The following is a 57,671-nucleotide window of genomic DNA, read 5'->3' on the forward strand; positions in this document are numbered from 1 at the left end:
CGCAGGCGTTGCGCAGGGGGCAACCCGGCATGGATGCCGGGTTAGCCGCCCCCGGCCATGGATGGCCGATGGCGGCGGGCCCCCGGAGCAATGCCTTCGTTACGGCATGCCGAGCCTTAGCGAGGCACCGAATGGAGGGGCAAAGCCTTTTGCTTACTTTTCGCTGGGCCGGCATTCCGGCGTCTGGAAAAGTGAGTCGCTGTAAAAGCGAAACCGCCAGCGGCCGTAACCGCAGGAATGGATATGTACACCCTCAAAAAAACTGTCGCCTGACACACCGCCTTCGCGAGCAAGCCCGCTCCCACATTTGTTCGGCGGTGTAGCAAAAAACCACAAAAAAAGGCGACCCCCTCGCAGGAGTCGCCTTCCGTTTTACCGCCGCTAAAACTTACTCAGACAGTTTGTACGCGATCACGTAGTCACCCTGTTTGGTGCCCAGCGACCCATGACCACCCGCAACGACCAGCACGTATTGCTTGCCGTCCTTGCCGGTATAAGTCATCGGTGTGGTTTGCGCGCCTGCTGGCAGGCGGCCTTCCCACAGTTGCTTGCCGTTTTTCACGTCATAGGCGCGCAGGTACTGGTCGAGGGTGCCGCTGAGGAAGCCGACGCCACCGGCGGTGGTGAAGGTTCCGCCCAGGCTTGGCACGCCCATGCTCAGCGGGATCGGGACCGGTGAGCTGTCGCGCACAGTGCCGTTTTTGTGTTTCCACAGGGTTTTGGCGGTGGTCAGGTCGATTGCCGCCACGTAGCCCCACGCCGGCGCTTGGCACGGCAGGCCCATTGGCGACAACAGCGCTTCGAGGACGACGCCGTAGGGCGCGCCTTTGTTCGGTTGCACGCCTTCGGTTTCGCTTTTGCGCGGGCCTTGGGCGGCGATTTCGGTGGCCGGGATCAGTTTCGATTTGAACGCCATGTAGCTCGGGTTCACGAACGCGATCTGACGCACCGGGTCAACCGAGATGCCGCCCCAGTCGAACACGCCGAAGTTGCCTGGATAAACGATCGAACCTTGCAGCGACGGCGGGGTGAACGGGCCGTCGTAGCGCATGGATTTGAAGTCGATCCGGCAGATCAGTTGGTCGAACGGCGTCACGCCCCACATGTCGCGTTCTTGCAACGGCGGCGGCATTAGGTTGAGGTCGGATTTCGGTTGGGTTGGCGAGGTGTGATCACCTTCGACCGCGCCTTGTGGCACCGGCACTTCATTGATCGGCACGATCGCCTGGCCAGTGCTGCGGTCCAGCACGTAGATGCTGCCTTGCTTGGTGGACGCGAGTAGCGCTGGCTTCACGCCGTCAGCGGTTTTCAGGTCCATCAGGGTGGGCTGGCCACCGACGTCCATGTCCCACAGGTCGTGGTGGGTGAACTGGAAGTGCCAGCGCACTTTGCCGGTGCCGATGTCGAGGGCGGTCAGGCCCGCGGCGTGCAGTTCCGATTCAGGGGTGCGTGCGCCACCGAACTGGTCCGGGGTCTGGTTGCCCATCGGCAGGTAGAGCATGCCGAGTTTTTCGTCGACGGCGAACATGGACCACATGTTCGGCGAGTTGCGGGTGTACGTCTTGCCCTCGGCAATCGGCGTGGTGTCGTCCGGGTTGCCACTGTCCCAGTTCCACACCAGTTTGCCGGTGTGCACGTCGAACGCGCGGATCACGCCGCTTGGCTCGTCGGTGGAAACGTTATCGGTAACGTGGCCGCCAATCACCACCAGGTCCTTGGTGACTGCCGGTGGCGAGGTGGAGTAGTAACCGCCGGCGGTGAAGCCGCCGATGTTGGCGCTCAGGTCGACCTGGCCGCCGTTGCCGAAGTCTTCGCACATTTTGCCGGTGTCGGCGTTCAAGGCGATCAGACGGGTGTCGGCGGTGGGCAGGAAGATCCGGCGTGGGCAGGCGCTGGTGACGGGCGCGCTGGCGCTGCCGGTCGGGCTCTGCTCGGAGGCATAGGCGGCGTCATCGTGATACGACACGCCACGGCAGGTCATGTGCGCCCAACCCTTGAAGTTCGCCGCGTTTTGCGTGGAGAGCTTCGGATCGAAACGCCAGATTTCCTTGCCGGTGTCCGGGTCCAGAGCGATCACCTGGCTGTGCGGCGTGCAGACGTAGAGCATGCCGTTGACTTTCAGCGGGGTGTTTTCTGCGGTGGTTTCGCCCGGGTCGTTCGGCCCTGGCAGGTCGCCGGTGCGGAAGGTCCAGGCCGGCACCAGTTTGTTCACGTTCTGTGGCGTGATCTGCGCCAGTGGCGAATAACGATCGCCATGGGCGCTGCGGCCGTAGGAGTTCCAGTCACCGTCGGGCATGGCCGGGGCGGTGTTGGTCATGCCCGGGACACTGTCGCGGTCCAGTTGGCCCTTGATTTCACCGGGGTTGGTGAACTGGCTGGCCAATGCCGCAACGCCAGCGAGCACCACGGCCACGCTCAGCGCGCCGGTGCCCATCGGGGCCGCGCCGTTCAGCAACAGCGGACGACGGAACCACGGCAGCAACATGACGAGGCCCAGCGCAAACAGCAGCGCCAGACGCGGCACCAGTTGCCACCAGTCGAGGCCGACTTCCCACAAGGCCCACACGGTACTGGCGAACAGCACCAGTGCGTACAGGCCCAGCGCCGCGCGGCGAGCCATGATTAGCAGCACGCCGGTCAGCGCCAGGCCGATACCGGCCAGCAGGTAATACAGCGAGCCGCCAAGCATGCTCAGCTTGATCCCCCCGGCCAGCATGGCCAGGCCCATTAGCAGAAGCAGGATGCCGAGCAGGCTCGGCAGCAGACGGCTTCGACTCAAAGCACCATCAGTGCTCATAGTGTGGTTCTCCGTGACGTTTCAAGTAGTCCCGCGCAAGTTCACTGTAGATGATGATCCTGAGCGGGCATGGTTCAGATAAATGTATGGACGCTGCAATCCCTGTAGGAGCGAGCTTGCTCGCGAAGAAACCCGGGACAACACGTTAATCCTGGAATTACGCGTCATCGTTGACGACCATCGCGAGCAAGCTCGCTCCTACAGGGTTGGTTTGTTGGTTAGAACGACGACTGGAGCTTGATGCCGCCGATCAGTGCGTCATCGACCTGGTCCACGCCACCGGGGTGGCGGATGTATTGCAGGTTCGGGCGCACGGTCAGCCAGTTCGTGACGTGCACGCCGTAATAGAGTTCAGCGCTGTATTCGGTGTCCTGCGGGGGCAGGAACGACGGGTCGTCATAGTCGAAAACGGCGCGGGCCTGATTGGTCGCCTCGGCATTTTTGCGGTAGGCCGGGTTGACGTGGACGCGGGCCAAGGCGAAGCCGATGTCATCTTTGGCGCGGGCATCGAACAGGCCTTTGCAGACGACCCCGGCCTGGACATAGTTGTCGATGGCGTTGGTCTTCTTGTCGTGCATCGTGCCGTTGGCAAACACACTCAAGCCACGGGAGTTATCGCTGGCGCGGCTAGTGATTTGCTGCTGAATGCCGAGCCAAACGCCGTGCTTGCTCGACGCGCTGCGGTACGCCTCGCCACTCAGGGCGGCGGGCTGGCCGTTGCTGTCTTTATAGGCGTCGGTGGCGTTGGCGCTGCTGTAGTAATAACCGGCGCGGTATTCGCCCGGCAGGCCGTTGAGTTTCGGCGTCCAGACCAGTTCCACCGGCAGGATCGCGCCCTCGGTGCCGCTGCCGCTGAGTTTGAAGCCATTGCCACGATCGAGGTTCGACGGGTTCTGCTCATACGCGCCGACTTGCGCATACAACTCTGGCGTCAGGTGATATTTGACCCGCAGCGCCCACTGGCTAACCGGCCAGTTGTACCAGATGCCGCCGACCCAGTTGCCGACCTGGGAGCCGCAGAACGCCAGGTTCTGGAAGTCGCAGGGGAAGCTGTTGAAGTCCTCGCCTTCGCCGAAACGGCCGACCTTGATGTCGAGTTTCCGGTCGAAGAATTTCTGCTGATACCACATCTGCGTCAGGCGCCAGGTCTGCCCGCGACCCCAGACTTCCTGGGCCGAGGTGAAGCCGCCAACGCGTGGATCGTTGATCCGGTCATTGCTGATGTTGTTGCCATTGCGCTCGGTAATGGTCAGCTGAAATTCGGCGTCGTCCCAACCGAGGATTTTCTGCAAATCCAGGTGCGTGCCGAGGCCAAACTGGTCGCTGTAGCGGGCAGTGCGATCGTGGTCGTAGCCGCCGTGCAGGTTGCTGCCCATTTCACCGGTGTAATCGACTTTGAAGTCGTAGCCTTTTTCCGAGAGTTCGGTGCGCTTGCCGTTCCAGTCGCCGAGCATCCACGGCGACTCGCTATCGAACGCCGGAGCTGCCTGAACACAGGTGACGAAACCCAAGGTGGTTAATCCACCGATCAGGTTCAGGGCTTTTCGGCTGGCAATAGCTGGCAAGACAGCGCTATCTCGCGAAGTTTGAAAATAAGGCATAGAGAAGAAATTCTTGATCTTTTTCTGGGGGATGAACTGGAGTGAAGCAGGTAGCGGAAGCGTTTCAGCTTGGCGGGCGTAAGGATAATGTCCTGTTACAAATAGAGAAAGGGCTTTTCCTGACATGCAGCCTTTCGGATTCCGTAACAGTCATCCCTGTAGGAGCGAGCTCGCTCGCGAAGAACGTCATAACACCGCGTTCATCCAGACGGCACGCGTTTTCATTGGCGTCCATCGCGAGCGAGCTCGCTCCTACAGGTTTTACGGATTCACCTACATTTAAAAGATAGCGCTCAGAGCCCTTCCACCCGAACAGCCCCTCGGCTAAGGTGCGCGGCTTCCAATCCCTACTTCGCTCAAAGGCCCGGCATGACCGAACAGAACAACAACCCGCTGCACGGCGTGACGCTGGAGCAAATCCTCAACGCCCTGGTTGAACACTACGAATGGTCCGGGCTGGCCGAGCGCATCGACATCCGCTGCTTCAAGAGTGACCCGAGCATCAAGTCGAGCCTGACTTTCCTGCGCAAAACCCCCTGGGCGCGGGAGAAGGTCGAACGCTTGTACGTGAAGTTGATGCGCACCAAGCGTCCGCTCTGAACATGCTCACCCAATCGGCGCCAGGTGCTGCCACGAGGCGTCGTTTTGTGGCCGTGGCGACGGTGCTCGGCTGGGCCGGTTTGAGCATTCAGCTGTACCTGATTTTCTACTCACGCTGGACGCTGGCCGCCAGTCTGATGGGCGGGCTGATGAGCTTCTTCAGCTACTTCACCGTGCTCAGCAATACCTTGGTGGCGACCGTGCTGACGTGTGAACTGACGTCCCGTGAATCGGCGGCGCGACGCTGGTTTTTGCAGCCGTGGGTCAGCAGTGGCGTTGCCGTCAGCATCGCCGTGGTCGGCCTGGCGTACAGCGTGTTGTTGCGTCATTTGTGGCACCCCGAAGGCTGGCAATGGCTGGCCGATGAGCTGATGCATGACGTCATGCCGCTGCTGTTTTTGATCTATTGGTGGTGCTGTGTGCCCAAGGGCACGCTGCGGTTAAAGCACATCGCGTTGTGGGTCATTTACCCGGTCGTGTACTTCGCGTATTCGCTGCTGCGCGGGAACGTATTGGCGACTTATCCGTATCCGTTCATTGATGTGGAGAAGCTGGGTTATCCACAGGTGTTTTTCAATGCAGCGGGATTGTTGGCGGGGTTTGTGGTGATTGCGTTGGCGGTGATTGGGTTGGATAAATTGCGTGGGCGTCGGGGCAAAGGTTTGGACTTTTAGTGGTTTTGACATCGCCTTCGCGAGCAAGCCCGCTCCCACATTTGACCGAGTTCTTTCAGAAGAAATGCGATCGAATGTGGGAGCGGGCTTGCTCGCGAAGGGGCCCTAAAGATCACTCATCGTCGCTGTCATCCAACCGCCAGTAACCCACCGCTTTGACGAACTGCTCATCCAGCCCATGTTCATCCAGCAACACCCGGCGGATCTGCCGCGACACTTTGCTCTCGGTCGCCACCCAGGCATACACGCTGCCAGCCGGAACCTTGACCTGGCGCACAGTCGTCAGCAAGTGATCCTTGCCACCTTCACGCAACACCCAGATCACATTGACCTCGGCGGCGCTCTCCAGCACTTGCTGCTCCTTGCCGTTCTCCACTTCGACGATCACCAACGCACGCCGGTTAGCCGCCAGACCTTCCAGGCGCCGAGCGATGGCGGGCAGGGCGGTTTCGTCGCCGATCAGCAGGTAGCTGTCGAACATGTCCGGCACGATCATCGAACCCCGTGGCCCGCCGATGTGCAGGAACTGCCCCGGTTTGGCCTGCTCGGCCCACGTCGCGGCAGGGCCGTCGCCGTGCAGCACGAAGTCGATGTCCAGCTCCAGCGTGTCGAGGTCGTAACGACGCGGCGTGTAATCGCGCATGGCCGGCATCGGTCCGTTGTCTTTACCGGCACCGAGGACCAGGGTGTCCAGCGCGGCGTGTTCCGCCGCGTTTTGCGGGAATAGCAGCTTTACGTGGTCATCGGTGCCGAGGCTGATGAAACCTGCCAGCTCCGGGCCACCCAAGGTAATCCGGCGCATGCGCGGGGTCAGGTCGACCACCCGCAGCACTTCCAGACGACGGCGTTTGATCTCGTGCATGACACGGTGAATGGTTTGGATCACTTCAGTCATTCGGCGTTCTCCTGGGCAGTTTGAACGGCGGGGCCGTCAACGATGGCTTTGGCCGTGTTGTTGAGCAGGGCAGCAACACGCTGGATTTCATCCGCGCTCCAGCGGCCATGGTGCAGTTGCAACGCGTGCCGCAGGTTGTGCACGGCTTCGTGGATTTCGGGCGGGCGATCATGACCGCGCAGCGAGCGTTTGCTGACGTCGATGCGCATCCGCACGCCTTCAAGGGCAATCGCCTGCTCGCTCAGCGATTGACGCCCGGCGTCGGTGACGGCGTAGCGTTTTTTCCCGCCTTCGGCATCACCCTGGATCATTTCGCTTTCCTCCAGGAAGGTCAGTGTCGGGTAGATCACGCCGGGGCTGGGGCTGTAGGCGCCGTCGAACATGCCTTCGATCTGGCGGATCAGGTCGTAGCCGTGGCACGGCTGTTCAGCAATCAGCGCCAGCAGCAGCAATTTCAGGTCACCGGGGGCGAATACCCGTGGTCCGCGACCGCCGCGTTCGCGACCGGGGCGTTTCTCGAAGCCGTCGCGGCCGTCGCCGTGCTCGCGGTGGGGGGAATGATGGTCTCTCATTTTTTCCTTCTCTCGTCGTGTTTAGATACAACTTAAGATATATCTTAAGCGATTCGCAAGGCCCCCCGACCAACGGCTGATCACAACGCCAGACGAGAACGTCACTGAAAATGGCGCTTTCGCCGCTCCAAACTCGGCTTTTAAAACGGGCGAACACAATGAAATTAGTGTTAACTCTCTAAAGTAACGATTCACACCTTAATTCATTAGCTTTGTAATATCCCTCCTACAGAAATGGCAGTGTCGTTGTCGGCCTTTATTGCCAGTGTCTTGGCTTTATGTAGTCTTGTTCTGACAGTCGAACAGCGACTTTATCAATACTTCAGTATTTTTCTTTCCACGGTCGCGGCACTTTGGCTACGCACTTTGAGGAACTTGCCTGCTTACTTTCCAGATTAATTGGTCGATCATCTTTCGGCGTTGAAAGTTGCACTGGAACATCACTGCTCGTGACGGTTGTGCTCCAGCGAAACTTTCAATACTTAGACCCTTTTTATTTAAAAGACAGGTACTGAAAGATGTTCAAGAAAATCGCGTTTGCTGCTCCTCTGGCTATTCTGGCACTGAGTTCCTCGATGGCGTTTGCGGCCACCGAAGCCAAGCACTCCATCAACATTGTTGCCCACGTGCCGTCGGACGATTTCTACGCGGTGCCCGTCGATGCGGACCTGGTCAACAAGGATCAGGACATGAGCTACAACCCGTCTACCGGTGCGATGAGAACAGTCGACGGGCACTTCGACGTGCTGCACACCGCCGGCAAGGTGCACGCCCGCCTGGAAGGTGTGCCGAAGCTGATCGCCGGTAGCAGCACCATCGATCTGAAAGTCGAGCTCAATGGCAAAACGCTGACAACGACTTCGCAAGAAGTGGTGGGCGACGCCGAGTCCAACGTCCGCTATCGCGCACCGTTCAAAATCAGCGCAACCGGCGCCAAGCCGGCTGCGGGTGATTACACCGGCGTCGTCATGCTGGTCGTTGAACCTTCCGTCTAAGCAATATTTGCGACGGTAAAACGTTTACTTATTCAAGTAACGTAACCGGTCGGCACGCTGTTTCGGTTTGTCGGCCGGGCTTTGACTTCCTTGTAATCAGAGTACTTGTTCATGTTCCCGATGACGCCCATCGCGGCAACGCTTGCGTTGCTGTTATGTAGCAGTGCATGTGCGGCGCCTACTTCCGTTGATCATACGCCTCGAAGTTTGCTGGCCCAGGCCAAGGGCCTGCCAGCGGAGTTCGAAGAGCATTTCTTCGATGTGCCGTTGGCGGTGCGGGTCGAGCTCGATCAACAACCCCTCGGCGAGGCAATGATTGTGTTGTCCCGCGATGATCGGGTCACGTTGCTTGAGTTCACCGACACCAGCGACAGCCGCTTCAGTGCCAGCGAACGCGACACCTGGGCCAGCCTGCTCAAGCCCGGCGTGGCACTGGGCACCTGCACCGGCCAATGCCCGGAACAGATGCTGGCGGTGCACTACAACCTGGAAAACTCATTGCTGTCGATCGTCACCGAAAATGCCGAACGCGACAGCGAAGCCAAGCGTTTCTACGACCAGCCCGAAGGTGGCAGCAGCGGCCTGATGGTGCGCAACCAGCTCAACCTCAATGGTGGCCAGGACCAGGACCTGGGCGGACGTTTTGGCCTGGAAGCCAGCGGCAGCCTGGGCAACTGGAGCCAGACCTTCAACATGCAACTGGCACGCCTTGGCGGGCCGGACACCAAGACCTATCACGCCGTACACGAGCTTTACACCCAGCGCGAACTGCAAGGCAGTTTTTTCCGCCTGGGTTACTTCACCCCCAATTCCGAAGGCCTGACCCGTCAGCCGCGTTCGTTCGGCACCAGCCCCGACACCGCCGTGGGCGTGATGTACGGCAGCTCCGACAGCCTGGCGATCGACAGTCCGAAACCCAGCGTCTATCCGGTTTACGTCACCGCCAATCGCCAAGCCTCGGTAGAGATTTATCGCGATGGTTTGCTGATCAACACCCAATCGGTGCCGGCCGGTTTGCAAACCCTCGACACCCGGCCATTGCCCGGTGGTATTTACGAAGTGGAAGTGCGCCTGATTGAAGACGGCCAGAATACCTCGACCACCCAGGAACTGATCTACAAGCCGAACAACTGGCGCAACCACGACGAGCGCTGGCGCTACAACCTGTTCGCCGGGCAGGAAAGCAAACTGCTCAGCAACTGGGATCAGCAGGAAAGTGGGGATGCGACGGCGGGCGCCGCGATCAACTATTTGTTGCATCCTCGGGTGATTCTCGGACTCTCGGCACGTCAGGTTCGCGACACGCTGCAATACGGCAGTTCCATCGACTGGAGCCTGGCCAACAGCGTCAACCTCTACGCCAACCTGTATCAGACCGAAGACCACGGCACCGGCGCCGATCTGCAAGCGCTGTACAACTATGGCGCGGGCAGCCTGGTGGTCAGTCACAACCGCAGCTGGCTCGACACCAGCAACACTTACGACACACTGCCCGATGGCACCCGCGTGCGCCAACGCAATGTGTTCATTGGCGAGACCAGCAACTCATCGCTGGCACTGAACCACCGGATCAGTCGCAAAAGCTCGTTCAACGCGCGGATCTCCCACAGCGACGGCAACGTTGAAGGCGTCGGCGTAGACCTGGGCTGGACCCAACGCACCCAGGTGCTGGGCAGCGATGCCAATTGGCGGCTGTCGCTGTTCGATCGACCGGGCAGTTACAGCAGCGGCGATGCGCGCAATCGCGGCGTCGACCTGAGCATCAACATGGCGCTGGGCGGTCCGGGGCAGCAGGTTTCCGGGAGCATTGGCAGCCGTACCGCCCGTGACGGCAGCCGCGACACCAACGCCTCGCTCGGTTATCGCAAAGACCTGCAAGACCATGTGTTGCAGAGCGTCTCGGTGACCGCGCTGACCGACACTTACGGCATCGGCCTGTCGAGCCTGGCGAACTTTCGCACCGACGCGGTCAATGGCGACGGCTTCATTCAGCGCTCGTCGTTCAACAACAACTTCACCGGCGGCCTGAACCTGGACAGCACCGTGGTCGTCGGTGGCCAACGCCTGGCCCTGACCAGTCAGCATCAAGGGCGCGGGGCCGGGATGATCATCGATGTCGAATCCGACATCGAGGGCGTCGCCTTGCGCGCAGACGACCTCAGTGGTGGCAGCGCTGCTCTGCGCCCGGGGCGCAATTTCATTCCGCTGACGGCTTACAAGAACAGTTCGGTGAGCTTCGACTTCGAAGGCAATCACGCCCCGGCGGCCAGCATCGAACCGGCGCGCACCCGCTATCACCTGAACAAGGGCGGCGTGGAATACCGCAAGGTCTACGTGATGAAAACCCTGACCGTGCTCGGCCGTCTGGTCGACCCGCAAGGCCGGCCGCTGAAGGGCCATCACGTGATCAACCACGCCAGCCGTGGCGTCAGTGAAGTCGACGGCTTCTTCTCGATGGAAATGCATGCCGGTTCACCGACGCTGGAAGTGCGGTATGCCGATCAGCTGTTGTGCCAGTTCCGGCTTGATACCGACAAGCACCGCAGTGAAAACAACGTGTTGATGATCGGCGATCTGCGTTGTTCGCCGGACACGTTGGCGGATGCAACTTTTAATGTCGAAACGGCGGGCTGACAGACATGAATATTTTCAACAGGCTTGGTAAGAAGCTCGGTGCTTGGGCGACACCGGCATTGCTGTGTGGAGTGTGTTCGTTACCGACCCAGGCGGCCGTACTGAACATTGATGCAACGTTTGTCCCGGATTCAGCAGCGCCGCATAAAAACGAATTCATTAACAAAACGCCTTCGCAAGGTTTCTGCCTTCAAGTCCCCCAGGCCTGCAAGCCGGAAGGACTGTTCAGCCTGATTGCTCCGATTGCATTTACCGCCAATGCGCCCATTCGGGCCAATCATACGGATCCACGCCAAGGCGGAATGGCCAGGGTGCCATCGCAATGGCGCGACGTCGAAGTCACTCACGAAACCGGTGAGAAGCAGAGACTCAAAGTCCGGATTGCAGGTATCGGACACGAATCGCTATTGCCGGTATCCGTCGGGCAGATCACCGGGACTGCCGGGCCGGCAGGCTGGGAGAAACTTTGGCGAGGTGGCTCATGGATGTATGCGCCCCCACCTTGTCTGGGAGTGGGGTGGTCCACCGTTGGTAATTTTGGTTTTAACAGCTTTTGGAGAGTCCCGGAGGATGCGGGAGCGTGTACCAAACAGGCGCTGTTCGATATTCCGATGGCATTCAAGTATCAGTACTTCGTGTTCGGTTATCAGCTGATAACCCCAGACCCCCTGAAAATGCAGAGTGGTACCTACACCGGGACAATCTCGTTCAGTGTCGGACCGCGGCTGGATTTCGACATGGGTGATGTGATGCAACCGGATGACTCGGTTTTGACACTCAACTTCAATCTGGATGTTCAACACACGCTCAAGGTCGACATTCCTCCCGGTGGTGAGAAAGTCCAATTGCTGCCGGCCGGTGGCTGGCAAAGCTGGCTGGCGGCAGGGCGGCGTCCGGTGACGTTGTCTCGCGACCAGACTTTCAATATTTCCGCCTCAACGCGTTTCAAGATGGAGCTGCGATGTGGGGTCAGCATAGATGAGAGGACCGAATGTGCGATTAATAATCCTGAAGAGGATCGTCGAGTCCCGGTGTACGTCAGCGTCAGCCTGCCTGCCGGCTTGACCGACCTCTCCGGGCAACCGGTCCGGCGCCAGCGATTGCGGCCGGGTCCGGAGAATGCCCTGCAGTTTCAACCCGGTTTTTATGTGGACCGGGCACCTGGCACCTTGCATTTCGAAATCCCGCCCCTTTGGGTGGAGCAAATGGTGCGGCCTGGTGTGGCAAGCCGCTATTCCAGCGGCGTTTATGTGATCTGGGATTCAGAAATCTGACGGGCTGCGCATCGAAAACTCGAGCCAGCACTGTGTTCAATGTCGTGGGGTTTTAAGGTTATGAAACGTCTGTTGCTAATGATCGGTTTGAGCGGTTTTTCCCTGGGGCTTCAAGCCGGGCCGCAAATCAACGTCGGAACGGTGTACGACTATCTGGATGGCGACAAAAGCACCTACCTCAAGCGCGTGTTCAACAGCGGCGACAGCACGGCCTTCGTCAAGGTCAACATTCTGGAAATCGTCTATGACGCCGACGGCAGCGCCACTGAAGTGCCGGTCACCAGCGACCCTGGCGCGACATCGCGCGACGGGCTGATGGCCAGTCCGGCGCGCCTGATCATTCCGGCCAACGGCATGCAGGGCACGCGTCTGTTGTTCATGGGCGCACGCGACACCGAGCGCTATTTTCGCGTGCGCTTCATCCCGGTCGTACCGGAAAAGGAAGACGAATTCGCAGTGTCCAGCGATGAGCGCGAGGACTACAAAAAGAACCTGTCGGCCGGCGTCAACGTCATGACCGGGTTCGGCACGGTGTTCTTCGTCAGGCCGAACAACAGTCGCTACGACAGCCAGATCGAGAATGGCGCGAGCACCTACCGCATTCGCAACAACGGCAATACGTCGGTGGTCGTCGATGAGTTTCGCAACTGTTCGATCAAGCAGGAAAACCAATGCGAGCCCACCACCAAGCACCACATCCGTGCTGGAAAAGAGTTCGCGTTCGACAAACAGCCCGGTCGTGAATACCGCTTCAACCTGGTCGAGGGCGCTTCGAAGAAGGCCCTGCACATTGCCAGCCAGTAACGATCGCTCGCCGATTTTTTTTGACGTAACAGGTACCTGAAATGATCAAGTTATCGGCCATCGCCCTGTGGACAGGCGTCGCGGCATTGATGAGCTCCCTGGCGTTCGCCGCTCGGGAAGAGCACAGATTCGAAGTGTCGGTGGACATTCCGACGTTGGGTTTCTACGTAATACCGGCCGAGTCGAACTGGATTCATCTCGAGCAGACCTTGCCGTGGAACATTCATACCTCAACGCTGGAAGGGTTGCGCAAGAACTTCGACGTCAAGCACGACACCAGCGCTATCCACGCGCGGCTGGAGAGCGAGCCCTATCTGTCCAACGGGCGCGACGATCAGAACATCTACTTGCTCGTCAGCTTCAACGGCAAGGCGTTGAGCCACGACCCGCAACCCCGGGAAGTGCTCTCTCGCGAGCAGGCTGTCGCGGGCGGGCGCTTTGCCCTGCAGATCCAGCCGAAAGTGCCCGCAGGGGGGTACAAGCCGGGTCGCTACTACGGCAGCGTGAATCTGGTCTTCAGTGCGGCGGCGCCTTGAGCCCAGCCATTCGCTGTAATATCGGAGAGAGCTTTCATGAATCTCAATACTTGTCTGCCGGGATGGCTGTGCTTGCTGGTGTTGTTTGTGCCGACTTCGGCCGAGGCGGTGAATCAGGAAATCAGGGCATCGTTCACGCCCGACTCAGCCAATCCGCAAAGCAACAAGTTCATCAATAAAACACCGTCCAGTGGCTACTGCGCGGATGCGCCCAGTGAATGCCGGGACAACGAGATGTTCAGCATCCGGTTGCCTATGCGCTTCGAATCGAACAGAGCGATGCAACCTGATGATGTGTCGCGTAATAGCGCCATGTTCAAAGTACCTGCGCAGTGGCGGACGTTGACGGTGACCAACGTGGCTACGCAGGAATCTGAAAAAGTCGAGGTGCGCATTGCCGGCATCGGTTCCCGATACGCCCTGAGCGATACGGCCGCGAATCTGACAGGCGCACCGAGTGCGGCTGAAGGACACCGACGCTTGTGGTCGGGGGGGGTGGCAGGTGCTTGGGTCAACGCGCCACCTCCCTGCCTGTACAGCGGTGTCGGGTTCTATGTGGATCATGCGTTTCGTTTTTTCTGGAAAACCCCGGTTGAAGCGGCTTGCGTCAAAACGGCGAAATTCCTGATACCGGCAATGTCTTATGAGTACCTGGATTTCGCCTACGAGTTGCGAACGCCAAATCCTCTTGGCATGTCGTCGGGGCTTTACACCGGTGACCTGAGCTATCGCATCGGTCCCGGCGGGGACTTCGACATGGGCGATGTGATGCTGCCAACCGACAGTGATTTGACCTTGAGTTTTGTACTGGACGTGCAGCACACCTTGAAAGTCGATATTCCACCGGGCGGCAACAAGGTCCAACTGGTTCCCGCAGGCGGCTGGCAGAGTTGGTTGCAGGCGGGGCGCCGGCCGGTGCGGTTGTTCCGTGATCAGACGTTCAATATCTCGGCCTCAACGCGTTTCAAGATGCAGTTGATCTGCGGAATCGGCCTGTTTCCCGATTGCGCGCTTGAGAACCGTGACGAGAACCGTCGAGTCCAGTTGCACGTCAGCGTCAGCCTGCCGAACGGCTTGACCGACCTCTCCGGACAACCGGTCAGGCACCGTCGGTTGATGCCAGGCCCAGAAAACGCGCAGCAATTTCAGCCCGGTTTCTATGTGGACCGCGCACCGGAAATTTTGCATTTCGAGGTCGCGCCCGATCAGATGGAAGTCATGCTGCGACCCGGTGTTGGCGGCACGTATTCCGGCAGCGTCTATGTGGTCTGGGATTCCGAAGTGTGAGAAGGCCGATGCAGCTTGACCACAATTGTGCCGTCAAGCTGCATCAGCCGGGTTTATTGACCGGCTCGCCTTAACGCCTCACGGGTCAAGCGTCTCGACAACTCTTTCTCCTCGTCACCCAAGTCGACGAGCAACCTGTCGAAGATCGCCTCGCTGATCGGTTCATCGGCGAAGACCACCGTCGCGGGCACCGGTAGATCGTTCATGAGGCCATTGAGACTGTTGCGCAATTCGGCTCGACGAAGGTCCGACGTGGACTCGGCCCATTCGCGCTGAGTGGAACGCAGGGTCTCAAGCAGCTCGTATTTGTTCAGATACGCCCGTCTGTTCGCCTTGATCTGAATCGGGAAAGTTTCATCCAGATAGCTTTCCCAGAATGCCTGCTCCAGCATTTTGTCGACCAGGCCATCACCTTCGCCCAGCGCCAGAACCGTGTCATACGCCTGATCGATCATGGCGTCGGTGACACCGGACACCGGCCTGAACAGCATGCCTTCGGATTGCCACGGCAGCTGCAAGCGATCAGCCAGTCCGGTCTGGTAGGCCAGATAGACTTCGACATCATCAGGATCACCACCACGGCTGGCGACATCGGCGCGGGCAATCTCGTTGACGTGCTCCAGTCGCGCGGCGCCTTGGGCCAGGGTGACCAGTTTACGTTCCAGTTCCAAGGTGTCCGTGGAGTAGGAGTAAGCCTCGGAAGCGAGCACCTGAATGCCCATGTGGTTGAACAACTGCGCCCCGGCATCGGCGCAATCGACCGGGGCGATGGCCATGGTGTAGAGCTTTTGCCGCAGGTCGGTGTCGATGTAAACGGCATCGAGCATGCGCACCACGCGCTGCATCAGTTGCCGGCGGGGTTCGCCACCGAGGCGATAGTCGGCGGAGTTTTTCGTTTCGTGCACCACGGTCAGGAACCGATGGGCTTGCGGATCGTCGGTCAGTTCAAGCCAGTGTGTCGTCCGGTCTATTCCCCAGCCGGGCACATCGGTCCAGTTGTCCGGGTTGGTGGAGTTGATGACCACATTTATCGGCGTTGTGGAGGCCACGAGGGGCTCCGGGGGCAAATTCAGTGAGCGACGGATTTCCTGGTAACGCAGTTGGTTCAGCTCCGACAGACTGCCGACGTCTAGACGGGTACGCGCGATCACCCAAGCGTGTGCCGAGCCGGGGACGACTTCGGGAATCAGGTCGACGGGATTTTCCCGCAGGTCCAGCAAGAAGCCGCGCGGTCTGGTTTTCGCCAGCGTGCCCTCGGGCCATGAGGTCAGCCCGGTGTTGTTCAGGGCCACGACTTTCAGCCTAGGCATGCGGCCAATGTCTGGCGGCAAGCTCAGCGGATTACCGTCGAGCCTGAGGATTTCCAGATAGGTCAGGTGCTTGAGTTGCTCGACGGCGCGCGCGTCCAGCACGATCGCGTTGTCGCTCAATTGCAGCCGCTCCAGTCGGTGCAGGGAGGCGATGCTTTCGGGCAGGCTCGTCAGGTCGCAACGTCTGGCGCTGAGTTCGCGAAGGTTCGGGAAGGCTTTGAGCACGCCGTTCGCTTCGCTGGAAAACCGTGTATTGCCGAGTTTCAGAACGGTGATTTTGTCGAGGAACTTATGCAGCTCCGGCGGGCGCTTTGACCACCAGGTTTCCAGGTTCAGGGGCAGCATCTCGGTGGAGAGATCCAGCGAGTAGCTGTCCGGATCGGCACGGCGCCCGATATCGCTGTACTTTCGCTTGAAGCTGTTGAGCAGGCACTCGGCGATATGTTGGCCACCGCCATCACGAAAAGCAGTGCTGCCCGGTCCCCAGGTGGGTTCCCGCTGGTACTCCCAACGATTGAGGATCACGCGCAGCTCATCGAGTTCGTTTTCCCGCTGCTCGATGGCTTGCATCGGCTCGCCTTTGGCGATCAGGGCATCGGCGAAGGCGTCGACTTCGCTGTCACTGAAATCCTTGTGCAGGTCCAGGATGCGCTCGTGCAGGGTTTCGCCGGCCCGGCTGGTGAATGCGCCTCGCACCAGCAGAAGGGTCTGATGCTCGGGCACGGCGCGGATGGGTGGCGTGGCGAGTAGCGTCCGACGTTCGCCGGGAGGCTCGATCTTGACCATTATCCACTGCCTGAAGCGTTCGGCGTCCCCCGGCTTGAAGCCCAGCGCGTTTTGTCCATTGCGCTTGGTCGCCTGCAGCAAGGCATCGAAAAAACCATCCGCTGCATGGATCGGCTGATTCGACCCATCACGCACCTCATATTTTCCCGCGCCATCATGAATCAACACCCGGACCCGCGCTGCGTTCTCGGGCCCGGCGCTGCTGCGCAGTTCACCGTCGAATGTGCCTTCCCTGATCTCGACGCGCAGCTCACCGAAGGTGTCGCTGTTGATGCGCAAGGTGCCGAGCACCAGGCGTTCCGTGTCGATGTTGATCAACGTGTCATCGTATAGACCGTGGGCGGCGCGCACCGATTGCGTCTCGAATTGCAGTTCCCGCGCCTGACTTTTCAGGCGCAGCGGCAGGCGCTTTTTCTGTTCGATCTGTTGGCGCTCGGCGGCGCTGGCGTTGGCGAGAATGCCTTGCGCCACCGTGTCGGGCAGGTCGGGGAATTCGTTGAACAGCAAGGCCATGTCGGCGGATAGCGGGGTGGTAGCAGGCACGGTTGACCCCAGGCGTTGCAACGTGTCGATCAGCAACGGCGGCGGTGCAGCGTTGTCCATGTGCATCTGCCGCAGCGCCGATTCATGGGTGCTGCTGATCTGGCGAATCTGTTCCAGTTGGTCATCGCTGAAGGAGTCGGTGGCATGACCGAGGCGCCGCATCAATGTCGGACCTTCCCATTCGCGCGGGTTTTCCGTTTCGCTGACCCACGCGCCCTGGCCGTTGTGCCGCAGGGTTGGCGCATAGGCGTCGGCGCGTTGCGGGTGTTGGATACGCTGCTGCCCCGTAATCGGATCTACTTGCACGTTGAAATGCTGACCTTCCAGCCGCAGGATGCGTTGATCCCGATGCGGGTAAATGCCCAGCGCATCGGGTTTTGCCTCGGGCGGCAAGGCGGGCGATTGCAGTTGATAGGGCGACAGATCAGGGTTCCACAGACGCGTCCGGCCATCCGCCAGTTGCACCGGTTTCAGGCCTTCGAAAAACGGCGAAAGTTGCGCCCGCGCAACGTTGCCAATCGCAGCTCCGGCGGCGAACGCACCGAGTTGCACCACACTTTCCAGCACGCCGATGGCTTGCTCGCCCGCCTCGGCGGCGCGGCCTTCGGCCAGATCGACGAGGCCCTCGACCACTTCGTCGGTCAGTTGATACGCGGTGTAAGCCAGCATCAGTTGGCCCAGTCCTGGCACCAAGGGTGTCGCCACCAACAACGCAACATTGAGCATGTCCGAGAGGATTTTTTCCAGGTTGTCCCACCAGGCCCAACGGGCCATGCGGTCGGCGTATTCGGTGGAAACCGCGATTTCCCGGGCGTCGTTGAGGATCTTGTTCAACTTCTGCCGGTAGAAGTAGCCCCACAGATCGCCGTTGAAGCGGGTCTGACGATCGTCCTGAACCTTCGATAAAGCGAATTGCAGATTGGAGTTATCCACAGGCGTGTCGCGCCAATTCGGCAGGTTCGATCCCGGCTCGACCGGTTGCCATTTGACTTTGCTCAGGCGCTCATTCAGCCCGGCAAAAAAATGCCCGCGCTGTTGCTGATCGACGAACTGGCTGAAGAATTTCTGATAGTTCTCGGGGGAGGTCGTGTCACGCAGTTGCCGTGTCAGTTCGGCCATGAATTCGAGCGACGATGGGTATTGCTTGAGCGGGTGCTCAGGGTCGTGAGGAATGTACGCAATCACCGGGACGATGGCCTTGGCGGTGAACACGTCGGGCGCGATCAGGACCACACCGGTCAGGGGCGCATCCATCATCGACAGGTTGTAATAGCTGACGGCTTGCCCGCGCCATTGCAGGTTCCGGCGATCATCGAGCATGCCCTGCACGACGTCATACGCGTCCTGGTCGATGTCATTTTTCATCAGCGCCATGCGCGCCGCGACATTCAACGCACTTTTCTGGCTGAGGATGACTTTATGGCGCAAGACGTTGTTCGCCACGGTGTTCGCTGGCAGTAGACATTCATTGAGGTGTTGTTCGTATCGGCCGCCGATGTCCAGTTCGCGACACAGGGATTTGAATTGCTCGATGCTGATTTTTTGCTTCAGGTGCTTGACTGCGAAATGACCACGGGCATCGGGGCGGGTGATGAATTCGCTGTCGCGGGTGAAAGTCTCGCCGCTGGAAAAATTATGCAGCGCCGCCTCCAGCAAAGAGATCGTCCGGCTCTGAGTGCCTGACGCAAAGTCATGCACCCACCACGACGAGTTAACCGGCGCATACAGTCGCAGCCAGGTGTGCTCGACGTCATCTTCGACACCGAAGCGCTCGTTCAGCGCGTGTTGCAGCAGGGGTTTGGCGAAGGCATGAACATCCTGCAGGTTGCTCAGTGCCTGATCGACATTGTTCTGCGCGGCCCAGCTGAGCTTGAGGTCATTCTTCAGGTGGCGGTGGACCGCAGGCGAAGCCGATTTATACCAAGCGAGAATCTGTAACCTGGCTGTTTTCAACGCGCTGATTCTGCGCAGGGAGGCATTTTCCAGCCATGGCGGGATGGCCTTTTTGATCAATTCGTAATGAACACTTTCGGGAGGGGAGCTTGGCATTGCGTAATCGTCCGTTGATAGGTGTGAATCCTGGGTTGCAGGCGCGAGCTTGCTCGCGATGGACCTGAGGGCGACGCGTGTATTCAGCGAACACGCGTTATCGTTAACGTCCATCGCGAGCGAGCTCGCTCCTACAGAAGCCTTTACTGCTTGGCTTTTCTCAGCGCTTGGCGGGTCAAGTGTCTGAACAGGTTTTTTTCGCTGTTAGCCAGGTCGACGAAAATCCCGTAGTACGTCTCGTCGCTGATCGGTTGATCGGCAAAAACCACGGCCTCCGTCACGGGCAGATCGGCCATGAGTTCGGTGAGTTGGTTACGCAGTTCGGCGCGTTGCAACTCCGACGTGGCTTCGAGCCATTCGCGCTGGGTGGAGCGCAGGGTGTCCAGCGCGTCGGATTTGCGCTCGTACAGGTGTTTATTGGTTTGGGTCTGGATCGAATAGGTTGCTTCCAGGTAGTCCTGCCAAAACTGCTGTTCGAGCATTTTGTCGACCAGGCCATCGCCTTCGCCCAAGGCCAGCACCGTGTCGTAGGCTTGATCGATCATGGTGTCGCTGACGCCGGACGTCAGTCGGTACAACATGCCTTCCGATTGCCAAGGCAAGTTCAAGCGATGGGCCAGACCCGTCTGGTAAGCCAGGTAGACTTCGACATCGTCCGTGGTGCCTCGGCGGCTGGCGACATCGGCGTGGGCAATCTCGTTGACGTGCTCCAGCCGTGCCGCGCTTTTGGCCAGGCTGACCAAGCGCTGTTCCAGCTGCACCGCATCGGTGGAGTACGAATATGCTTCCGACGCGAGCACCTGAATGCCCATGTTATTGAACAGTTGCGCACCGGCGTCTGCGCAATTGACCGGGGAAATCGCCATGGTGAACAGCTTTTGCCGCAACTCGGTATCGAGGTAAACGGCATCGAGCATGCGCACGGTGCGTTGCATCAACAGGTCGCGGGCCGGACCACCGGCACGGTAATCCGCCGATTTTTTTGTTTCGGTCAGCACCTCCAGGAACCGCTGCGACAGAGGGTCGTCGCTCAGTAGCGGCCAGTAAGTGGTCCGCTTCGCTCCCCAACCGGGCACGTCGGTCCAGAACTCCGGACGGGTCACGAGGATGTCGTCGGCGGTCTGACCGCCAGTAGCCACGATGGGCTCGGGAGGCAGTGCCAGCGATTCACGGATTTCCTGAAATTGCAGTTGATTTGCCTCCGATAGGCTACCGACATCCAATCGCGTTCTCGCCACGACAAAGGCTCGTTGTGAGCCGGGAACGACCTCGGGAATCAGGTCGACGGGATTTTCCCGTAGATCCAGCAGAAATCCCCGGGGCCTGGGTTTGGCCAGCGTGCCTTCGGGCCATGTGGTGGCTCCGGTATTTTTTAAAGACACGACTTTCAGCCTTGGCATGCGGCCGATGTTCGGCTGCAGCACCAAGGGATTGCCGTCGAGCCTGAGTATTTCCAGATGGGTCAGGTGGCCCAGTTGCTCGACGGCATGGGCATCCAGAACGATTCGGTTGTCACTCAGTTGCAGGCGTTCCAGGCGTAGCATGGAACCGATGCTCTTGGGCAGGCTCGTGAGATCGCAGCCTCTGACACTCAGTTCGCGAAGGTTTGGAAAAGAGCCGAGCAGACCGTCCGACTCAACAGAAAACCGGGTGTTGTCGAGTTTCAGGATTGTGATTTTATCGAGGAATTTTTGCAGGCCCTTCGGGCGTTTCGACCACCAGGTTTCCAGATTCAGTGGCACTCCTTTCCTGGAGAGGTCCAACGAAAAACTGTGAGGGTCGGTACGGCCGCCAAGGCCCGTGTTTGCTTTCTCAAAGCCTCTGCCGAGGCCTGAGGCGATATGCAGGCCGCCATTATCGCGAAACTCGTGGTTGCCGCTTTTTTCTTGCTGGTTTTTCCAGCGCGTCAGAATGCCCACCAGCTCGGCGAAATCTTTTTCTCGCTGCTCGATGGCGGCTAACGGCTGACCTTCTGCAATCAAGGCTTTGGCGAACGCATCGACCTCGTTCTCGCTGAAGTCCTCGTGCAGGTCCAGAATGCGCTCGTGCAGGGTTTCGCCCGCTCTGCTGCTACCCGCGCCGCGCACCAGTAAAACGGTCTCATGAATGGGCAGGGCGCGAATGGGCGGTGCGGCCAGAATCGTCCGTCGTTCGTTGGGCGCAGCCGTTTTTACCATGACCCATTGCTTGAAATCGGCGGCGTCGCCCGGCCTGTAGCCCAGCGCGAACTGTCCCTCACGTTCGGTGGCATGGAGCAGGGATTCAACGAAATCATCCGCTGCACGGATCGGCCGATCCGTGCCATCGCGCACTTCATACTTTCCCGCATCGTCGCGAATCAATACCCGGACTCGCGCGGCGTCTTCGGGCCCGGCGCTGCACCGAAGCTCACCGTCGAATGAGCCTTCACGGATGTCGATGCGCAGCTCACCGAACGTATCGCTATTCATGCGCAAGGCGCCCAGCACCAGGCGTTCGGTGTCGATGTTGATCAACGCGTCATCGTACAGGCCGTGGGCGGCGCGGACCGATTGGGTCTCGAATTGCAGTTCTCGGGCCTGGGCTTGCAGGCGCAGCGGCAGGCGCTCGTTTTGCTCGATTTGCAAACGTTCCTCGGCGCTGGCGCTGGCCAGGATTCTTTGCGCAACGGTGTCAGGCAGCTCCGGGAACTCGCTGAACAGCAAGGACGTCTCGGCGGGTAATACGCTAATCGGAGGTGCGGCCGATCCGAGCTGTTGCAGGCTATCGATCAGCAACGGCGGGGGCGGGGCGTTGTCCATGTGCCCTCGACGCAAGGCGGCTTCCGGGATGCCGCTGATCTGGCGAATCTGTTCCAGTTGTCCGTCACTCAAGCCATCGGTGGCGTGACCCAGGCGTCGCATCAATGCCGAGCCTTGCCACTCGCGTGGATTTTCGGTTTCGCTGATCCATGCGCCTTGGCCGTTGTGTCGCAGGGCCGGTGTGTAGGCATCCTCTCGCGTTGGATGCTGGATGCGGTATTGGCCGGTGGCGGGATCTTCTGCCACTTCGAAGAGTTGCTCGTCCAGCCGCACAATGCGCTGGTCTTGATGTAGATGGATGCCGAGTTCATCGGGCCGGATGTGCGTCGGCAGGGCCAGGTCCGGTTGTTGATAAGGGCCGAGGTCGGCGTTCCATAAGCGCGACTGGCCATCGGGCAATTGCACCGGTTTCAGGCCTTCGAAAAACGGCGAGAGTTTCGCCCGAGCGACGTTGCCAATCGCACCGCCCGCAGCGAACGCTCCGAGCTGGACCACACTTTCGAGCACGCCGATGGCCTGCTCGCCAGCCTCCGCGACGCGGCCTTCGGCCAGGTCGACAATGCCTTCGACCACTTCGTCGGTCAGTTGGTACGCGGTGTAGGCCAGCATCAGCTCGCCAAGGCCGGGCACTAACGGAGTCGCCACCAGCAACGCAGCGTTGAGAATGTCCGAGAGGATTTTTTCCAGGTTGTCCCACCAGGCCCAACGGGCCATGCGGTCGGCGTACTCGGTGGAAATCGCGATTTCCCGGGCGTCATTGAGAATCTTGTTGAGCTTCTGTTGGTAGAAGTATTCCCACAGATCGCCGGTAAAGCGGGTCGCGCGATCATCCTGGAGCGTTGTCAGGCTGAATTGCAGATTGGGGTTATCCACCGCTGTTTCACGCCAGCTGGGCAGGTTCGATCCCGGTGAGGCTGGCTGCCATTGCACTTGGCTGAGACGGTCGTTCAACCCGGCAAAAAAATGTCCGCGTTGCTGATGGTCAACGAATTGGCTGAAGAACTGCTGATAGCGTCCGGGGGCGGCGGTATCGCGGAGTTGCCGCGTCAGTTCAGCCATGAACTCCAGCGACGACGCGTATTGCTTGAGCGGGTGTTCCGGGTCATGAGGGACATACGCGAGCAGGGGAGCAGGTTCGGCGCTGGCCGTTGATTCGGTGGTGATCACGACAATGCCGGTGAGTGCTGCGTCCATCATCGCCAGGTTGTAATAGCCGATGCGCTGACCGTTCCATCGCTGAATTTCATGGTCGTCGAGCATCCCGCGCACCAGGTCAAAGGCATCCTGGTCGATGTCGTTCATCAGCAGGGCCATGTGGGCCGCGACGGTGAGTGTGTGCTTCTGGCTGAGGGTGACTTTGTGGCGCAGGACGCTGCTGGCCACAGGGTTTGCGGACAGTAAAAACTCGTTCAGGTGCTGTTCGTATCGGGCACCGATGTCCAGTTCGCGACACAGGGTCTTGAACTGTCCGATGCTGATTTTGTGCTTCAGGTGTTTGGTTGTGAAATGACCCGCGACATTGGGGCGGGTAATGAATTCAGAGTCGTTGGTGAATGTCTCGGCGCTGGAAAAGTTGTGCAGCGCGGCATCCAGCAAGGAGAGGGTACGGCTGCGAGTGCCTGAGCCAAAGTCATGCACCCACCATGACGAATTCACCGGGGCATACAGTCGCAGCCAAGTGTCCTCGACGTCGTCCTCAACACCGTAGCGGTCTTTCAATGCCTGTTGCAACAAGGGTTTGGCGAAGGCGTAGACGTCTTGCAAATGACTCAACGTCTTATCGACGTCGTTCTGCGCGGTCCAGGCTTGTTGCATTGCACTTTTCAGATCCTGGTGGGCTTCGGCCGAGGCATTCCTGTACCAGTCGGGCAACGTCAGTTTGACGGTTTTCAGGGCTTTGACACGGGCAGTCGAGGTGTTCAGCAACCAGGCAGGGATGGCCTTTTTGACCAGTTCATAGTGGACACTGTTGTCGGGATCGGCTGCAGGTGCCTGATCTGACCGATCCAGTGTCTGGGGTAGTGTGTGCATCGTTTGATCGTCCATTGATCAAGAGTGGAGCGACCAGACTAGGTAAGCGACTTGCGCAAAAAAAGCGCAAAAACCTGTTGTTAGCGGTGCCTGTTTTCGGTGGGAACCCCGCAAAATCAAAGAATGAAAAATACATAGTTACCGCCACACAAAGCGAACGTGGCGGGGGGAATGTTTTAATGGTCGGCCGTTGCGACGACTGGCGGATCACACATCGTGTGCGTACCCGGTTGCAGATACGGCGACAGAATCGGCGCCATGCCCTTGAGCACTTGCACCGGCAGCGCCGAGGTGAACTTGAAGTTCTCCGCCGAGCGCCCTGGCACGAACGCGGTCAGGGTGCCGAAGTGGGTATCGCCGATGTAGAACACGAAGGTGGCCGTGCGGTTGATCGATTTGGAGCTCAGAATCCGCCCGCCGGAACCGATGGCTTCGATGCGGTTATCGCCGGTGCCGGTCTTGCCGCCCATGGCCAACGGGGTGCCGTCGGCTGTTTTGAAACTGCCGGACACGCGTTTGGCCGTACCGGCATCCACCACCTGCGAGAGCGCTTCGCGCATCGCCGAGGCGACTTCGGACGGCATGACCCGTTTGCCGACATCCGGGTCATTGATCAGCTGGGTTTCATACGGCGTGTTTGCCGCAAAGTGCAGGCTGTCGATGCGCAGTGTCGGCATCCGCACACCGTCGTTGAGAATCGTGCCGATCAACTCGGCCAGCGCCGCGGGACGGTCGCCGGAACTGCCGATGGCGGTGGCCAGCGAGGGCACCAGATGGTCGAACGGATAGCCGACTTTCTGCCAGCGCTGATGAATGTCGAGAAATGCCTCGATCTCCAGCATGGTGCGAATACGGCTGTCGCGGGCGCCCTTGTGTTTGCTCTTGAACAACCAGCTATATACTTCCTGGCGTTCGAACTGACTGGCTTTGACGATCTGGCTGAACTTGGCGTCCGGGTTGTTCAGCAGGTAGCCCATCAACCACAAATCGAGCGGGTGGACCTTGGCGATGAAGCCTTGGTCCGGCAGGTCGTACATGCCTGGCCGGTAATTCTCATAGAGACGCTCCAGGCGTTCGTCGGTGAGTTTCTCGGTGAGCTTGGCGCCTTTGAGGTGCGAGCGCACGAAGGTGTTGAAGCTTTCCTGACTGGCCTGTGGCAGCAAATAGCGGTGCACGGCGGCCATGCGAATCGGCGTCGGGCGCATGCTGTCGAGGAAGGTCTCAAGCCGCGCCTGGGTGTCCTTGTTTTTGTACTTTTTCCAGAACTTCAGCAGGAACGAAGTGCCTTCGCGGTCGGCGAACGAAGCCAGGTATTCCTGACGCCTTGGGTCGCGGTCGTCCTTGAGCAGTTCGGCACTGTTATTGGGGCCGGAATAGGTGGTGTAGCGCACCAGGTCACGCATCAGCCGAATGAACGGCAGGTTGATCGACTCACGGATTGCATCGCGCAAGGTCGGCATGCGGCCGTTGTCTTCGTTGCGGAAGTTATGGAACGTATGCAGCCCGCCGCCGGTGAAAAAGGCCTCGCCGGGGCTGGCGGAGTATTTGCGGTCCAGTGCTGCCCCGAGCATTGTTCGCAGGTCGCGATCCTTGTTCTGGATCAGGTAATCGACGGCCCAGCGGCTCAGGCGGTCCTGGTCCGGAACGTCGACTTTTTTCAGTTCCGGGATGGTCATCCCGGCGTACTTGTCATGCAGCTCGGAGATGATCTGCAAGTAGGTGGTCAGTACGCGCATTTTGGCGGTGGAGCCGAGTTCCAGCTTGCTGCCTTCGTTGATATCGAAGGGCTGATCGGTGCTGTCGGTCTGCACCCGCACCCGCGAGCCATCCGGAGTCAGTTCGAACAGCGTAAAGCTGTAGCGCACTTGCGTGGTACTGGTGGGGGTGAGCAGGCGTTCACCGATCAGGCCGATTTGCGCCGCATACGCCGGGTCGGCCAGGTGCTTGAGGTATTCGGTGGCCTGGGTTTGCAACTCGCCTTGGAGGGTGCTGGTGGCCGAGAGGTCGAGGCGGTCGAGGTCGTACAGCGGACGGTTGAGCAAGCCGCCCAGACGGCTGCGCGCCACACTGATGCCCTTGTTGGTTTCGATCGGCTGGATGGTTGGCTGGGTTTGCCAGTCGCGATAGGTCACTTTGCTGGCCAACGCCGCTGCCGCCAGCGGCGCATCGATCACGCCGTTCTGCGCCAGCAGGCGAATGTGGCTGTCGGTGAGGTCGGCCAGTTCGTCGTGACCTTTGGTCAGGTAATGCGAAGGACGGCGCTGGGCAATCATCAGTGAGAGCATTTCGCGCAGGGCCAGGCCTTTTTCCGCCATGCTTTTCGGGTCGGTCGCGGTGCTGGCCAGCCGTTCGTTGGCCTTGTTGAAGTCGGCGCCGTACCAGACGCGCAAGCCTTCGGCCATGCCATGCACTTCACCGTGACCCGGTACGGCCGACAGCGGCACGCTGTTGAGGTAGTCGCGAACCACGTTCTGCCGCGCTTCAAGGGTTTGCGGCCCGGCCTGATAAGCCCGCACGCTGGCGGAAATCATCTGGCGGATTTTTTCCCCGCCCGACACCGTCAAGCCATCGGGCGAATGCCGGTATTTTTCAAGTTGCGTGGCCAGGGTGCTGCCGCCCGCCGACTGGCCGGGCAGGTGCATCAGCTTGGCGACCTGGGACCAGGCGGCCATGCCGAACCGTGGCCAATCCACGGCGGGGTTGGCCAGCGGCTGACGCGGATCGAGCAGGAAGCGGTTTTCGATGAACAGCAAGCTGTTGACCACCACTGGCGGGATCGCCGCGAAGCTGGAATAGAGCTGTTGTGGGTATTTGTACTGGTAAAGCGGTGCCGCGCGGCAATCGGTGATCAATAACCCGGCCTGGATTTTCTCGGAATAGGGCACGAACAAGCCCTTGTCGCTGTAGTTCATCAGCGCCGGGGAAAAGCGCGTTTGCGATGAAATGACGTAATCACGCTTGAGCAGCCGTGGCAGGAATTCATCCAGGGAGCTGTAGCCCAGGCGCAAATCGAACGGCCCGGCACCGGGGTAGCGAATCGCGTCGCTGGGGCCGGGTTGTACGTCATAGCTCAGGGACGCGGCATATTTGCTGACTTCCCGGGCCTGAAATTTCGAGGTGCGCATCTCCTTGGCAGCGGCCAGGCCCAGGACAATCAGAATAATCAGCAGCAATAACCAGAACGCCTTCCAGCCGTGCTTGGTGCGAAGGGTTTTTTCAGGTAAAGGCGCTTCATCCACACGTTCAGTCGGAACCACGGTTTTACTCGAATCGGTTTGCCATAAAGCGCCCATAGTCGATTGATCCATTCACGCAGATTGATCGGACTTGTCTGAAGCTTAGACGGTGGATGGCAATGGTGAAAAAATTGTGAGGATCCAAAATGCGGGATCCGGGTAAATATCTTCAGTTGTCAAAGACGGCTCTTTGATTGTGTACATATCCGTTTTTGCGGTAACGGCTGCTATCGGTTTCGCTCTTACAGCGAGTCACTTTTCCAGACGCCGAAAAGTAACCAAAAGGCTTTGCCCCTCCATTCGGTGCCTCGCTTTGGCTCGGCATGCCCTCACTCCGGCATTGCTCCGGGGGCCCGCCGCCATCGGCCATCCATGGCCGGGGGCGGCTACCGCGGCATCCTTGCCGCGGTGCCCCCTGCGCAACGCCTGCGTTCGGCCTCTGGGAAAGGGGCGGCAGATCAAGATCAAAAGCCGAAGCAAAGCAACGGCAAGATCAAAAGATCGCAGCCTTCGGCAGCTCCTACATTGACCGTGTGTACCCATCTATTTGTATCGCACCGATCCCCTGTAGGAGCTAGCTTGCTCGCGATGCACCCACAGGCACCGCGTGCTCCTATTGATACACGTCATCGTTGACGTTCTTCGCGAGCAAGCTCGCTCCTACAGGGGAACATCCCCAATCAGGCCGGCCCGCAGGCCGCCGTGCTTTTGATTTTGATGCACCGCCCCCTCGTGAGGCCGAGTGGAGGTTCTGCGCAGTGGGCAACCCGGCATGGATGCCGGGTTAGCCGCCCCCGGCCATGGATGGCCGATGGCGGCGGGCCCACGGAGCAGGACCGGAGCGAGGGCATGCCGAGCCACAGCGAGGCACCGAACGAAAGGGGCAAAAGCCCTTGGTTACTTGGGGCTTTTCCAAGTGACACGCCGTAAGGGCGTAACCCATAGCAGCCGTTACCGCAGCAATGGATATGTATACCCCCAAAAGAGCCTGAAACAACCGACCCAGAGCCCTACACAGTAAAAACAGACCCCACACAGAGTCATGACGACGCACTAAAGCCGTGCAATACTCCCCAGCGTTTCAAACAGCGAAAAATCCTACAAATCCCAGACAATCTATCTCTGCAAACCCCCGCTTTGCCGAGATTAACGACTGAATTTTGTGGTTTATAGAGTGAAAATCTCTGTCGCCAGCTTTTTATACTGCACACCCCGCTGATCTTGCAGGTTTTGTCCTACAAGACGGGTTTGCCCACAAGGCAGGCCCGGTATCAGGAAGCGCCGGCTTACCCGCCTGCGATTCATTCACTCGGTGGTCATATCCAATAACAAGACGAGGTTGTACCCCTATGCCAGTTGGCAACCACCTGCCCCAAGGCGAAACCGCTCAAGGCGGCCCGCTCAAACGCGAACTCGGCGAACGGCATATTCGCTTGATGGCACTCGGTGCCTGTATCGGCGTCGGCCTGTTCCTCGGCTCGGCCAAAGCCATCGAAATGGCCGGCCCCGCCATCATGCTGTCCTACATCATCGGCGGTCTGGCGATCCTGGTGATCATGCGCGCCCTCGGTGAAATGGCCGTGCACAACCCGGTCGCCGGCTCCTTCAGCCGTTACGCCCAAGACTACCTCGGCCCCTTGGCGGGCTTCCTGACCGGCTGGAACTACTGGTTCCTGTGGCTGGTGACCTGCGTCGCGGAAATCACTGCGGTGGCGGTGTACATGGGCGTCTGGTTCCCCGACGTGCCGCGCTGGATCTGGGCACTGTCGGCCTTGATCAGCATGGGCACCATCAACCTGATCGCCGTGAAGGCCTTCGGTGAATTCGAATTCTGGTTCGCCCTGATCAAAATCGTCACCATCATTGCCATGGTGATCGGCGGCATCGGCGTGATCGCCTTTGGTTTTGGCAACGACGGTGTGGCGCTGGGGATTTCCAACCTGTGGGCCCACGGCGGCTTCATGCCCAACGGCGTGCAAGGCGTGTTGATGTCCCTGCAAATGGTCATGTTCGCCTACCTCGGCGTCGAGATGATCGGCCTGACCGCCGGTGAAGCGAAGAATCCGCAGAAAACCATTCCTAACGCCATCGGTTCGGTGTTCTGGCGGATTCTGCTGTTCTACGTCGGCGCGTTGTTCGTGATCCTGTCGATCTACCCGTGGAACGAAATCGGCACCCAGGGCAGCCCGTTCGTCATGACGTTCGAGCGCCTGGGCATCAAGACCGCCGCCGGCATCATCAACTTCGTTGTAATTACCGCCGCGCTGTCGTCCTGCAACGGCGGCATCTTCAGCACCGGGCGCATGCTCTACAGCCTGGCGCAGAACGGCCAGGCCCCGGCCGGTTTCGCCAAGACCTCCAGCAACGGCGTGCCGCGTCGCGCCTTGCTGCTGTCGATCGGCGCCTTGCTGCTGGGCGTGCTGCTCAATTACCTGGTGCCGGAAAAAGTCTTCGTCTGGGTGACGGCGATTGCCACCTTCGGCGCGATCTGGACCTGGGTGATGATCCTGTTGGCCCAACTCAAGTTCCGCCAAGGCCTGAGCGCCAGCGAACGTGCCGGCCTGAAATACAAAATGTGGCTGTACCCGGTCAGTTCGTACCTGGCGCTGGCGTTCCTGGTGCTGGTGGTCGGCCTGATGGCGTACTTCCCGGACACCCGCGTGGCGCTGTATGTCGGGCCGGCATTCCTGGTGCTGCTGACAGTGTTGTTCTACGTGTTCAAGCTGCAACCGACCAATGTGTCGCACGGTGCGGTGCGTTCGGCTTCGTAAGTCGTAACGCCTGAAACGCAAAAGCCCCGGTCCATTGGCCGGGGCTTTTTGTTGAGGCACGCTTTACTGCGGCAAGGCGCTGGCGACTCGAACCGGTGCGGTCAGCCGCTTGTTGAACTCCAGCCACGCGCCGAGCAACGCCATTAACCCGGCCCCCAGCAACGCCGTGAAAATCTGCATCGCGAAAGCATCATCGGTCAGCGCATTAAGCATGTCCGCCAGCGGCGCCAGCAGCACGCCGAGGCAGAAGATCTCCAGGGAAAAACGTCCCATGCGGCAGCATTGCTGCGCCAGCCAGTTCTGCGTCCATCCGGTTTCTGGAAGCAGTTTCGCGGTGACGTAAGCCAGTGCCAGGAAATGCACCAGGCGCACCGGCGACAGGTCGGTCTTGCTGATCGGGTACAACAGGTTGCTCAGGCTGGCGGGCATCAAGGCGTCATGGATGTGCGGCCAGCGCCATGCCACGGTAATCACCCCAGCGACCACCACGTACACCGCCGCACTCACAAACAACGGCTGACGCGCCAGCGGGCGGGTATCGGGCAAGCGTGGCCGGGTCCCGTGAATCGCCGCCGCGCCGCCGAGGACAAACAGCAGTTGCCAGGCGACGGGATTGAAGTACCACACGCCGTCCTTGATGGCGGCCAGGTTCCAGCCAAACAGCGGCACCATCAGGTACACCGCCAGCGACATCGCGACCACCACCCAGGCCTTGCGCACCAGCAACGGCAGCACCAGCGGCAAACCCGCCAGTAGCAAAATATACAGCGGCAACGGGTCCATCAGGTTCGGCTTGAAGCGCAGCAGGAGCTCATCGATCAACGCCTGCTGGGGTTCGCTGATGAAGTGATGCATGCCCATTTCCTCGACCAGGTCGCGGGTTTCCACGTGGCTGTTGGCGAAGAACACAATGCCCATCAGCATCGCCAGCAGGAAAATATGCACCACGTAGAGCACCCACGCACGCCGCAGGATCTTGATGCAGGCGATCAGAAAACCGTCGCGGGCGAGGATTTTGCCGTAGGCCAGCACGGCCGCATAACCGGCCAGGAACACGAAGATTTCGGCAGCGTCGCTGAAGCCGAAGTTACGCAAGGTGATTTGACCTAACGGGTTGTGGGGCACGTGATCCCAGAAGATGAAGATCAATGCCAGGCCCCGGAAAAAATCGATCCGGTGATCGCGCTCAAACGTCATGACGGTGGGCTCGTGAACGGGTGTTGAAATAAGGAGTAGCCGAAGGCGCCGGTGAGTGCGCGCCGTACATCGGGCGGCGCGCAGGGTGGCGTGATTCGCCGGCAATTGCAAAGCCTGGGTATTACGGAATGTCTCCTGACAGTGCGCTGAAACCCTAACCGCTGGTCTGAAAGGCCATCAGACCTGTGATTTCTGACAGTAGACAAGTTCAAAGCCTTATGACGGGTTCGTGCCACGCTCGGAGCAGGAGGGTCACCATGCGACTCATGTGGAAAGGGTTTTCCAGCTACACCGTGATCGGGGTCGCCAACACCCTGATTCACTGGCAAATCTTTTTCCTGCTCAGCGTCGCGGCGGGTTGCAGTCAGGCGCTTAGCAACCTGGTCGCCTTCGGTGTCGCCGCCTCGTTTTCCTTCTACATGAACGCGCTGTACACCTTTGACGCCAAGGCTTCGGTCGGCGGCTACCTGCTGTTTCTCGTGGCCATGGGCGCGTTGAGCCTTGGCGTCGGCCATGCAGGAGACGTGTGGCGACTGCACGGCCTGCTGACAGTGGCTATATTTTCGGCGTCGAGCCTGGTGTTGGGCTTCCTGTTTTCAAAGTACGTGGTGTTTCGCGAGCGTGACACATGAAAGTCTCGTTGATCGTTCCAGTATTCAATGAAGAACAGGCGATCAGCCTGTTTTATCTGGCGGTGCGGCGTGAGTTGAAGCTTGAAAGCGGTGAGGTCGAGATCGTGTTCATCAACGATGGCAGTTCCGACCGCACGGCTGAGCAGGTAAAAGCCCTGGCGCAGGCCGATGAACAGGTCATGCTGATTAACTTTTCACGCAACTTCGGCAAGGAACCGGCACTGTTCGCCGGCCTGGAATATGCCACCGGTGATGCGGTGATCCCCATGGACGTGGACCTGCAGGATCCGATCAGCGTGATCCCGCGCTTGATTGAAGAATGGCAGAAAGGCGCCGACGTGGTGCTCGCCAAGCGCCGCGACCGGACCGCCGACAGCTATTTGAAACGCTACAGCGCGGCGATGTTCTATCACTTGCTGAACCGTATTGCGTACACCCGCATCGAAGAGAATGTCGGCGATTTCCGGCTCATGGACCGCAAGGTGGTCGACGTGATTCGCGCACTGCCCGAGCACCAGTTGTTCATGAAGGGCGTGCTGTCGTGGGCCGGGTTCAATACCGTGGTGGTGGAATACGAGCGGGCCAGGCGGGTAGCGGGATCCAGCAAGTTCAACGGCTGGAAGCTGTGGAACCTGGCGCTCGAAGGCGTGACTTCGTTCAGCACGGTGCCGTTGCGGTTGTGGACGTACATCGGTGGCGGAATTTCGATCTTCGCGGTGCTTTACGCGGTGTACATGGTGCTGGACAAGATTTTCTTCGGCAACAGCGTGCCCGGTTACCCCTCGCTGATGACCGCCATTCTGTTCCTCGGCGGCGTACAACTGATCGGCATCGGCATCCTCGGTGAGTACGTCGGCCGCATCTACATCGAGGCCAAGCATCGACCGCGCTACGTGGTCAAAGACATCGTCGGCGGCAAAGACCGGCGCGGTCTTTAGCATGGGCCGGTTCAGCGATTTTCTCTGCAAGGAACTCGGACGCCGACAGGTCTGGCTGTTTTTTCTGTTCGCGACCCTGGTGTATGTCCTGCCGCTGATCCTCGCGGACTATCCCTATATCGATGACAACTGGCGCTCACTCTCGGCCGGTATGGCCTGGGCGGAGCAGGGGCGGTTGTTCACCGAACTGTTCTACAACCTGCTCACCTTCAGCGCTGGTGCACCGAACATCTTTCCATTGCCGCTGTTGATCGCCACGCTGGCCATGGCCTCGGCGTTGACCCGTCTGACGTTTCATTATTTTCGGCAACCGACCGTCTCTTGCTGTCTGGTGGTGTTGCCGCTTTGGTACAACCCGTTCTTCCTGCAAAACCTGTCCTATCAGTATGACGGCGCCGCGATGGCCTTGAGTGTGGTGGCGGTGATCTATGCAATGACGTTCCGGCATCCGTCACGCATTCTTCAATGGCTGGTGCCGTCCTTCCTGATTGCGCTGGCGCTGGGTCTCTATCAGGTGAGCTTCAACGTGTTTCTGGGTTTGTGTTGCCTGGAGCTGCTGAGGGGCGCCAACGAGCGGTTGCCCTGGCCGCAATGGCGCGACGTGATCGGCTGGAAAATCGCCCAGACAGTACTCGCCTGGCTGATCTATGCCGCCAGTGCCTACCCGTTCATGGCGCACAACCGCACGTTGCTGTTGAACTGGACGGCGGCGCCGCTGCTGCAAATTCAAACCAACATCGCCAGGGTGCTGGAAAAGGTCGTGCTGCTGTTTCACGGCGGGTTTGCCTGGGTGTTTGCCGCGCTACTGCTGTGTGCCATTGCCGGCGCCGTGCAGCTGGCCCTGAACGTGCGGGAGCGTCAGGACACCGGGCTGAGGAAATGCCTGATCGGTCTGCTGTGTTTGCTGACCTTGCCGGTGGTGATGTTGCTGGTGTCGGGTGTCGCGCTGATTTTCCGGGATTTCAATGAAGGCGCCAGGACGCTGATGGGCTTCGCGGTCCTGTTGGTGCTGTTGTTCTATTTGAGTTACTTGGCGCTGGCACGCATCCACGAGCGACTGCCGCTGTTATTGCTGATTCCACTGCTGGCGATGCTGTCGTTGTCGTACGCCTACGGCCGGGTGCTGACGCTGCAGAAAACCTTCGCGACCAGTGCGCTGCTCAACCTTGAATACGACATTGCGTCTCATCGAGAGCTGCGTGAAGCCAAGCGTATTTACTTGTCAGTGACCTATTCCGATCACTGGTTGGTGGGGGCGGCGGGGTCGTTCAAGCAGATGCCGGTGTTGCACTATTTGCTCAACATCGACTTTTTCATCCTGGCCGAGAGCCTGCCGAAAGTCGGCATCACTAACGTGGTCGCGGAGAAGGAACGACGTAACGCGACCCGAGTGGGATATCGGGGTTATCCACCGCTGCTGGAAAACCCGTACTACCGGATTTTCCTGCTGGGCGATTACGGGTTTATCGTCATGAAAGAACCGGCCCCGATCAAGACGCTGCGCTGGTGACGCGCCATGCAAGGAGCCGTCAGGGTCAGGCCGCTGCCAATTCATTCGGCTCGAAACTGTCCGCCCGCGCCATCTGCCACATCCGCGAATAAAACTCGCCGTTCACTTCACCGGTGAGCAATTCCCCCGGTTTCAAAAATACGTGCAGCTGCGAGAACAGTTTGATCTCGGTGGCCGACATACGTCTTACCAAATGTTTGGCCGACAACTGCGATGGATGATCGAGGCCGGCAGCGGCGAGCATTTCGGCCAGAGCCTTGAGCGTGTTGCGGTGGAAGTTGAACACGCGCTGGGCCTTGTCCGGCACCACCAACGCGCGCTGACGCAGGGTGTCCTGGGTGGCGACGCCGGTCGGGCATTTGTTGGTGTGGCAGCTTTGCGACTGGATGCAGCCGATGGCGAACATGAAGCCGCGCGCCGAGTTGGCCCAGTCGGCGCCGATGGCCAGGACGCTGGCGATGTCGAAGGCGCTGACGATCTTGCCACTGGCGCCGAGCTTGATCTTGTCTCGCAGGTTCAGGCCGACCAGCGTGTTGTGCACGAACAACAGGCCTTCGCGCATCGGTACGCCGATGTGGTCGGTGAACTCCACGGGCGCGGCGCCGGTGCCGCCTTCCTTGCCGTCGACCACGATGAAGTCCGGGAGAATCCCGGTTTCCAGCATGGCCTTGGCGATGCCCATGAATTCCCATGGATGGCCGAGGCAGAACTTGAAGCCCACCGGTTTACCGCCGGACAGTTCACGCAGTTGCTGGATGAAATGCATCAGTTCGATCGGCGTGGAAAATGCGCTGTGCCGCGACGGCGAGATACAGTCTTCGCCCATCAAAATGCCGCGTGTTTCGGCGATTTCCTTGGTGACCTTGTGCTTGGGCAGGATCCCGCCGTGGCCGGGTTTGGCGCCTTGGCTCATCTTGATTTCGATCATCCGCACCTGCGGTGTCTGCGCTTGTGCGGCGAAGCGTTCCGGATCGAAACGGCCGTCGGCGGTGCGGCAACCGAAGTAGCCGCTGCCGAGTTCCCAGGTCAGGTCGCCGCCGTTTTCCCGGTGATACGCGCTGATGCTGCCTTCACCCGTGTCGTGGGCGAAATTGCCGAGTTTGGCGCCCTGGTTCAACGCGCGAATGGCGTTGGCGCTGAGCGAGCCAAAACTCATGGCCGAGATGTTGAACACCGACGCCGAGTACGGCTGCGTGCACTGCGGGCCGCCGACCGTCACGCGGAAACTGCTCGGGTCGCTCAACGGCGCCGGGCGCATGGAGTGGCCGATGAACTCGAAACCTGACTGATACACGTCGATCAACGTGCCGAAAGGTTTGTCGGCGCTTTCGTTCTTGGCCCGGGAATAGACCAGCGAACGCTGGGCGCGGGAAAAGGGCAGGGCGTCGCTGTCGGATTCGAGCAGGTACTGACGGATTTCCGGACGGATGCCTTCGACCAGGTAGCGGATGTTGCCGAGGATCGGGTAGTTACGCCGCACGGCGTGCGGGCTTTGCAGCAGGTCGAACAGGCCCACCAGGCTGAGGGCGCCCGTCACTGCGGTGATTGGCCAGAGCCAGTCGTGTTCGAGGAAGGGCAGGCTGGCGAGGGTGAATATCACGCAGACGGCAAAGAAGGCGTAGCGGCTCAGGAGTGACAGGCTCATACGGGTTCCTTGGGTTCGGACTCGGTCGTGTTCACACGCTATCCCCTGTAGGAGCGAAGCTTGCTCGCGAAAGCGGTGTATCAGCCACCCTCAATGTTGAATGTGATGGCCTCTTCGCGAGCAAGCTTCGCTCCTACGGGACGGTGGTGTATCAGGCGTTTTGGGCCTGGAGAAAGATGGAAAACAGCTCGGACTGGGATTTGATTCCCAGTTTGCTGTACATGTGTTTCTTATGGACTTTCACGGTTTCAACTGAGATTTCCAGCTTACGGGCGATTTCCTTACTGGAGCAACCGCTGAGCATCAACCTTCCGACGTCCAGCTCGCGAGCGGTCAATTGCGCGCCTTTGAGTTGTTGCACTGAGGCTTCGAGCTGCACCCGCCAGTCACCCTGGATCGGCGCCGGCGCGAGGGCCACGACCTCGTTGATTTCGTAAGGCAGGCGCTGGCGCAACAAGCCAAGCACCCACGGCTGGATCAGCGACAGCAAGGCAATCTGCTGGCCGCTGAAGCGCTGCTTGCTGCCCAGTGACAGGCACAGCGTGCGGTCGCCTTCGAGCTGGCAATTGAACTGGATTTCGTCGGCCACCACATTCAGACGAAAGTAGCGTTGGTAATACTCGGTCAGCTCGAAATGCTCCGGCGCGACCTCCGACAGGCGATACAACCCGGTGCGCGATTGCTCGCGGCAGGCGATGTAGAACGGATCAAGCAGGTACAAGCCGCGCAGGTAATCCTGGAACAACTGATCGGGGCTGCCGTCCTCACCGGGACATTCGGCGAACACCTGCGGGTGCTGATCGGCGCTGAAAAGCAGCGCCACCCAGCTGTCGAAGGTCACGTACTGGTCCAGCAACCGGACCAGCTGCGTCCAGAAATTCGGCTTGTCCAGCGCATCGATCAGTTGCCCGACCGAGCGGTGCCAGGCGATGTCGTCTAACGAGAGTGTCATGCCTCTACCCCTATCGGGTTACCCCAGCCGCGTAATTCCCTGGCCGGTTGCTTGCTGCGCATACTGGCGCACAGACACCGACCGGGCAATCTTTCTGCATCCGGGCCATAACAAGGAATACCCATGAAGGTCGAACTCGCCCAATTGGCAGGCCGTGACAACGACACGGCTTACAACCTCGAACGCGCCCTGGCGGCGATTGCTGCCTGCGCCGCCGATACGCAGCTGATCATGTTTCCGGAAAGCCACTTGATGGGCTTTCCCTCGGCCGACACAGTGGCCGCGATCGCTGAACCCCTGAATGGCCCGACCGTCAGCGCGATTGTCACCGCCGCCCGTGAACGCAACATTGCCGTGGTCATCGGTACGGCCGAGAACGATAACGGCCGTTTCTTCAACACCACGCTGCTGATCACGCCCGAAGGCATTGCCCTGCGCTACCGCAAGACCCACCTGTGGGCCTCGGATCGCGGCGTGTACGAGCCGGGCGATCGCTACGCCACGTGCCTGTGGAACGGGGTGCGCGTGGGCCTGCTGATTTGCTACGACATCGAATTCCCGGAAACCGCCCGCGCCCTGGCGCAGTTGGGCGCCGAATTGCTGATCGTCACCAACGGCAACATGGACCCATACGGCCCGACCCACCGCACCGCGATCATGGCCCGTGCCCAGGAAAACCAGGCGTTTGCGCTGATGGTCAACCGGGTGGAAGAGGGCGATGGCGGATTGCTGTTCGCCGGCGGCAGTGCGCTGGTCGATCCGCTGGGCACGCTGTTGTTCGAAGCCGGGCGGGAGGAAGGGCAGTTTGCGGTGGAGCTGGACCTGAAGCAGCTGACGGCGGCGCGGCAGGATTATCGGTACCTGGATGATCAGCGGCTGAAGTTGCCGGGGGAATTGGTTGAGCATGCGTCGGGATTGCGCGAGCTGCTGATTCCCAAGGGCTGATCCAGATTTTTTGTGGTGTGTGCCGGCCCCTTCGCGAGCAAGCCCGCTCCCACATTGGTTTTGTGAACGCCCGAGATTAAATGTGGGAGCGGGCTTGCTCGCGAAGAGGCCCTGACAGACGACGCACCTTTTGACCGTTGAACCCAGAACAACAACGCAACACCCGTAATTTTTGCGCCGAACTCGGCTCTGCCATAAATCTAATAAATTCGGAGTAGTCGCTCATGGCTCGTTTGCAACGCACCCTGTCATTGGGTTCGGTGGTGCTGTTCGGCATCGCCTACATGACGCCGATCATTGTGCTCGGCACCTTTGGCATCCTCGCTCAATCCACCGCCGGCATGGTCCCGGCCGCTTACCTCGCGGCGCTGGTGGCGATGTTCTTCACCGCCATGAGCTACGGCCGCATGGCTGCGGCGTTCCCGGTGGCCGGCTCGGCCTACAGCTATGTGCGCAAAGCGATCAGCCCGAAACTCGGTTTCATCGCCGGCTGGGCGGTGTTGCTTGATTACCTGTTCCTGCCCATGGCGATCTGGCTGATCGGCGCCGCCTACCTCAACTCCGCGTTCCCGGCCGTGCCGCAGTGGATCTGGGTGCTGGCGTTCATCGGCATCACCAGCGCCATCAACATCATCGGCCTGAAACTGGCCAACGGCATCAACGCGCTGCTGATGCTGGTGCAGTTCCTGGTGCTGATTGCGTTTGTCGCGCTGTGCGTGCACTACGTCGGCGGCGATGCGAGCACGCCGTTGTGGTCGATCAAACCGTTCTTCAACGGCGACATGCAGATGCCGCTGATCATGAGCGGCGCGGCCATCGCCTGTTACTCGTTCCTAGGTTTCGACGCGGTCAGCACCCTGACCGAAGAAACCCGCGACCCACGTCGCACCATCCCACGGGCGATCATGCTGATTACGTTGATCGGCGGGCTGATCTTCGTCAGCGTGTCCTACTTTGTGCAGATCGCCCACCCGTCGTTCCAGTTCGACAGCGTCGACTCGGCGGCTTATGAAATCGCCCGCAACATCGGTGGCGACCTGTTCGTGACGATCTTCCTGATTGGCCTGATCGTCGGCCAATTCGCCTCGGGCCTGTCGGCGCAAGCCAGCGGTTCGCGCCTGTTGTTCGCCATGGGCCGCGACGGTGTGCTGCCAAAATCCTTCTTTGGCACCTTGCACGAACGCTTTGGCACGCCGGTCAACAGCATCCTGCTCTGCGCGGTGGTGGCGTTGCTGGCGCTGAAACTGGACGTGACGACGTCAACCTCGTTCATCAATTTCGGCGCGTTCCTCGCGTTCAGCCTGGTGAATTTGTCGGTGATCTTTCATTACTGGATCGGCGGCGAAAAGAAAGGCCTGCGCGAGTTCGTGCTGTTCCTGCTGTTCCCGTTCATTGGCCTGGCAGCGGACTTGTGGCTGATGGTCAGCCTCGATCACCTGGCGATTTACCTGGGCCTGAGCTGGCTGGCAATTGGCGTGGTGTACCTGGCGGTGCTGACCGGCGGCTTCCGTCGCCAGCCACCGGAAATGGATTTCCAGGAAGCCACCTGATCAGCTGACCGGTGAAGAGCCTTGTGGGAGCGGGCTTGCTCGCGAAGGCGGTGTGTCAGTCGACTTCTTAAGTGACTGACACGGCCTCTTCGCGAGCAAGCCTGCTCCCACATTTGAATGGTGTTCAGGCGGCGGGTTTTGTTTGGTGGATCGGCAACTGCACCCGAAACGTGGTGCCCACACCCAGTTCACTGCGCACCGAAATATCCCCCCGGTGTTTCTTCACGATGCCATACGACAAGGACAACCCAAGCCCCGTCCCCTGGCCCACCGGTTTGGTGGTGAAGAACGGATCGAAGATTTTCTTCAGGTGCTCCGGGGTAATACCGGCACCGGTGTCGGCGACTTCGATCCATACCGTTTCAGCCTCGACCCCGGTGCGCAGGGTCAGGGTGCCGCGCGCCGGGCCGATGGCTTGGGAGGCGTTGACGATCAGGTTCATGATCACCTGATTGATTTGCGATGGCAGGCATTCAATCTCGGGCAGCGGCTGATAATCCTTCACCACATCGGCCTTGTACTTCAGTTCGTTGGCGACAATGTTCAGGGTCGACTCGATGCCTTGCTGCACATTCGCCCACTGCCACTCCTGGCTGGAGTCCACGCGGGAGAAGTCCTTGAGGTCCTTGACGATCTGCCCGACCCGGCTGATGCCGTCCTTGGATTCCTTGATCAGCAGTGGAATGTCTTCGCGCAGGAACTCCAGTTCGACCTTATCGCGCAGCTGTCGTAATCGCTCGACGAGCTCAGTCGAACCAATCGCTTCTTCTGCGTCCCGGTACGCGTCGAGCATTTCCTGCAGTTGCTTGAAGTAGCCATCGAGGGAACCGAGGTTGGAGGAAATGAAGCCAATCGGGTTGTTGATTTCATGGGCGACGCCCGCCGCGAGTTGCCCCAATGAGGCGAGTTTTTCCGATTGCACCAGCTGCGATTCAAGCTGTTTGCGCTCGTCGATTTCTCGCTGCAACTCAACGCTGGTTTCGCTGAGTTGCCGGGTTCGGCGTTCGACCATCTGCCCCAAATCGTCCATCTGCACACTGGCCCGTTCGGTCATGTCCCATTTGGTCAGCAGGGTGTTGGCCATCTGCTGGACTTCAATGTTGTCGAACGGCTTTTTCAGAATCAGCAGGCGATCGTGCGCCTGCAAACGGTCGAGCAGTTCATCCCAGGAATAGTCGGAATAGGCGGTGCACACCACCACTTGCAGGCGGGGGTCTGCCTGCCATAAATGTTCGATGGTCTGCGCGCCGTCCCAGCCCTCGGGCATGCGCATGTCAACGAAAGCCAGCGCGTAGGGCCGATGTTCCTGCAAGGCCCATTTGAGTTTGCCCAGCCCCTCTTGTCCGCCGTACGCCGAATCCAGCTCGAACAGGACGCTGGCGGATTTCACGGTGCCGCCGAACAGCGCGGCTTCCATCTCGTCCAGTTCGACGGTCGGTGCCGGCGTCGGCGTGAGAATCTTGCGGAAATCCACATGAATGGACGGCGTGTCGTCGATCAGCAGAATGCGTCGATTGGACGGCGCGTTCATGCATCCTCCGTGACGGTTTTCAGCGGGATCTGCAAGGTGAACAACGCGCCCTTGCCGGGGCCGTCGCTATGGGCGGTAAGGTGGCCGTTCATCTCGATGGCGGCCAGGGCGCAGCTGTGCAGGCCGAAGCCGTGACCCTCTTTGCGCGTGGTAAAACCATGGGCAAAGATCCGCGTCATGTTTTCCTCGGCAATGCCTTCGCCGTCATCCTTGACGCTGACTTGCAAGGTCGTGTCTTCGACGATTTTTACCCCGAGGGTCATTTGCCGTGGGCGATCGCTGAGCTCGGACATCGCGTATTTGGCGTTGCTGATCAGGTTGATCAGGATCAGCAGCAACCGGTGCTTGTCGCCCATCACCTGTGGTACGTCGCTGTAATCCTTGACCACCGTGACGTGGTGCCGGGTCAGGGCGCCGGAGTTCATCCGCAGCGCATCCTCCAGCAATTCACTGATGTGCAGCGGTTCCATCAAGCTGTTGGCGCCGGCGTACGACTGCTGGGTGGCGACGATGTCCTTGATGTGGTCGACGCTTTTGCTCAACTGCGCAAGTTCGTCGGTCATGCCTTGCTGTTCGAGGGCAATGGCCTCCACCAGTTGATTCAAGTAGCCGGGCAACAACTTGCCTTTCTCATCCTGAGTCAGGAAAGTCCCGAGGTCGTCTTGATGCTGATTGATCAGCTGCATCGCCTTGCCGAGGCCCTGCGCCTTGCTGGCGCGCACTTTGCGGCTGACCAGATCGGCCGAAATGTTCACGCTGTTGAGCACGTTGCCGACGTTGTGCAACACATTGGTGGCGATCTCCGCCATGCCGGCCTGGCGCGCGGTGTCGAGCAGTTCGCTTTGGGTATCCCTGAGTTCGCGGGTGCGCTCTTCAACCCGCAGCTCCAGGTCGTCGTTGGCGGTTTTCAGGGCTTTGTTGACGCGATTGATCTCGGTGAAGCTGCGCATCAGGTGAATAGCCAGGTACACCAGCAGCAGCACCAGCAGCACCGAAAACACCAGCATGTAGAAGTGATAGCGTTGGTCGACCGCATCGGCCTGCTGCTGGTCGGTGTTCAGCAGGCTGGTGATGTCGTCCAGGCGTTCGGCCACGGGAATGTCTTCGATGTTTTCCAGTAAACGGTTGACCACCGGTTGCTCACGCATAATCAGACCGATGTGGTTGCTCAGAATATCGAGCGGGCTGTGGAACTGCTCCGGCAGTCGCAGTTTGTTCACCCCCAGTTTGTTCAAACCCACCAGGATTTCGGCCGCCTTGTCATCCGAGGTGACCATGGAAAATTCCATGGTGCTGAGCACCAAGTCATAGGTATCCGTGGCGATGTTCTGCAGTTGCAGTTTGTCGCCGTCTTGCAGTTGGGCCAAGGGTTCCTGAATGTCATCTTCGGCGGTCGGCAGGAACGCCAGCGAGTTGCGCAGCACCGCGTTGTGGGACTTGAATTGTTCCACCAGGCGGGTCTTTTCCTGGATGGCGCTCAGGTAGGCGTCATGGCCGGCGCGCCAGGCGGGCGTGTCGTTACGGCCGTGGTTCGACTCCATCGTATCGAACCGTTCCCACAGTTGCGTCATCTCGGTCAGCGGCGCGACCAGCGGATCGTAGTTGTGACTGATGGCGATCCTGGCCTTGAGGATCTCGGTTTCCCATTGCGCGTTCAGCTGTTTGATCCGCCCGATCAGGTCTCGGGATTCGGCGTAGGTCGTCGTCTGGTTCGAGTTGGATTTGAGGTACAGGAACAGCAGCGTCGAAGCCAGTATCAGGGCGACGACACTCAACAGTGCGAGGCTGCGCAGGCGGGACATTTTCATAAGGGTTTGCCTCCCCATTCACCGGTGAGGGTCTTGAGGAATTGGATGATCAGGGTCTTGTCCTCGTCAGAGGGAATGCGCCCGAGCTGAAACTTGAACATCACGTCCACCGCGTCCTCCAGGGTTTTCGCCGAGGCGTCGTGAAAGTACGGCGCGGTCACCGCGACGTTGCGCAGGCTCGGCACCTTGAACACGTTGCGATCCTCTTCATCCTGGGTCACCAGATAACGTCCCAGATCGGTTTGGGTCGGGTTGCCCCGCGTCTGGAAGTAGTCGCCCATGACCCCGAACTTCTGGAACATGTTGCCGCCGATGTTCACGCCTTGATGGCAGGCAATGCAGCCGTACTCCTTGAAGCGTTGGTAGCCGTACTTCTCTTCGATGCTGAGAATGTCGGTGTTGCCTTGCAGGTATTGGTCGAAACGAGAATTGGTGCTGATCAAGGTGCGCTCGTAGCTGGCCAGGGCGTTTTGCACATTCTTCATGGTCACGCCATCCGGGTAAGCGTGGCCAAACGACGCCTGGTAAGCCGGATCGGCCGTCAGTGTCTGTACCACGTGGTCCCAGTTGCTGCCCATTTCGCTGGGGCTTTGCACCACATCATGGATCTGGGTTTCCAGGGTGTCGGCCCGGCCGTTCCAGAATTGCCGGAAGTTCAGGCTGGCGTTGAACACGCTCGGGGTATTGATCGCCACCGGAAGGCCGGCAAAACCAATGGAAAAGTCCTTGTCGTCGGCGCCGCCGCTTTCCAGTCGATGACAACTGGCGCAAGACAGGCTGCCGTTGACCGACAAGCGAGGTTCGTTGAACAACAGGCGACCGAGTTCGACCCGCAACGGGTTCTGCTGCGGCACCGCCGGCAGCGGTTTGAGCGGCTCATCCAGCGGCGCGCCCTTGGCGTTCAGGCAGAGTCCGAGTAGCGGCGCCATGAGCAGGCGGTGGAAGGAGGACGACATCTGATGATTCCTTGGCTAATGGCCGGTGTGTCGTTTCGCATCGTTCACTTGACTGCGGATGGGGGAAGTTTTACGGACCTCAGGTACTGCACGAAGGCGTCCGGCTCCACGGCTTTGCTGAAGTAATACCCTTGGCCCTCTTCACATTGATGGGATTTGAGGAAATCCAGTTGTTCGAGGGTTTCCACCCCTTCGGCGATGATGGTCAGGTTGAGGCTGCGGCCCAGGCTGATGATCGCGCTGACCAGTGCGGCGTCATTGCTGTCGCTGCTCAAGCCGCGAATGAACGACTGGTCGATTTTCAGCACATCGATGGGAAAACGCCGCAGGTAACTTAGGCTGGAATAGCCGGTACCAAAGTCATCGATGGCCAGGCGCACCCCCAATTCCTTGAGGCGGGTCAGGGCGTTTACGGTGGTGTCGATGTTCTGCATCAACACGCCTTCGGTAATTTCCAGTTCCAGCAACGCCGGTTCCAGGCCGGTTTTTGCCAGTGTCTGTTCGATGCCGTCGACAAAGTCGCGCTGACGGAAATCGATCGCCGACATGTTCACCGACATGCAAATCTTCGGCAGCCCGGCGGCCTGCCAGGCGCAGGCTTGTCGGCAGGCTTCGGCCAGCACCCATTTGCTCAGCGGCACAATCAGGCCGCTGTCTTCGGCGACACTGATGAACTCCGACGGGTAGACCAGACCTTGCCCCGGTTTTTGCCAGCGAATCAAGGCCTCGGCACCGACCACCTGGCCGCTGCCCAAGTCCAGTTTGGGTTGGTAATGCAGGACAAACTCGTTGCGCTCAAGCCCCAGGCGGATGCCGGTCTCGATGCTTTGCTGATCCCGGGCGCGCTGGTTCATTTCGTCGATGAAAAAACTGAAATCGTTCGGGCCGCTTTCCTTGACGTTGCGCATCGCGGTTTCGGCTTTCTTGATCAGCGCGATGGCATCAAAGCCGTCGTCGGGATAAATGCTGATGCCCAGGCTGGCGGTCACGCTCAGGTCATGCCCGGCGATGTGCTGCGGTGCGCGGATGGCGTGCAAAAGTTTTTCGGCGATGCCCTTGGTCTGCTGGGGGTGGCGGATGTCGCCGAGGATCACCACGAATTCGTCGGAACCGTAGCGAAACACCGAATCGGACTCACGCACCGTCGCCACCAGATTTCGCCCGACTTGTTTGAGCATCTCGTCACCAGCCGGATGCCCCAAGGCATTGTTGATGCGCTTGAAGCGATCGAGCCCCAGAAACATCACCGCCAGCTGCTTGTCATGGCGTCGAGACAAGGCCAGGGACTGGTTCAAGCGGTCACCGAGCAAGGTGCTGTTGGGCAATTCAGTCAACACGTCGTACTGCAACAGGTGCGAGACCTTGAGCAGTTCGTGGACCCGCGCCTCGATGGTTTGCTCCAGGCTGAGCACCTTCATTGCCGCGTCCTGGGCCATCTGCCATTTCCAGGTCAGGGCACTGGCCATCTGGCGTATTTCCAGGCTGTCGAAGGGTTTTTTCAGGACCAGCAACTGGTCGCCGAATTCCAGCCGTTCGGCCATGGCTTCCCAGGTGTAATCGGAATAGGCCGTGCACAGCGCGATTTGCAGGTGCGGGTCGGCCTTCCACAGTTGTTCGATGGTTTCCAGGCCGTCCCAGCCCGGTGGCATGCGCATGTCGGTGAACACCAAGGCGTAGGGGCGACCTTCGGCCAGCGCCTGCGTAACCAGTTCGAGGGCTTCCTGGCCCTGATAGGCCGAGTCAAGCTGGAACGTCAGCCGGTCAAGCTGCATTGTGCCGAACAAGGCTTCTTCCGTACCGGCCAGATTTTGTTCACCCTCGGTTTCGGGGCCGAGGATCTTGCGAAAGTCCTGATGGATCGAAGGCGTGTCGTCCACGATCAGAATGCGCCGATTGGTCCGCACGAAAGGCGTTTTCATTCCTTGTCCTCCGTGAAGCGTGGCGGGTTGTCCAGAATCGGCCCGATGTCGCGGTGGGCGGGCACGATGCTCCCGGCTTTCAACAGCTCGGCGGCCTGCTGGCTGCTGACGGCTTTGCTGAAGAAGTAACCCTGGGCGTTCATCGGCGAGCCGGTGGCCATCAGCGAACTGCGCTGTTCCTGGGTTTCGACACCTTCGGCGATGATTCCGATCCCGACTTCCCGAGCGAAGTTGATAATGGCGCGCAACGTGTTGGCGCTGGCCGGGTCGCGGGCGGCGGTGTCGATGAAGGCCTGGGCGAGCTTCAGGTGATTGACCTGATAAGTCTTGAGGTAGTCGAACGAAGAATATTCGGTGCCGAAGTCGTCGATGGCGATCTTCACCCCCAGCTCGCGGAGGCGTGGCAGCACATCGTTGTGGGTCCATTTGGTCTGGGCCAGCGTCGCCTCGGTGACGTCGAAGCGCAGGTCCCACGGGCACAGTTCCCAGCGTGCGGTGGTGCGCAGCACGTCATAGATCAGCTCGGGGCCACTCTTGAGTTGCGCCAGCGACAACTTGATCGCAATCACCGGCGGTGCCATGCCTGCGTCGCGCCACTGGCGCATCTGTTGGCAGGCGCGATCCAGCACCCAGTGACCGAGGGCAACGATGGTGCCGGTCTTCTCGGCGGCGGGCAGGAACGCCGCGGCGTCGAGCAGACCGCGCTCGGGGTGGTTCCAGGTGACCTGCGCTTCCATGCCAAGGATCTTGCCGCTGCTCAGGTCGACTTCCGGCCAGTAATGCAGTTCGAGTTCGTTGTGTTCAATGGCCTCGCGCAAATCACTGGCGATGGCCATGCGCTCGACCACCTCCTGATTGATCTCCTCGGAGTGGAAGTGGTACTGGTTGCGGCCCTTCTCCTTGGAGCGATAAAGCGCCATGTCCGCCTGGGTCAGCAGCCCGTCGGCGCTGGTGCACGCCGCGCTGTAACTGCTGATGCCGATGCTGACCGAAACCCGCACGTCGTTGCCGCTCAGGGGGTAGGGCAGCACCAGCGCATCGCGGACCTTGGCGGCCAGGGCCGCGGAGTGGGTCGGGTCGCTGACGTCCAGTTGCAGTATCGCGAACTCGTCACCGCCGAGGCGGGCGACGACATCGTTCTCGCGCACGCAGGCCTTCATCCGCCGGGCGACTTCTTGCAGTAACAGATCGCCCACCGGGTGCCCGAGGGTATCGTTGATCCGTTTGAAGTGATCCAGGTCCAGATAAAAGATCGCGAACGGTGTCGCCCCTCGACGTGCAGCAGCGAAGGCCTGGTGCAGCCGTTCGATCAGCGTCGCGCGGTTGGCCAGTCCGGTGAGCCCGTCGGTGCGCGCCAGCAGGGCGATTTTCTCTTCGGCCACCTTGCGCTCGGTGATGTCGATAATGATGCCTTCGACTTCGAGCAAGCGGCCTTCGTCATCACGCACCGGGATGTAGCGGTTTTCCACCCAGCGCCAGGCACCTGCGCCGGTGCGCAGGCGAAACTCGATGGACGCCCCGGCCGCATGGCGGTCCAGCACCCGGGCCATGGCGGTGTCGACTTTCACTTGATCGTCGGGGTGGACCAGTTCCTGAGCCCAGTTGGCCGAGGCCACCAGATTCGCGGCGATGTGCCCGTACTTGGTGATGTTGTGGGAGATATACATCAGCGGGAACGACGGTTCGCCGCGCAGCCGGTACAGGATGGTCGGGCTGTTTTGCACAATGATGTTGGCATCGGAGAGCTCCCGGGTGCGCTCCTCGACCGCTTGTTCGAGCAGCGACATCTTCAGCGCTGCGTCTTCGGTCATTTGCCACTTGGCGGTCAATGCGCTGGCCATTTGGCGAATTTCGATGGCGTCGAACGGTTTTTTCAGAATCAGCAGGCGATCGCCCAGCTCCAGGCGCTCGTCGATGTCTTCCCAGGAATAATCGGAATAGGCGGTGCAGAGCGCCACTTGCAGCTTGGGATCGACCTGCCATAGCCGCTCGATGGTTTCCAGCCCGTCCCAGCCCGGTGGCATGCGCATGTCGATGAAGGCCATCGCGTAGGGCAGGTCGTTGGCCAGCGCCGTCTCGACCTTGTCCAGGGCTTCGAGGCCCTGGAACGCCGAATCGAGCACGAAACTTTGCAGCGATATCGCCGCCGGGGTGCCGAACAGGGCGTTTTCGGCGCTGGTCAGGCGGTCGTCATCGATCGATGGCGGGCTGAGGATCTTGAAGAAATCCTCATGAATAGAGGCGGTGTCATCGACGATGAGAATCCGACGGTTGGTCCGCGCCAGTAGCGTATTTATCGACATACGCGGCGACCAACGGTTTGGTGCGGTGTGCGCATAGGGGGCATCCTTTCCCTGATCACCTGGCCGAACGTACAGATTATGGATCCGAGTGATCAGAGCATAGTCCTCTGACTGGCACTTCGCTCATCCGAATGAGGCGAATGAATTCCCGGGACCGGCGGAAAATCATCTAGCCTGTAGTTCAGGCTCCAGCAATAGGGGATGTTTGCCCGAAGCCTGACACGAAGCGGTAGCTGTTTCACTTGAGGTGACGCCATGGAAGAGCAACTCCCCACGACTTTGACCGATAAACCCAAGGTGCTGCTGGTCGATGATGAGGAGTCAATCCTCAACAGCCTGCGTCGCCTGTTACGCGGCCAGCCCTTCGAGGCGCTGCTGGCCACCAGCGGTGCCCAGGCCCTGGAAATCATGGCGCAACAGCCCATCGACCTGGTGATGAGTGACGCGCGCATGCCCAACATGGACGGCGCCACGTTGCTGGGCCATATCCATAAGCGCTACCCGACCACCACGCGCATCCTGCTGACCGGCTACGCCGACCTGCCGACGATCATCAAAGCCATCAACGAAGGGCAGATCCACCGCTACATCAGCAAACCCTGGAATGACGAGGAAATCCTCCTGACCTTGCGCCAGGCCCTGGCGCATCAGCACTCGGAGCGCGAGCGCCAGCGCCTGGAGTTGCTGACCCGGCAGCAGAACGACCAATTGAAGTCGCTCAATACCACGCTTGAAAAACACGTCGCCGCGCGCACGGCCGAACTCCAGCAGACCGCCGACATGCTCGACCTGGCCTACGAAGAGCTCAAGCACAGCTATGTCACCGGCACCGAGGTGTTCTCCTTGCTGGCCAACCTGCGCTTGCCGCCGGCCAAACAGACCAACCGCCAGATCATCGAGCTGGTGCGGGTGCACTGCAAACTTCATGGGCTGGACGAAGCCAGCAGCCGCGACCTGGCCATGGCCGCCGCGCTCTACAACATCGGCAAGCTGAGCTGGACCGACAGCATGATGACCGCGCCGTCGGACCTGCTGCACCACAATGACCGCGAGCGCTATCGCGGTTACCCGAAGCAGAGCGAGTCGCTGTTGATGACCCTCGACCCGATGAAGGACGCCGCCCGTCTGATCCTTCACCATCAGGAGCGCTGGGACGGCAGCGGTTTCCCCGACCGGCTCAAGGGCGAGGCGATTCCGTTCGGTTCGCGGCTGTTGAAACTGGCCGTGGATTTCATCGAGTTGCAGCGCGGGCTGATCCTCGAACGGCAGATGAACAGCGATGAAGCGCTGGTCTACATCCGCAACTATGCCGGCAAGCTTTACGACCCCGAGATGGTCGAGGACTTCATTCAGGTCTGCGCCGCGTACCAGAGCGATGTTTCGCTGGCCGATCCATCGGTCAAGGTGTTGACCACGCGAGAAGTGGCGGCGGGCATGATCCTGGCGCGCAATCTCAATGCCGACAACGGCATGCTGCTGCTCAATGCCGGCAAGGTGCTGAACGGGCCATTGGTGGAGAAGCTGATCGCGTTTGAATCCATGGAAGGTGCGAAATACAGCATCTTCGTAAAAATCCCGGAAGAAGAAGGCGCGATTCTCGAAGCCGGCTAGCTTTTCCAGATACTCCACTGAACCAATGTGGGAGCGGGCTTGCTCGCGAATGCGGTGTGTCAGCCATCAACAATGTTGAATGCTAAACCGCATTCGCGAGCAAGCCCGCTCCCACAGGGATTGGCGGATGGCCTGCTGATTTTTCGGGGTGACGAGGCCCCTTCGCCCATGTGATCCTTTGCGCCTTTCACCCTAGGCCGATTCAGATCCATGACGCTTTCATCCGCTACCTCCCCACACCTCATCCGCATCGCCGCCGCCCTGTTGATCGGCCCGGACGGCCGCACGCTGCTGGTGCGCAAGCGCGGCACCGAGGCCTTCATGCAACCCGGTGGCAAGATCGAAGCCCATGAGCAACCGGCCCACGCCCTGGCCCGCGAACTGGAAGAAGAGTTAGGCCTGGTCGTCGATCCGGCGCATGCCTCCTACCTCGGGCAGTTCTCGGCACCGGCGGCCAACGAGCCGGGTTTTGTCGTACAGGCCGAACTCTTTCTGCTGACCATCGATTCCGACGTCACCCCGGCCGCCGAGATCGAAGAGGTGCGCTGGATCGACCCGGCCACTGACGGCGATCTCAGTCTGGCGCCATTGACACGGGACCTGATCCTGCCGTTTTATCGTGCTTCGCTGATCGCGACTGCCTGATCATTTACGCAAAGGAACCGCCATGATCCCGCTTCAAGACTTGCTGATCTTCGCCGCGGCCGCACTGCTGATGGTGCTGACGCCGGGGCCGAACATGATCTACCTGATCTCCCGCTCGATCTGCCAGGGGCGCAAGGCCGGAGTGACCTCGTTGCTCGGTGTGGTCGCCGGGTTTTTCGTGCACCTGTTCGCGGCGGCGGCCGGGTTGACGGCGGTGTTTCTGGCGGTGCCGATGGCCTATGAAGTGCTGAAGTGGGCCGGCGCGCTGTACTTGTTGTGGCTGGCCTGGCAGGCGGTCAAGCCGGGCGCGCGTTCACCGTTCGAAGCGCAACAGTTGCCACCGGACTCCTCGCGCAAACTGATCACCATGGGCTTTTTGACCAGTGCGCTGAACCCGAAGATCGCGGTGTTTTATCTGTCGGTGTTTCCGCAGTTCATCACGCCGGAGCACGGTTTGGTGTTCACCCAGAGCATTGTGCTGGGCCTGACCCAGATTGGCGTCAGTTTCAGCGTTAACCTGCTGATCGCGCTGTTCGCCGCCGGCATCGCCTCGTGGTTCGTCAATAATCCGACCTGGCTTTCGGTGCAGCGCTATTTCATGGGGTTCGTACTGTCTGCGCTGGCGGTGCGGCTGATGATTGAACAACGTCGGATGGCGTGACCATGTGGATTGAGCGGCTTGATGCCAGTCATGCCCTGGATTATCGGGCGCTGATGCTCGAAGCCTACGACCTTCACCCCCAGGCGTTTACCTCCAGCGTGCGCGAACGCGCGGCGATGCCGTTGAGTTGGTGGGAATCGCGCCTGACCAGCAAACTCGACGTGGTGCTCGGGGCGTTCGAGGAAGGGCAGCTGGCGGGCATTGTTGGCCTGGCCTTCGAGCCCCGGGAAAAAGCCCGGCACAAGGCGACGCTGTTCGGCATGTACGTGTCCGGCAAGGTCCGTCAGCGCGGGCTCGGTTATCAGCTGGTGCAGGCTGCTTTGGCTGAGGCGCAAAACCACCAAGGCTTGAGGCTGATTCAGCTGACCGTCACCGCCGGCAACGAAGCGGCGTTCAACCTCTACCAGCGCTGCGGCTTCATCCAGTTCGGCCTCGAACCGCTGGCGGTGCGGGTCGGCGAGGACTACTTCGACAAAATCCACATGTGGCGTGAACTTTAAGGATCACCGCAACCCCTGTAGGAGCGAGGCTTGCCCGCGAAAGCGTTCTGCCTGACACATTGATATGGAATGTGCAGCCGCCTTCGCGGGCAAGCCTCGCTCCTACAGGGGAGCGGTTACGCGGCAATCATTCTGTAGGAGCGGTTACGCGGCAATCATTGTGTAGGAGCGAGGCTTGCCCGCGAAGAACGATAACGCGGTGTCTCAGATACACCGCAGCGTTCCTTTCGCGGGCAAGCCTCGCTCCTACAGGTCTGTGGTGTGCTAGCGGACGGCGCTGACACCGTCGAGTGTCGAGAACGATGTGTCTTTGGCGGTCAGCAAAAAATCGCGCATGTACGGCGCGTCCAGCATGTCGGCGCGGATCCCGGCATACAGCGTCGCAAACAATCCTTTCTCGCCCAGCCGCTTGCCCTTCACGTAACCCCGTGAGCTGTATTCATGCAGCGCCCAGTGCGGCATGCCGCAGACGCCGCGCCCGCTGGCCACCAACTGCATCATCATCACCGTCAGTTCCGAGGTGCGGACCTGCGCCGGTTCGATGTCGGCCGGTTCGAGGAAGCGGGTGAAGATGTCCAGCCGATCACGCTCCACCGGGTAAGTGATCAGGGTTTCGGTGAGCAAATCCTCGGGGACGATGTAGGCCTTGCTCGCCAAACGGTGCTGGTTGGCCACCGCGAGCATTGCTTCGTAGGTGAACAACGGCACGTAAGTGATCCCGGCCAGTTCCAGCGGATCGGACGTCACCACCAGGTCCAGGTCGCCACGGGCCAGGGCTGGCAGCGGGGCGAAGGAGAAGCCCGAGGCCAGGTCCAGCTCGACTTCCGGCCAGGCATCGCGGAACTGGTCGATGGTCGGCATCAGCCACTGAAAGCAACTGTGGCACTCGATCGCCATGTGCAAGCGCCCGGCGGTGCCACCGGCCAGCCGCGCGATGTCGCGCTCGGCACCACGCAGCAACGGCAAGGTGGCGTCGGCCAGTTGCAGCAGGCGCAAACCGGCGCTGGTGAAACGCACCGGTTTGGTCTTGCGCACAAACAGTGGCATGCCCATGCGTTCCTCCAGTTCCTTGAACTGATGGGACAGGGCCGACTGGGTCAGGTGCAGGCGGTCAGCTGCATCCACCAGGCTATCGGCTTCACGCAAGGCGTGCAGGGTCTTCAAGTGACGGATTTCAAGCACCGGGGGCTCCATGAGGAAAACTTGTGATCAACACGAAAAGGTTGAGTTTGTCTCATGTTGAGTGGGCTGTCGATAATGGCGCCATCTTTTACAGGGAGGAAACTCACCATGGCCTTGGCCCACACCCTCGGTTTTCCACGCATCGGCGCTGACCGCGAACTGAAAAAAGCCCTCGAATCCTACTGGAAGGGCGATCTCAATCAGGACGCGCTGAACAGCGTCGGCCGCCAATTGCGCGCCACTCACTGGCAATTGCAGAAAGATGCCGGCATCGACCTGTTGCCCGTGGGCGACTTCGCCTGGTACGACCAGGTCCTGACCCATTCCTTGACCTTCGGTGTGATTCCCGAGCGTTTCGACAGCGCCAAGGATTCGCGCGGCCTGCCGACCCTCGACACCCTGTTCGCCATGGCCCGTGGCGCCACGGCGAAATGCTGCGGCGGTGACCACGCCAAGGCGCAATACGCCCAGGAACTGACCAAGTGGTTCGACACCAACTACCACTACCTGGTCCCCGAATTCAGCGCTGACCAACAGTTCAAGCTGAGCTGGGAACAGCTGTTCGATGAAGTCGACGAAGCCAAGGCCCTGGGCCACACCGTCAAACCGGTGATCATCGGCCCGCTGACTTACCTGTGGCTGGGCAAGGCCAAGGGCAACGACTTCGACAAGCTCGACCTGCTGGAACGCCTGCTGCCGATCTACGGCGAAATCCTCGGTCGCCTCGCCGCTCAAGGCATGGAGTGGGTGCAGATCGACGAACCGATCCTGACCCTCGACCTGCCGCAGGAATGGAAAAACGCCTTCGAACGCGCTTACCACATCCTTCAATACTCGCCGCTGAAAAAACTGGTGGCGACCTACTTCAGCGGTTTGCAAGACAACCTCGGCCTCGCCGTAGGCCTGCCGGTGCAAGGCTTGCACATCGACGCAGTACGGGCGCCGGATCAACTGCTGCACGTGCTCGATCGGCTGCCGACCTACAAGGTTCTCTCGGTAGGCCTGGTCAACGGTCGCAACGTCTGGCGCTGTGAGCTGGAGCCGGTGCTGGCCCAGCTGCAATTTGCCCAGGAACGCTTTGGCGACAACCTGTGGGTCAGCAGTTCCTGCTCGTTGCTGCACAGCCCGGTGGACCTGGAGCGTGAAGACAAACTCGACCCGGAACTGAAAAGCTGGCTGGCCTTTGCCGTGCAAAAGTGTGGCGAAATCGCCGTGCTGCGCGATGCCCTGAACGACCCGCAAGCGCCGAAAGTGCAAGCCGCCCTGGCCGAAAGCCGCGCCATTCAGGTCAGCCGCGCCGAGTCGCCACGTATCCACAAAGCCGAGGTGCAGGCGCGCATCGCTGCTGTTAGTCCTGCGGACAGCCAACGTCATTCGCCGTTTGCCAAACGCATCGAGCAACAGCGCGCACGTTTGCAACTGCCGGCATTCCCGACCACCACCATCGGCTCGTTCCCACAGACCGGATCGATCCGCCTGGCGCGCCAGGCTTTCAAGCAAGGCAAGCTGTCGGCCAACGATTACACCGACGCCATGCACCACGAAATCCGCCACGCCGTGCAAATCCAGGAACGCCTGGGCCTGGACGTACTGGTGCACGGTGAAGCCGAACGCAACGACATGGTCGAGTACTTCGCCGAGCAACTCGACGGCTATCTGTTCACCCGGTTCGGCTGGGTCCAGAGCTACGGTTCCCGTTGCGTGAAACCGGCGATCATCTACGGCGACCTGAGCCGCCCGAAAGCCATGACTGTCGACTGGATCACCTACGCCCAGAGCCAGACCGACAAGGTCATGAAAGGCATGCTCACCGGTCCCGTGACCATGCTGATGTGGTCGTTCCCGCGTGAAGACGTGTCGCGCAAAGTCCAGGCGCAGCAACTGGCATTGGCCCTGCGTGACGAAGTGCTCGACCTGGAAAACGCCGGCATCAAGATCGTGCAGATTGACGAAGCCGCGTTCCGCGAAGGCTTGCCGCTGCGCCGGGCGCAATGGCAGGAATATCTGGACTGGGCGGTGGAAGCCTTCCGCTTGAGCGCCAGTGGTGTGCGTGACGAAACCCAGATCCACACCCACATGTGCTACAGCGAATTCAACGACGTGATCGAAGCCATCGCGGCGATGGACGCCGACGTGATCACCATCGAAACCTCGCGTTCGGACATGGAGTTGCTGGAAGCGTTCGAAGCCTTCGACTACCCGAACGACATCGGTCCGGGTGTCTATGACATCCACTCGCCACGGGTGCCGGACACCGCCGAGATGGTCAAGTTGATCAGCAAAGCGGTGAAGCGCATTCCCGCCGAACGCTTGTGGGTCAACCCGGACTGCGGCCTGAAAACCCGCGCCTGGCCGGAAACCGAAGCGGCACTGGTCAACATGGTCGCCGCAGCCCGTCAGCTACGCAGCCAGCTGGCGTAACCCCGATCCCCTGTAGGAGCGAGCTCGCTCGCGATGGACGCCAACGATAACGCGTGTTGGCTGGATAAACGTGGCGTTCTCAAGTCCATCGCGAGCAAGCTCGCTCCTACAGGGTTTTGCGGTTTTGCGGTGTTCAGAGCGCGGAGAAGTGTTGGTTTCCCAGCGGTTTGCCGATGTCTCCACGCCAGATCGATTCGACCTGCACGCCGCTGCTGGCCTGGGCCTGCTGCCATTGCAGGCCCAGATTGCGTTGCTCGGGCAACTTCAAATGGCCTTTGACGAACTCGTTGAACGCGGGCTTGGCCGAGGTATAGTGGAAGTGCGCATACCATAAGGTGCGCGCCGTTTCGCCCCGCAGATCGCGCACCTCATATTCCTGCAGAAAATCCCTGCGCCCGTCCGCACGCTTGCCCAAATCCCGCAGCCCGCCTTCCTTGCGGATATCCACAACCTGTTGGCCCAGCAAATAGTCCAGATAGCCCTCGGTCGGGGTTTTGCTGTTCATGCTTTGATCAATTCGCAGCATGCGCCCGGTGCGCAAAAAATCATCCGCCCGGCCACGCAATTGCAGCGCAACCGGCTCCGTGGGTGAGAGCCGTTCGATGGCCTGGGCACGCAGGGTCAACTCCGCGGCTTCGCTGCTCATCATGTGCTCCAGGTCGACGGGCAGCATGTTTTGCCGCGCATAACCTTCGACTCTGTTTTGGTAAGCGTTGGCGGCACCCAGCCGCGTCCTGGCCTCCGCCAGTAGCGGCCCGACATCGGTCTGCAGTTGAGGCGGCGGACTGCCGACGGGTTCGCTGAGGTGATATTTGCCACTGGAGCGAGGCAGCCAGGTTTCCGTGTGGCCGTCGACACCCTCGATGGTGAAGCGCTTTTGCCGGGTCGCCGCGTCGGTACTGGCGACGCCGATCAGCAGTTGGTTGTCCTCGGTTTCGAAGAGTTGCTTGCCGCTCCGTCCCTCGTTCGGTGTGTTGGACGGCCGATTCTTGATGGCATGGCGTGCGAATTCTTCCACTTTCTCGAGGTTGTCGAGGAACACCGCGACGTGCTCCAGATCCAGGTGCTGCGGGTAACCCAGCGCCCACGCGCTGAGATTGCGGCGGAATTCGGCATAGGTGGCCAGGCAGTCTTCGAGCACTTTATTGCGTTGGGTGAAGCTGGCGCGCACTTCCGGCAGATGATGCTGGGTCAGCAAGGCGCGTCCGACCAGGTTGCGCGTCTTCTTCATCTGCACATGAAAGTAAACCCAGGACAGATTGGTAACGGCTTCATAGTGGGTGATGATTTCCAGCACGTGCGCCGTTTTCAGGTAGTAATAATTGGCGTCGCTGAACTTGTCGCTCAAGTTCGCGATGTCCTCGGCCATCATCGATTTTTGCGCGCGATTGGTGATCCGGCGATTCCAGCGATGGGCCTCCTGGACCGTCTCATGCAGTTGATCAAAATCCTTGAGGAAGTCTTTGCGTACCTCCTTGCGTTGCGCCATCAGACGCAAGTGCGCGGCCGTGTCGGTGGCCGGCGTCGTATCTGATCGGGCAATCAGTTGGTCGATACGATTGAGGTGTTCCACCAGAAGATCTTTGGTCAGCATCACCCGGCGTATCGAGCGGTCGACGATGATCCAGGCGCAGCGACTTTGAATGTCTTCGATCATGACGCGCTTTCGGCCATGGCTGAACGTCATCAGTTCTTCCAGGTTCAGGTACTGGTGTTGTGCAATCTCGATGTCGTTTGCGCAGGCCAGATCAACGCGGGCACGCACGGGTTGGCGTTGACCGGGTTCAAGGGCGAAGTACTGCTCCAGTTCGGCATTGGTGCTGCGGGTCTGGGTTTCGAGTCGCCGGGTGTACGCATCGGCAGTGTTGGTCAGAGTCAATTGGCGACGCAGGGCACGATCGGTCCACCAGCGCGGCAACCAACGGCGAATCGCGGCGGGCCACAGCGGGTCCAGCCCGTCGGCCATGTGCCCGAGCACCGCGCCGCCACCGACGCCGCCACCCTCGATCACCGTGCCGTACACCGCGTAATGGGTATTCCAGTGGCCGGTCTCATCGAGGGCGATGGGTTGTTTGTAGGGGCGGGCCCAGGTGCCGTGCAAACGCCATTGGCGCGAATCGCCGCTCAGTTCGATGCGATAGACGCGGCCCTGGCTGATCATGAAGTGGCCATCGGCGTGTCGATAGACATTGCGATAGGCCCCTTCGGTCCCTGGTTGCAGGCCGGCCAGGGAAATCTCGTGTTCGTATTCATAGCCTCTGAAGCGTTCCAGGGTGTGTCGGGCCTGTCGTTGCGTTGGCGGTTGCAAGGCCCCGGCGCTTTTGGCCACGGTGCGCCATTGACGATGGCGCGTGGCGGTGCGAGCAGCACTTGGCGTTGCGGAGATACCGGTCAAGATATCCATCGCCGCGTCAATCAAGGACAACAGCACCGCTTCAACTTCGGCCAGACCATGACCGACATGCCCACGCAAGAAAGCCGCAACCGCCAGATTGGCGCTGCCCCAGGCGTCATACAACGCCACGGCAGTCCCCACGAACGGCACCATGCCGACGGCCATTTTCAGGTAGTTGAACATGGCGCCGGACTG

General features: G+C 60.0%; 36 protein-coding genes (1 of these 36 running past the window's edge). 19 read left to right on the plus strand and 17 right to left on the minus strand.

What is annotated here, in order from left to right; translation table 11 throughout:
• Positions 1–388: 388 nt before the first annotated feature.
• Together ACIPL2_RS24670 and ACIPL2_RS24675 are read right to left on the minus strand one after the other, a co-directional pair.
• Entirely contained in the window at positions 389–2,797 is a 2,409-nt protein-coding gene (locus ACIPL2_RS24670) for a glucose/quinate/shikimate family membrane-bound PQQ-dependent dehydrogenase (RefSeq protein ID WP_401360686.1), read from the minus strand.
• 218 nt (positions 2,798–3,015) lie between these two features.
• The gene (locus tag ACIPL2_RS24675; RefSeq protein WP_401360688.1) at positions 3,016–4,398 is read right to left on the minus strand and encodes a carbohydrate porin; all 1,383 of its coding nucleotides are present in this window, start codon (positions 4,396–4,398) and stop codon (positions 3,016–3,018) included.
• 369 nt (positions 4,399–4,767) lie between these two features.
• Between ACIPL2_RS24675 and ACIPL2_RS24680 the strand changes: the two genes are divergently transcribed.
• Positions 4,768–4,998, plus strand: coding sequence for a VF530 family DNA-binding protein (locus ACIPL2_RS24680; protein ID WP_007903672.1), 231 nt, complete (start codon positions 4,768–4,770; stop codon positions 4,996–4,998).
• Between the two features lie 2 nt (positions 4,999–5,000).
• The gene (locus ACIPL2_RS24685; RefSeq protein WP_401360690.1) at positions 5,001–5,672 is read left to right on the plus strand and encodes a Pr6Pr family membrane protein; all 672 of its coding nucleotides are present in this window, start codon (positions 5,001–5,003) and stop codon (positions 5,670–5,672) included.
• A gap of 112 nt (positions 5,673–5,784) precedes the next feature.
• Here the strand turns inward: ACIPL2_RS24685 and ACIPL2_RS24690 are convergent, their stop codons facing one another.
• Together ACIPL2_RS24690 and ACIPL2_RS24695 are read right to left on the minus strand one after the other, a co-directional pair.
• Positions 5,785–6,567 carry a siderophore-interacting protein gene (locus tag ACIPL2_RS24690; RefSeq protein WP_401360692.1) on the minus strand — a complete coding sequence of 261 codons (783 nt, stop codon included), beginning with the start codon at positions 6,565–6,567 and terminating at the stop codon, positions 5,785–5,787.
• Positions 6,564–7,139 (minus strand): PadR family transcriptional regulator, encoded by a 576-nt coding sequence (locus ACIPL2_RS24695; protein WP_401360694.1) that lies wholly within the window; start codon positions 7,137–7,139, stop codon positions 6,564–6,566. Before ACIPL2_RS24695 ends, ACIPL2_RS24690 begins: the two co-directional genes overlap by 4 nt.
• A 518-nt stretch (positions 7,140–7,657) precedes the next feature.
• On the opposite strand from ACIPL2_RS24695, the gene ACIPL2_RS24700 reads away from it, so the two are divergent.
• The 6 genes from ACIPL2_RS24700 to ACIPL2_RS24725 all read left to right on the plus strand — a co-directional run bounded on the left by ACIPL2_RS24700 (position 7,658) and on the right by ACIPL2_RS24725 (position 14,669).
• Positions 7,658–8,134: a CS1 type fimbrial major subunit gene (locus tag ACIPL2_RS24700; protein ID WP_401360696.1), complete on the plus strand. Its 477-nt coding sequence runs from the start codon at positions 7,658–7,660 to the stop codon at positions 8,132–8,134.
• Between the two features lie 111 nt (positions 8,135–8,245).
• Positions 8,246–10,768: a CS1-pili formation C-terminal domain-containing protein gene (locus ACIPL2_RS24705; protein WP_401360698.1), complete on the plus strand. Its 2,523-nt coding sequence runs from the start codon at positions 8,246–8,248 to the stop codon at positions 10,766–10,768.
• A 5-nt stretch (positions 10,769–10,773) separates the two neighbouring features.
• The gene (locus ACIPL2_RS24710; protein WP_401360700.1) at positions 10,774–12,042 is read left to right on the plus strand and encodes a hypothetical protein; all 1,269 of its coding nucleotides are present in this window, start codon (positions 10,774–10,776) and stop codon (positions 12,040–12,042) included.
• Between the two features lie 60 nt (positions 12,043–12,102).
• Entirely contained in the window at positions 12,103–12,846 is a 744-nt protein-coding gene (locus ACIPL2_RS24715) for a molecular chaperone (RefSeq protein ID WP_401360702.1), read from the plus strand.
• Positions 12,847–12,887: 41 nt separating this feature from the next.
• Positions 12,888–13,382, plus strand: coding sequence for a CS1 type fimbrial major subunit (locus tag ACIPL2_RS24720; protein WP_401360704.1), 495 nt, complete (start codon positions 12,888–12,890; stop codon positions 13,380–13,382).
• 36 nt (positions 13,383–13,418) lie between these two features.
• Positions 13,419–14,669, plus strand: a complete 1,251-nt coding sequence (locus ACIPL2_RS24725; RefSeq protein WP_401360706.1) for a hypothetical protein — start codon at positions 13,419–13,421, stop codon at positions 14,667–14,669.
• A gap of 53 nt (positions 14,670–14,722) precedes the next feature.
• Here ACIPL2_RS24725 and ACIPL2_RS24730 read toward each other — a convergent pair whose 3' ends face one another.
• The 3 genes from ACIPL2_RS24730 to ACIPL2_RS24740 all read right to left on the minus strand — a co-directional run bounded on the left by ACIPL2_RS24730 (position 14,723) and on the right by ACIPL2_RS24740 (position 27,461).
• Complete coding sequence (locus ACIPL2_RS24730; protein ID WP_401360708.1) at positions 14,723–19,357, minus strand: dermonecrotic toxin domain-containing protein; 4,635 nt, start codon at positions 19,355–19,357, stop codon at positions 14,723–14,725.
• 143 nt (positions 19,358–19,500) lie between these two features.
• Positions 19,501–24,168, minus strand: a complete 4,668-nt coding sequence (locus tag ACIPL2_RS24735) for a dermonecrotic toxin domain-containing protein (RefSeq protein ID WP_401360710.1) — start codon at positions 24,166–24,168, stop codon at positions 19,501–19,503.
• Between the two features lie 176 nt (positions 24,169–24,344).
• Positions 24,345–27,461 (minus strand): transglycosylase domain-containing protein, encoded by a 3,117-nt coding sequence (locus ACIPL2_RS24740; protein ID WP_401360712.1) that lies wholly within the window; start codon positions 27,459–27,461, stop codon positions 24,345–24,347.
• 1,292 nt (positions 27,462–28,753) lie between these two features.
• Here ACIPL2_RS24740 and ACIPL2_RS24745 point away from each other — a divergent pair.
• Complete coding sequence (locus tag ACIPL2_RS24745) at positions 28,754–30,175, plus strand: amino acid permease (protein WP_401360714.1); 1,422 nt, start codon at positions 28,754–28,756, stop codon at positions 30,173–30,175.
• 63 nt (positions 30,176–30,238) lie between these two features.
• On the opposite strand, the gene ACIPL2_RS24750 is transcribed toward ACIPL2_RS24745, so the two are convergent.
• On the minus strand, positions 30,239–31,372 hold the full coding sequence (locus ACIPL2_RS24750) for an OpgC family protein (protein ID WP_401360716.1): 1,134 nt from the start codon (positions 31,370–31,372) through the stop codon (positions 30,239–30,241).
• Positions 31,373–31,629: 257 nt separating this feature from the next.
• Between ACIPL2_RS24750 and ACIPL2_RS24755 the strand changes: the two genes are divergently transcribed.
• The 3 genes from ACIPL2_RS24755 to ACIPL2_RS24765 are packed head-to-tail and all read left to right on the plus strand — an operon-like array spanning position 31,630 to position 34,452.
• Entirely contained in the window at positions 31,630–32,004 is a 375-nt protein-coding gene (locus tag ACIPL2_RS24755; RefSeq protein ID WP_401360718.1) for a GtrA family protein, read from the plus strand.
• Positions 32,001–32,942, plus strand: coding sequence for a glycosyltransferase family 2 protein (locus tag ACIPL2_RS24760; RefSeq protein WP_401360720.1), 942 nt, complete (start codon positions 32,001–32,003; stop codon positions 32,940–32,942). Before ACIPL2_RS24755 ends, ACIPL2_RS24760 begins: the two co-directional genes overlap by 4 nt.
• A gap of 1 nt (position 32,943) precedes the next feature.
• Entirely contained in the window at positions 32,944–34,452 is a 1,509-nt protein-coding gene (locus ACIPL2_RS24765; RefSeq protein ID WP_401360722.1) for a glucosyltransferase domain-containing protein, read from the plus strand.
• A 25-nt stretch (positions 34,453–34,477) separates the two neighbouring features.
• On the opposite strand, the gene ACIPL2_RS24770 is transcribed toward ACIPL2_RS24765, so the two are convergent.
• Positions 34,478–36,097 carry an FMN-binding glutamate synthase family protein gene (locus ACIPL2_RS24770; RefSeq protein WP_401360724.1) on the minus strand — a complete coding sequence of 540 codons (1,620 nt, stop codon included), beginning with the start codon at positions 36,095–36,097 and terminating at the stop codon, positions 34,478–34,480.
• Positions 36,098–36,248: 151 nt separating this feature from the next.
• On the minus strand, positions 36,249–37,049 hold the full coding sequence (locus tag ACIPL2_RS24775) for a LuxR C-terminal-related transcriptional regulator (RefSeq protein WP_059406091.1): 801 nt from the start codon (positions 37,047–37,049) through the stop codon (positions 36,249–36,251).
• Positions 37,050–37,172: 123 nt separating this feature from the next.
• Here ACIPL2_RS24775 and ACIPL2_RS24780 point away from each other — a divergent pair, with 123 nt between their 5' ends.
• Both ACIPL2_RS24780 and ACIPL2_RS24785 read left to right on the plus strand, forming a co-directional pair.
• Complete coding sequence (locus tag ACIPL2_RS24780; protein WP_401360727.1) at positions 37,173–37,994, plus strand: carbon-nitrogen hydrolase family protein; 822 nt, start codon at positions 37,173–37,175, stop codon at positions 37,992–37,994.
• Positions 37,995–38,218: 224 nt separating this feature from the next.
• Complete coding sequence (locus ACIPL2_RS24785) at positions 38,219–39,544, plus strand: APC family permease (protein WP_401360729.1); 1,326 nt, start codon at positions 38,219–38,221, stop codon at positions 39,542–39,544.
• Positions 39,545–39,668: 124 nt separating this feature from the next.
• On the opposite strand, the gene ACIPL2_RS24790 is transcribed toward ACIPL2_RS24785, so the two are convergent.
• From ACIPL2_RS24790 to ACIPL2_RS24810, 5 genes are read right to left on the minus strand one after another with little or no spacing between them, the layout of a single operon-like run.
• Positions 39,669–41,075, minus strand: coding sequence for an ATP-binding protein (locus tag ACIPL2_RS24790; RefSeq protein WP_401360731.1), 1,407 nt, complete (start codon positions 41,073–41,075; stop codon positions 39,669–39,671).
• Complete coding sequence (locus tag ACIPL2_RS24795) at positions 41,072–42,883, minus strand: DAHL domain-containing protein (RefSeq protein ID WP_401360733.1); 1,812 nt, start codon at positions 42,881–42,883, stop codon at positions 41,072–41,074. The genes ACIPL2_RS24790 and ACIPL2_RS24795 overlap by 4 nt, the downstream gene beginning before the upstream one ends.
• Positions 42,880–43,839: a cytochrome-c peroxidase gene (locus tag ACIPL2_RS24800; protein ID WP_401360735.1), complete on the minus strand. Its 960-nt coding sequence runs from the start codon at positions 43,837–43,839 to the stop codon at positions 42,880–42,882. Before ACIPL2_RS24800 ends, ACIPL2_RS24795 begins: the two co-directional genes overlap by 4 nt.
• 44 nt (positions 43,840–43,883) lie before the next feature.
• Complete coding sequence (locus ACIPL2_RS24805) at positions 43,884–45,758, minus strand: putative bifunctional diguanylate cyclase/phosphodiesterase (RefSeq protein WP_401360737.1); 1,875 nt, start codon at positions 45,756–45,758, stop codon at positions 43,884–43,886.
• Entirely contained in the window at positions 45,755–48,061 is a 2,307-nt protein-coding gene (locus tag ACIPL2_RS24810; RefSeq protein WP_401360739.1) for an EAL domain-containing protein, read from the minus strand. The genes ACIPL2_RS24805 and ACIPL2_RS24810 overlap by 4 nt, the downstream gene beginning before the upstream one ends.
• A 255-nt stretch (positions 48,062–48,316) precedes the next feature.
• On the opposite strand from ACIPL2_RS24810, the gene ACIPL2_RS24815 reads away from it, so the two are divergent.
• The 4 genes from ACIPL2_RS24815 (at position 48,317) to ACIPL2_RS24830 (ending at position 51,478) form a co-directional block, all read left to right on the plus strand.
• Positions 48,317–49,672, plus strand: coding sequence for an HD domain-containing phosphohydrolase (locus ACIPL2_RS24815; RefSeq protein WP_401360741.1), 1,356 nt, complete (start codon positions 48,317–48,319; stop codon positions 49,670–49,672).
• A gap of 210 nt (positions 49,673–49,882) precedes the next feature.
• Positions 49,883–50,317 (plus strand): NUDIX domain-containing protein, encoded by a 435-nt coding sequence (locus ACIPL2_RS24820; RefSeq protein ID WP_401360743.1) that lies wholly within the window; start codon positions 49,883–49,885, stop codon positions 50,315–50,317.
• A gap of 22 nt (positions 50,318–50,339) precedes the next feature.
• Entirely contained in the window at positions 50,340–50,978 is a 639-nt protein-coding gene (locus ACIPL2_RS24825) for a LysE family translocator (protein ID WP_401360745.1), read from the plus strand.
• 2 nt (positions 50,979–50,980) lie between these two features.
• Positions 50,981–51,478, plus strand: coding sequence for a GNAT family N-acetyltransferase (locus ACIPL2_RS24830; RefSeq protein WP_401360832.1), 498 nt, complete (start codon positions 50,981–50,983; stop codon positions 51,476–51,478).
• A 264-nt stretch (positions 51,479–51,742) separates the two neighbouring features.
• On the opposite strand, the gene metR is transcribed toward ACIPL2_RS24830, so the two are convergent.
• The gene (metR, locus tag ACIPL2_RS24835; protein WP_401360747.1) at positions 51,743–52,660 is read right to left on the minus strand and encodes a transcriptional regulator MetR; all 918 of its coding nucleotides are present in this window, start codon (positions 52,658–52,660) and stop codon (positions 51,743–51,745) included.
• Positions 52,661–52,768: 108 nt separating this feature from the next.
• Here metR and metE point away from each other — a divergent pair, with 108 nt between their 5' ends.
• Entirely contained in the window at positions 52,769–55,081 is a 2,313-nt protein-coding gene (gene metE, locus ACIPL2_RS24840; RefSeq protein WP_401360749.1) for a 5-methyltetrahydropteroyltriglutamate--homocysteine S-methyltransferase, read from the plus strand.
• A 133-nt stretch (positions 55,082–55,214) separates the two neighbouring features.
• Here the strand turns inward: metE and ACIPL2_RS24845 are convergent, their stop codons facing one another.
• Positions 55,215–57,671, minus strand: the final stretch of a protein-coding gene (locus ACIPL2_RS24845) for a dermonecrotic toxin domain-containing protein (RefSeq protein ID WP_401360751.1). The gene runs 2,766 nt beyond the window's last position; 2,457 of the gene's 5,223 nt are visible here — the last part of the coding sequence; its start codon lies beyond the right edge, outside the window; the stop codon is at positions 55,215–55,217.

It is taken from the genome of Pseudomonas sp. NPDC086251 (assembly GCF_044746405.1).
GTDB lineage: Bacteria > Pseudomonadota > Gammaproteobacteria > Pseudomonadales > Pseudomonadaceae > Aquipseudomonas.

Bases quoted from the DNA above. Each gene is read 5' to 3' on its own strand.
- ACIPL2_RS24670 (WP_401360686.1), bottom strand. From the start codon at position 2,797: ATGAGCACTGATGGTGCTTTGAGTCGAAGCCGTCTGCTGCCGAGCCTG.
- ACIPL2_RS24675 (WP_401360688.1), bottom strand. From the start codon at position 4,398: ATGCCTTATTTTCAAACTTCGCGAGATAGCGCTGTCTTGCCAGCTATT.
- ACIPL2_RS24680 (WP_007903672.1), top strand. From the start codon at position 4,768: ATGACCGAACAGAACAACAACCCGCTGCACGGCGTGACGCTGGAGCAA.
- ACIPL2_RS24685 (WP_401360690.1), top strand. From the start codon at position 5,001: ATGCTCACCCAATCGGCGCCAGGTGCTGCCACGAGGCGTCGTTTTGTG.
- ACIPL2_RS24690 (WP_401360692.1), bottom strand. From the start codon at position 6,567: ATGACTGAAGTGATCCAAACCATTCACCGTGTCATGCACGAGATCAAA.
- ACIPL2_RS24695 (WP_401360694.1), bottom strand. From the start codon at position 7,139: ATGAGAGACCATCATTCCCCCCACCGCGAGCACGGCGACGGCCGCGAC.
- ACIPL2_RS24700 (WP_401360696.1), top strand. From the start codon at position 7,658: ATGTTCAAGAAAATCGCGTTTGCTGCTCCTCTGGCTATTCTGGCACTG.
- ACIPL2_RS24705 (WP_401360698.1), top strand. From the start codon at position 8,246: ATGTTCCCGATGACGCCCATCGCGGCAACGCTTGCGTTGCTGTTATGT.
- ACIPL2_RS24710 (WP_401360700.1), top strand. From the start codon at position 10,774: ATGAATATTTTCAACAGGCTTGGTAAGAAGCTCGGTGCTTGGGCGACA.
- ACIPL2_RS24715 (WP_401360702.1), top strand. From the start codon at position 12,103: ATGAAACGTCTGTTGCTAATGATCGGTTTGAGCGGTTTTTCCCTGGGG.
- ACIPL2_RS24720 (WP_401360704.1), top strand. From the start codon at position 12,888: ATGATCAAGTTATCGGCCATCGCCCTGTGGACAGGCGTCGCGGCATTG.
- ACIPL2_RS24725 (WP_401360706.1), top strand. From the start codon at position 13,419: ATGAATCTCAATACTTGTCTGCCGGGATGGCTGTGCTTGCTGGTGTTG.
- ACIPL2_RS24730 (WP_401360708.1), bottom strand. From the start codon at position 19,357: ATGCCAAGCTCCCCTCCCGAAAGTGTTCATTACGAATTGATCAAAAAG.
- ACIPL2_RS24735 (WP_401360710.1), bottom strand. From the start codon at position 24,168: ATGCACACACTACCCCAGACACTGGATCGGTCAGATCAGGCACCTGCA.
- ACIPL2_RS24740 (WP_401360712.1), bottom strand. From the start codon at position 27,461: ATGGGCGCTTTATGGCAAACCGATTCGAGTAAAACCGTGGTTCCGACT.
- ACIPL2_RS24745 (WP_401360714.1), top strand. From the start codon at position 28,754: ATGCCAGTTGGCAACCACCTGCCCCAAGGCGAAACCGCTCAAGGCGGC.
- ACIPL2_RS24750 (WP_401360716.1), bottom strand. From the start codon at position 31,372: ATGACGTTTGAGCGCGATCACCGGATCGATTTTTTCCGGGGCCTGGCA.
- ACIPL2_RS24755 (WP_401360718.1), top strand. From the start codon at position 31,630: ATGCGACTCATGTGGAAAGGGTTTTCCAGCTACACCGTGATCGGGGTC.
- ACIPL2_RS24760 (WP_401360720.1), top strand. From the start codon at position 32,001: ATGAAAGTCTCGTTGATCGTTCCAGTATTCAATGAAGAACAGGCGATC.
- ACIPL2_RS24765 (WP_401360722.1), top strand. From the start codon at position 32,944: ATGGGCCGGTTCAGCGATTTTCTCTGCAAGGAACTCGGACGCCGACAG.
- ACIPL2_RS24770 (WP_401360724.1), bottom strand. From the start codon at position 36,097: ATGAGCCTGTCACTCCTGAGCCGCTACGCCTTCTTTGCCGTCTGCGTG.
- ACIPL2_RS24775 (WP_059406091.1), bottom strand. From the start codon at position 37,049: ATGACACTCTCGTTAGACGACATCGCCTGGCACCGCTCGGTCGGGCAA.
- ACIPL2_RS24780 (WP_401360727.1), top strand. From the start codon at position 37,173: ATGAAGGTCGAACTCGCCCAATTGGCAGGCCGTGACAACGACACGGCT.
- ACIPL2_RS24785 (WP_401360729.1), top strand. From the start codon at position 38,219: ATGGCTCGTTTGCAACGCACCCTGTCATTGGGTTCGGTGGTGCTGTTC.
- ACIPL2_RS24790 (WP_401360731.1), bottom strand. From the start codon at position 41,075: ATGAACGCGCCGTCCAATCGACGCATTCTGCTGATCGACGACACGCCG.
- ACIPL2_RS24795 (WP_401360733.1), bottom strand. From the start codon at position 42,883: ATGAAAATGTCCCGCCTGCGCAGCCTCGCACTGTTGAGTGTCGTCGCC.
- ACIPL2_RS24800 (WP_401360735.1), bottom strand. From the start codon at position 43,839: ATGTCGTCCTCCTTCCACCGCCTGCTCATGGCGCCGCTACTCGGACTC.
- ACIPL2_RS24805 (WP_401360737.1), bottom strand. From the start codon at position 45,758: ATGAAAACGCCTTTCGTGCGGACCAATCGGCGCATTCTGATCGTGGAC.
- ACIPL2_RS24810 (WP_401360739.1), bottom strand. From the start codon at position 48,061: ATGTCGATAAATACGCTACTGGCGCGGACCAACCGTCGGATTCTCATC.
- ACIPL2_RS24815 (WP_401360741.1), top strand. From the start codon at position 48,317: ATGGAAGAGCAACTCCCCACGACTTTGACCGATAAACCCAAGGTGCTG.
- ACIPL2_RS24820 (WP_401360743.1), top strand. From the start codon at position 49,883: ATGACGCTTTCATCCGCTACCTCCCCACACCTCATCCGCATCGCCGCC.
- ACIPL2_RS24825 (WP_401360745.1), top strand. From the start codon at position 50,340: ATGATCCCGCTTCAAGACTTGCTGATCTTCGCCGCGGCCGCACTGCTG.
- ACIPL2_RS24830 (WP_401360832.1), top strand. From the start codon at position 50,981: ATGTGGATTGAGCGGCTTGATGCCAGTCATGCCCTGGATTATCGGGCG.
- metE (WP_401360749.1), top strand. From the start codon at position 52,769: ATGGCCTTGGCCCACACCCTCGGTTTTCCACGCATCGGCGCTGACCGC.